Consider the following 56,030-nt stretch of genomic DNA (forward strand, 5'->3'; position numbering starts at 1 on the left):
GGATCGGGCCATACCCGCTCTCGATTGCCGCTGATCCCTTGGCCGAGGCCAGGCCTCCTTCAATCAACCCGTGAAGGGTCCCCACGCTTCGCTCGGGCCGCGGCTTCGCGCGCGGTGATTGCGGCCTGTCCCCGTCCGGCGGGGCGCCTGTCGAGCGGGAATGGCCCGCTCCCAAGGACAGGAGTTGATCCCATGCCGCTTTCCACCGCCCAGTCGCTCGGATGGAGCCTCGCCCGGACCATGATGACCGTGATCATCCTCATCGAGACCAGCGCCGGATATTCGGTCATGCCGCTCGATGAGTTCGACGGCGACCCCGAAACGATCGTCAGCGAATATGACCCGTTCAATCGCTAAGCGTCTGGAATTGGTTCCAGATTGGAGCCGGTTCGGGGTCTCCCCCGAGCTGGCTTTGGCTATGCTGTGCCTGCAGGTTGCGCTGCGGAGGTGGTGGCGGGCGCGTCCGATGGGAGGACGTTCATGACCCTGATGCTGATCCTTGGCGCGGTTGCGGCATTTTATGGCCTTCTCCTGCTCTTTCGCTGCGCGACTTACGCGCTGCCACTCTTCGCCGGGCTTGGTCTGGCCTTCACGCTTCGGGACCAAGGTTTCGGCTGGATGGTCATTTTAGCGGTGGGATTGCTCGCGGGTGTCTCCGTCCATACCCTCGGCCGGCACCTGGCGCGCGGCTCGGCTCCGCTCGCCGTCAGGCTTGGCGTCATCCTGATTTTCGTTGGCGCCGCCGCGGCTGCTGGCTTTCAGGTTGGGGTCGCGCTCGCGATGCTGGCCGACCTCAATCCCTGGACGCAGCGCGGCATGTCCATCCTGACCGCCGTCGTCACCGGCTATGCCGGTTGGCGTGATCTCCTGTCGCCGGGGGGTGGGATCGAGCGACCAGCGCTGCACAGCTAGGCGTTCGCCCGCCTCTCATCGTCTTCGCTTCCCGGCCGACCGGCAACGCAACCGTCCGCAGAGCCGTCCCATCGCGGCCTCTCGACATGCGCCATCTGTCAGCGCGCCGCTTCGCTGGCCCGGCTTGGTGCAACCGCGCCGTTCGACTTTCTTCCCCTGGCGTGCCGCCATTCCTCGCGAAACAAGAAAGACGAACGGCGCGATCCTCCGCTGCGCTGCGGGCCTGCGGCTGCACCGCCGGTCCCCCGCTGACGACCGATGCGCATCGAGGCCGCGATGGTGCGGCCCGAGCCAAGGAAGGAATGCGACATGGCCAAGATCGGCACGTTCAAGAAAGTCTCCGGAGAATATCGGGGTCAAATCACCACTCTCTCGGTGCAGGCGAAATCGGTTCGCATCGCACCCGAAAAAGACCCCAGCGGCAATGCTCCCAGCCACCGTGTTTTCGTTGGAGACGTCGAAGTCGGCGCAGCCTGGGAAAAGCAGACGCAGGACAAGCGCCCCTATCTTTCGGTCAAGCTCGACGATCCGAGCTTCACCGCCCCGATCTTCGCGCAACTGTTCGCGGGCGAAGGCGAAGAGCACGACCTGGTCTGGAGCCGCCAGACCCGCCGCGGCGACTGAGCCGCAGGGACCCGCCCGGCAGCGCCGGGCGGGATACCCATTACTGGGGATGGATATCCCCGCGTCTTGGAATTGGCGCATGCCCGCATATCGCCAACTCTTCGGTCTCCCCGGAGGCTGTTATGGCGATCGAGACGACGGCAAAAAGCGAAGGGCCGCTGCGCCTCGACTTTCCCGGCTACGCCCAGGAGTTTCTGCGCCGCAGTCCGGACTATCGCCGTGACTATCGAAGCGTGATGTCGGATCGCAAGGCCGATCCGGCGTCGCAGGAGGGCATGGCCCGGCGATGGGGCCTCTGCTTTCCCGGTCGATCCGCGTGTTTCCGCGCTCGACGCGCCAGCCTTCTGGGACGCGGCGGTCTGCCCCTATATCGTGATCCTCGACGCTGCACCGCCGACTTTTGCCGCTGACCTGCGCCTCGATCCGGCTCGCTGGACGCATCGCCTTTGCTCTCGGATCGCGCTTGACGGCGGTCATTATATATTGGGCGAAAACCGCATCATGCACCGGATCTGGCTGCGCTGCGATCCAGCTCACGGTGCGCTTGCTGCGCTGATTCCGTGCGATGGCATGGCCGAGACGCGCCTACAGGCGGTAGCGGATCTGGAACGATGGCTCCGCGGCATATCGTCGGCGTCGGCCGTGTCTCGGCCGACATCCTACCAGGCACAGCGCCTCGATTTGCTTCTGTCGATTCTCGATCTTCGCGGCGAACTGGACGTGACCAGCCATGAGGTCGCCCGCCGGCTCATCTATCCACGCCTGGATGTCGGCCGCGGCTCGGCGTGGAAATCCTCTCCCGAGCGGCGCCGGACCCAGCGGCTCATCCGCGAAGCCGAGGCGCTGGCGGCGGGCGGATACCGCGCGCTGCTGGCAGACCGGGCGGGGCGACAAAAATAGCGCCGCAATTCTGCCGCTCCCCCGCGCGCGCGCTTTCGCGCCACCACGCGACATCGCCCGCCGGCCCGCGCTTTCCGGTCCGGCCGCTGGAAGGAGCCCCCCATGACCACCGGTCACCCACCGCGTTTTCTGACGACCCCCGATGCCGCAAAGCGGGTCGGCCTCTCGCACCGGACGCTGGAGAAGCATCGCTGCTATGGAACGGGTCCCGCCTATCGCAAGCTTGGCGGCCGGGTCGTCTATGCGATCGACGAACTCGATGCCTGGGTCGAACTTGGCCGGCGTTCGTCGACGTCCGATCCCGGCACCGGCACCGTGCACCCGGCGCGGCAGGTGCAGCGCTAATGCGCGGCGTCGATTTTGAACGGGCGCTGCGCCCGCGGCTAACCGCTAATTGCAACGCTGGCACACACCCGTCGCCGCGTGACACCGCGCTCACTGAGGTCGAAATGACCTGGATCGAGGGGCGACACGAGCAGTGGATCCGCTTCGGCCGCATCGCAGCCGAGCGCATCTTGAGCCGCGCCAAGCGCGTCGCGGCGTTCCGGCCCGGCGCCGTCTTTGCTTACGTGCGCTGGACGTCGAACGACTTCGGGACGATCCATTCGACCATCGCGATTGCCGCGGCGGTTGTGCCTGGCGAAGCTTATGCAACGCTGCCGTTCGTCCATCCCGGCGCGGATATCCTCGCGCGGATCGACGGCTGGCCGAAAGTGCAACAGGCGCTTGAGGCGATCGACGCGGTCGAAGCGACCGGCATCGATGCCTGCGATGCGGCGCCCGATCATTGGCGCCATGTCGGCAGCCGGATTTCGGCGGGGCTGCCATTCCGGCCATATTCCCGTGACCGCCATACGGCATGGCTGCGCCGCCGGGCGGTCGAGTTATGAGCCGCCGGGCACTTCGCGCCACGGCGGCGGCCGCGGCGATCTTCAGCACATCGTTCGTCGCGGTTGCGTGGCTCAAGCCCGCGCCGCGCTTCCTCTGGAATGTGAGCGCCAGCGCTCCGACCGGCCTCTATTGGGTCGATGTGGGCGCGCCGCCGCGGCTCGGCGACCTTGTCGCCATCGCCCCGCCGTCCGCACTCGGGACATTCCTTGCGCAGCGCGGATATTTGCCGCGCGACGTGCCGATGCTGAAGCGGGTCGCCGGTCTTCCCGGCGCGCTCGTCTGTCGTTCCGGCGTCTTCGTCACGCTCGATGGCGTCGCGGCCGCCCGCGCGCTGGCGCGCGATCGGGCCGGTCGTCCGCTCCCCGTCTGGACGGGTTGCCGGATCGTCGGCGGTGACGAACTCTTTCTCGTCAATGCGGCGCGCGACAGCCTCGACGGCCGCTATTTCGGGGCGATGCCGGCAGCTGGTCTGCTCGGCACCGCGCACCCGATCCTCACCCGCTCGCATCCGACGGCGGCGCTTCGCTGGGGCTCCGCCGAACCCGACCACCCGCCATCACGCAGCAAGGAGACGTCATCATGATCATCGGGACAATGCGCCGGAATACGACGGGAGGATATTCCGGCTCGATCAAGACGCTCGCGTTCGACGCGCAAATCGAGCTCGCACCGGCAGCCTATTCTGAAAAAGAGAATGCGCCAGGTTGGCGCTTACTGATCGGAGATCCCGCACTCGGTGCGGAGATCGGGGCCGGTTGGGATCGCACGGGTCCGCGCGGTTTATATATTGCGCTGCAGATCGACGACCCGAGCCTTGCTGCGCCGTTGCGCGCAAATCTGGTTCGCCTGGGCCCAGACGACGGCGATTTGTCTATTCTCTGTTCGCGCCCCGAACCGCAGGCCGGGAACTGAGCCATGGGGCTGCTGCTGCGCTTCGTGGGTGGGTTCGCGCTTCGCGTCAGCGTGCCTTGCGGCGCGTTTCTTGCGTCATTCGCGATGCCTCTGGCTTGCCCGCCCGCTGCCGCGGCGGTGCAACCGGCGCGCCATCCTCATGCCGCACCGGTCGCCGAAGCCGCACAGCGCTTCGGCATTCCGGAGCTTTGGATCTGGCGCGTGATGCACGCCGAAAGCCGCGGCAAGGTTGGTGCGGTTTCGCACGCCGGGGCGATGGGGCTGATGCAGATCATGCCCGGAACCTGGGCGTCGCTGACCGCGCGCCATCGGCTCGGGGCGGATCCGTTCGACCCGCGCGCCAATATCCTCGCCGGTGCAGCCTATCTGCGCGCGATGTGGGACCGCTATGGCGACGTTCAGTTGATGCTCGCGGCGTACAACGCGGGGCCGGGCCGCGCCGATGCCTTCGCATCGGGGCGCCGCGGTCTGCCCGCTGAGACGATCGCCTATGTCGCCAAGATCGCACCCGAATTGCATGTATCAGGCAGCGCCGCAACTGCTCCGTCGATGCTGTCGCCCGCGCCGGGATGGCGCGATGCGGCGCTCTTCGCTGAGCGAAATTTGCCGTCTGACGACGCACAACCTGCAAGCCCGTCGGGAACGGCTGCGCCTGCCCGGGCTGCAGGTGCTTCCATTTTCATTCCCTTGTCCGATGGCCGTGACCGGTGACGGACGGCGGGGCCGCTGGGTTTTTTGACAGGCTCTGCTCAGGGCCGGTGGTCGCTTGCTGGAAGGGACATGGGGGAGGGCAAGATAAAAGCCGTGCCAGCTTCGGGCACTCCATGGTCGGTTTTCTGCGGGTTTGCGCGTATGGCTCTGCCGAAATCTGCCATATCATCGCGTTGAACGCGCCGTTTTCTCCCAACTTTTCGTATGGCACCGCCCCCGATGCGCGGTGACGACCATGATTTCCGCATCAGGCCGGGACGGAGCCGCGATCGCGGGGCAGGGTCGGCAGGCAAGGGCAAGCGGCTCGCTACGCAGGTGCGCAAAGCAGCCTCGCGGTCGGGCTACACCCGCTCGCGGCCTGGCCGCGGCGCTGGCGGCGGGACCGGCACGCATGGACGGGGCCGGCGGGCCATGGCGGCGATGCGCCGTCAGCCTGGCGCCCGGCGCGTCACGGTCATGGCGCGCGTCGTCCGCCACCAAGGCGCGCGGTTTCGCGCCGCGCCGCTGGCGCGTCATATCTCCTATCTCGAGCGGGAAGGCGTGACCCGTGACGGCCGCGACGCGAGCATGTTCGATGCGGGCGGCGACGCCGCCGATCGCGATGCCTTCGCCGCGCGCTGCGAAGACGACCGGCATCACTTCCGGCTGATCGTGAGCCCGGAGGACGCCGCGGATCTCGGCGATCTCCGTTCCTTCACGCGCGATCTCATGACGGACATGGGACGCGATCTCCAGACCCGCCTCGACTGGGTCGCGGTCGATCATTGGAACACCGACAATCCGCATATCCATATCCTCGTGCGCGGCGTCACCGATGATGGCGCCGATCTCGTCATCGACCGCGGCTATATCGCCGCAGGCATTCGCGGACGGGCCGAAGCACTTGCAACGCTCGAACTCGGTCCACGCAGTGAGCTCGACATGCAAAGCGCGCTCGCGCGCGAAGTCGATGCCGATCGCTGGACAAGTCTCGATGCCCGACTGCAGAGGCTCGCCGACGAAGCGGGCGGAGTCATCGATCTGCGCCCCGCAGCGAACGAAGACCGGCATATGCACGGCCTGCTGGTCGGCCGCGCCGCCCGGCTCGAGCAGATGGGTCTCGCCGAGCGGCAGGGCGCCGGCCTTTGGGCGCTCGGGGCCGGCGCCGAGCCGGCGCTGCGCGAGGTCGCGGTGCGCGGCGATATCATCAAGACGATGCACCGCGCGCTGTCGCGCGGCGGGCGCCGCTTCGATCCCGCCGCGCTCGCGCTTCACGACGGCGCGCCCGAGACCGCGATCGTGGGCCGCCTTGTCGAGCGGGGGTTGCATGACGAACTTGCCGGCAGCGCCTATGCGATCGTCGACGGCGCCGACGGGCGAACCCATCACATCCGCTTCAACTACATGGAGATGACCGGTGATGCCAGGCCGGGCTCGATCGTCGAGCTCCGCAGTTGGGAGGATGGCAAGGGGCGCGCGCATATGTCGCTTGCGACGCGCTCGGACCTCCCGCTCGCGTCGCAGGTCACCGCGCCCGGCGCGACCTGGCTCGACCGCCAACTCGTCGCCCGTGAACCGGTCGCGTGCGGGAATGGCTTCGGTCTCGAAATCCGCCAGGCGATGGAGAAGCGGGCGCGCTATCTCGTCGAGCAGGGATTGGCGTCGCGCGCCGGGGACCGGCTGACCCTGTCATCCGGGCTCATCGACAAGCTCGCTTCGCGCGAACTGGAAGCCGCGACCGCATCGATTGCCGAGCGGACCGGCCTTGCCCACAAATCGTCGGCTGCCGGCGACTATGTGAGCGGCGTCTACCGCGAGCGCGTGACGCTCGCATCGGGGCGCTTCGCCATGATCGACGACGGGCTGGGTTTCCAGCTCGTCCCCTGGCGCCCCGCGCTCGACCGCCATCTCGGCCAGCACATCACCGGCACCATGTCCCCCGGCGGCTCGGTCGATTGGGCGCTGGGCCGGGGCATCGGCATCTAGAAAGGCATTTAGAAAGGCATTTTGCAATGAACGACAAGATCCTCTGGGGACAGATTACTGCGGTCGGTTCGATCGTGATCTTCGCGGTCTGGGCAGCAACGCAGTGGACCGCGGGCGCGCTTGGATTTCAGCCGGCGCTCGGCGCGCCCTGGTTCCGCATCGGTGACTATCCGGTCTATCCGCCGCCCGCCTTCTTCTGGTGGTGGTTTGCCTATGATGCCTATGCGCCGCCGATTTTCTACCGCGGCGCCATGATCGCGGCGTCGGGCGGCTTCGCCTCGATCATTGTCGCGATTTCCATGTCGGTGTGGAGGGCCCGTGAGCGGCAGCGCGCCGAGACCTATGGTTCAGCGCGCTGGGCCGAGGCTGGCGATATCCGCCGCGCAGGCATGCTCGACGAGGCTGGGGTCATCTTGGGGCGCTTTGGTCGGAGCTATCTTCGCCATGACGGCGCCGAACATATCCTATGCTTCGCGCCGACACGGTCGGGCAAGGGCGTCGGGCTTGTCGTGCCGACGCTGCTCACCTGGCCGGGCAGCTGCATCGTGCATGACATCAAGGGCGAGAATTGGCAGCTGACGTCGGGGTTCCGGGCCCAGCATGGGCGCGTCCTGCTCTTCGATCCCACCAATATCGCGTCGGCCGCTTACAATCCTCTCCTCGAAGTGCGGCGCGGCGCGTGGGAGGTGCGCGACGTCCAGAATGTCGCCGACGTACTTGTCGATCCGGAAGGCAGCCTCGAGAAGCGCAACCATTGGGAGAAAACGAGCCACTCGCTTCTCGTCGGAGCCATCCTGCATGTTCTTTATGCCGAAGAGGATAAATCGCTCGCAGGCGTCGCGGCCTTCCTCTCCGATCCGCGGCGCGGTATCGCCTCGACCCTGCGCATCATGCAGTCGACGGCACATCTCGGCGAGAAGGGTATCCATCCCGTCGTCGCGGCGGCGGCGCAGGATCTGCTCAACAAGTCGGCCAATGAGCGGTCGGGCGTCCTTTCGACCGCCATGTCCTTTCTAGGGCTTTACCGCGACCCCGTCATCGCTGCGGTGACGCGGCGGTCGGACTGGCGCATCGCCGACCTTGTGGCGGGGGAGACGGCGACCTCGCTCTATCTCGTCGTGCCGCCCGGCGACATCAGCCGCACCAAGCCGCTCATTCGTCTGATCCTCAATCAGATCGGGCGGCGGCTCACCGAGGAACTTAATCCGCGTGCGCGGTCGCAGCGCCTTCTTCTCATGCTCGATGAATTTCCGGCGCTGGGGCGGCTCGATTTCTTCGAGAGCGCGCTCGCCTTCATGGCCGGCTATGGGATCAAGGCGTTTCTGATCGCCCAGTCCTTGAATCAGATCGAGAAGGCTTACGGCCAGAACAACGCCATCCTCGACAATTGTCACGTCCGAGTCAGCTTCGCGACAAACGACGAGCGGACGGCCAAGCGGATCTCGGACGCGCTCGGCACCGCCACCGAAATGCGCGCAATGAAAAATTATGCCGGGCACCGGCTATCGCCCTGGCTTGGCCATCTGATGGTCTCGCGGACCGAGACGGCCCGCGCCTTGCTGACGCCCGGCGAGGTCATGCAACTGCCGCCCGATCAGGAAATCGTCATGGTCGCCGGCGTCGCGCCGATCCGGGCGAGCAAGGCCAAATACTATGCCGACCCCCGATTGATGGCGCGGATCCTGCCGCCGCCCGCGCCGCCGCAAGTCGGCGAAAGCCGTCCCGACGACTGGAGCGCGTTGGAACGACCGAAAGACCTGTCCGGCGGGAAGGTCGAGATCGCAGTTCATGATGAGATCCCCGATGCGAGCGACGGCGAGGAGGACGATAGCGACGCCAACAGCGGTATCCGGCAGGAGCCGGCGATGGCCGACCATGAGAATATCGTATCTGAGGCTCGCCCGGATGTCAGCGAGTTCGATTTCGCAACCGAGGAACGAGAGGATGACCCCGTCCGCGAGCGCAAGGCGATCGACGGTGCGATGCGCCGCGGCGCCCGCCTGGCGTCGCAGGATCCGGACGACGGGATCGAACTATGAGGAAGTCGTCGGTCAAGCGGACCTTCCGGATCGATAGCGTGCTGGCGCGCCAGCTCGACGAACGCGCGAGCAGCCGCCGCATCACGCGCACCGACATCGTCGAGGCCGCGCTCGCATCTTTGCTCACTCCCGATCATGAGGAGCGACTTGAGGCCGTGCTGACGCGGCGGCTCGATCGGCTGTCGCGGCAACTCGACCGGCTCGAATGGCATGTCGAATTGTCGAACGAAGGCTTCGCGCTGTTCGTCCGCTCCTGGCTGATCAACAATCCCCCGCTCCCTGACGCGGCACTCCGGGCGGCGCAAGTGACTGGCAAGAAACGGTGGGAGGCCTTTGTCGATTCGCTGAGCCGCCGGATGGAGCTCGGGCCGAAGCTTGGTGACGAATTGTCCCGCGACGTGGACGGCGATCATTCGTCGCCCGCCGCGAAATAGGCCAGGAGGCGTTGCGCGAGATCGGGGGCCAGCCGGATGAAATTGCGTCTTCCGTCGTGGCGATCCGGCTCCCGCGCCAACAGTCCCTCGTCGCAAAGGCGCTGCAGCAGCCTGAGGGCCGTCGTTCTCGGAAGGCCCGACGCGATACAAAGCGAGCTGGTCGATACTGATTTCGCCGCTGCCTCATGGATGAAGAGATCGATGAGCATATCCCAAGCCGGTTCGCCGAACAGGCCTTCTGCGCCGACAAGTTGTCGGCGCAGAAGGCGCCGCCGCCATACGCGCTGCGCGTTGGCGAGCGCCAACTCGGCATCGGGTGAGTTCCGCCAATCGGCAATTCTGTCGCGAAGTAGCGTGCCGGGCGAAGACGTCCGACCGGAGGCAGGTCGTCCCCGGAGGATCATCCGATGCCCTCAGAGCGCGACAATGATATGTTCCAGCACCTCGACGTCGAGCGCTTGTCCGATCGTAGCCAGGCGTTCAGTTGCCTCGATATCGCACCGGCTGGGCGCTGGGTCGCCACTAGGATGGTTATGGACGAGAATGATCGCGGCGGCGTCGAGTTCGATCGCTCGCCGAAATATCGTGCGGGGATAGATTGCGAGATGGCCGAGCGTTCCGCGCTGTAATTGTTCATCCGCGATGAGGCGATGCGACGGGTCAAGGAACAGCACGCGCAGCGCCTCATCGGGAAGCGCGCCCATCGATGCCCTGAGATAACGCAGCAATTTGGGATTGTCGGGGTCGATGCCGCGACCGCTCAGCTCTTCGCGCATGGCCTCCAATGTCGCGCACCGTGCGGCGACGAGCATCGCGCCGACCGGGCTGTCCTTGCCGAGCGTTCGCGCCAGCGCTTCGGGGGACTGGGCGAAAAGGCGTGCGAGTGTCCGATGTTCCGCGAGCAGTCGCTCGGCTAGGGACTCGCAATGCTCGGGATCGATGGCCGCGACGAGATCTGCCAGCATGGCTCGTTGGCGCCGCGCGCCAGCCGACGCTGGTGGCGCCAGGTTGCGAGGATGAGGATCGCCGGCACCGGCCAGGACGTCGCCACCTGCATCGCGAGATAGGCTGCCGGATGCAGCGCCACGTCGAGAATCCGGCTCGAGTGCGCAAGGAGCGGGACCATGTGCAAGACGGCGATGCACATGGGCCAGAAGCGATGCGCAAACAGCGCGAGCGTGACGGTGGATGCGGCTCCAAACAGGTCGATCGCGAGATGACCGGTGTCGAGTGAAGCGAAGGTCGGCGGAACGAACAGGTGGAGCAATTGATCCAAGCCCACCATCGTTGCTGCGATCGCCGCCATCGTCCGTTCCGGCCCGCCGCCCTTCCAGGCGGCATAGCCGACAGCAACAGCCAAGAAAGCGAGAAACAAGGCGATGCGCATGCCCTGAAACTTTCACGGCTGTCGCTCCCGGTCAACCGGCGTCAGGCTGCGGCCGCCCGCACGCTCGTTCCCGCCTCCGCGATCGACGGGCATTCATGGAGGTCATAACCCGCCGTCTCGCGCCCGATATCGGCGAGTTCGCCATGAACCCGCAGAATATCGCCGCTGACATCGACCAGCGCCATTTGCGCCTTCATCAATCGGCGGATCGTTGCCTGCCCTCTGGTCGCCGGCACCCCGGCGGTGTCGCGCCGCGCGGTGACGACGCTGGTCATCAGCGAAGACACTGCGATGAGTGCATCGTCGATCCTGACTTCGGCGGCGGGTACGTCGCGGATCAGACGGGCTGCCGTGATTGTAAGTGCTTGGGACATGACTTCTCCTCTGCCGGAAGCATCGCTCCGGCCTATTGGTGACAGACAGGATGAAAGGATCAGCCGGAAATCAGACGGGTGAGCGTTTCACCGATCGTCACCCCCGCCAGCGTCAGCAGGATCAATCCGGCGAACATCGCCGCCATGATCCAGACTTTGCTCGAACGCGCGTGATCGCGCCTCCAGAGACCCTTGAACGGCGGGTCGACCGCATTGGGATGCTTGGCGAGCGATGCATGATCGTTCAGCGCCAATGCGGCCGGCTCTCCGTCCGGGAAATCGGATGGCATCAGTCTGGCCTGCGGCGGTAGTATGATCGGATCCCATGGTATTCGGTCATAGGTCCGTTTGAGACGCGCATAGCGGACGGCCGCCTCGGCTCTACTGTCCGCTCCCAGAATATCGCGCGCGGTCGTGAGCCTGAGATCGACGGCCTGTTTCGAGATGTCGAGCCGCCGCGCAATCTGCTTTGAGGTCTGATGCTCAAGCACAAGATCGAGACAAGCGCGCTGCTTGTCCGTGAGCCGCGCCCAGCACAATTCATCCTCTGACGGCTGCGACACCGAATCAGTCATTGTTACACTGTTGTCAAAATCGGGCGTTTCACAAGTTCCACCATGATTTTTATCCGTTCCGATGCGGATCGACCTACGCCACGGCCTGTCTTTCTACGAGACGGTACGACGGCGCGAAAACCTTGTTGAATTTGGGTTTTCTCTGCGTCTCTTACTCATCCCCGTCGAGCCGGGCATCATCGCCAAGGCTCATGAAACGGGGTTCCCGATGGGCGCAGAACCAATCCGGCTGGAGGCACGTCACCGCAGCGCGCGCATGCTGCGCACCGCGATGGGCGGTGCGATCGCGGATTGGCTCGCCGACCGCGAGGTCATCGAAATCATGCTCAATCCCGACGGTCGGCTGTGGGTCGACCGCCTCGGCCAAGGGATCGAGGACAGCGGTGAAACACTGAGCGCCGCCGATGGCGAGCGCATCATTCGTCTCGTCGCGCATCATGTCGGCGCCGAAGTGCATGGCAGCGCGCCGCGCGTATCGGCCGAGCTGCCCGAAGGAGGCGAGCGTTTCGAGGGATTGTTGCCGCCGGTCGTTGCCGCGCCGACCTTTGCGATCCGCAAACCGGCAATCGCGGTCTTCACGCTCGGCGATTATGTGAACTCGGGCATCATGTCGGCGGATGCTGCGGACATACTTCGCTGCGGCGTGCGTGACCGGCTCAACATCCTCGTTGCGGGCGGCACCGGGACCGGCAAGACGACGCTGACCAACGCGTTGCTCGCCGAGATTGCGGGCAGCCGCGACCGGATCGTGTTGATCGAGGACACGCGCGAACTGCAGTGCGCGGCGCCCAATCTCGTCGCGATGCGCACCAAGGACGGTGTCGCATCGCTGTCCGATCTCGTCCGCTCCTCGCTGCGCCTCCGGCCCGACCGCATTCCGATCGGCGAGGTGCGCGGCGCCGAAGCGCTGGATCTCCTGAAAGCATGGGGCACAGGTCATCCCGGCGGTGTCGGAACAATCCATGCCGGGAGTGCGCTTGGCGCGCTGCGCCGTATGGAGCAGCTCATCCAGGAAGCCGTGATCACCGTCCCGCGCGCTCTTCTCGCCGAGACGATCAATCTGGTCGCCGTGCTCGTCCGCGACGGAACGGGCCGGCGCCTCGCCGAACTCGCCCGCATCGACGGGTTCGACCGGCTGAACCTCGAATATCGGCTGACCCCGCTCATCACCCCTGAAGGAGAAAATCGATGATCCATGCTCTTCGGCATGGCGCACGGCGCGCCATGCTCTGTTCGACCGCGATGTTCGTTGCGCTTGCGGTATCCGCGCCGGCCTATGCCGGCGGCTCGTCGATGCCGTGGGAAGCGCCGCTGCAGTCGATCCTCGAGAGCATCGAGGGTCCGGTCGCAAAGATCGTCGCGGTGATCATCATCATCGTGACCGGTCTCAGCCTCGCCTTCGGCGACACGTCGGGTGGGTTCCGCCGGCTGGTCCAGATCGTGTTCGGCCTGTCGATCGCCTTCGCTGCATCGAGCTTCTTCCTGTCCTTTTTCTCCTTCGGCGGCGGAGCGCTCGTGTGATGAGCCGGGAAGGGGAAGTGCCGGGCTTCTTTGCTCCGGTTCACCGGGCGCTCGCCGAGCCGATCCTCCTCGGCGGGGCGCCGCGCAGCCTCGCGATCGTCAACGGCACGCTCGCGGGCGCCGTCGGTCTCGGCCTCCGGCTCTGGATCGTCGGCGTCGCGATATGGGCGGTCGGCCACACCCTCTCGGTCTGGGCCGCCCGCCGCGACCCGCAGTTCGTCGACGTCGCCCGGCGTCACCTCAAATATCCCGTCTGGATGCGCTCATGATGAATCTCTCCGAATATCGCACGAAATCCGCCCGCCTCGCCGATTTTCTCCCTTGGGTCTGCCTGGTGGCGGAGGGCGTGGTGCTGAACAAGGACGGCGCGTTCCAGCGCACGGCGCGCTTCCGCGGCCCCGACCTCGACAGCGCCACGCCCGCCGAACTCGTGGCGGTCACCGCGCGCCTCAACAGCGCGCTGCGGCGCCTCGGGTCGGGCTGGGCAGTCTTCGTCGAAGCCCAGCGTGTGCCCGCGGTGACCTATCCGGTGTCCGAGTTCCCCGATGCGGTGTCCGAGCTGGTCGATGTCGAACGCCGCGAGCAGTTCCGCGAGGAAGGCGCCCATTTCGAGAGCTTCTATTATCTGACCCTCTTGTGGATGCCGCCGGCAGAGGAAGCGGCGCGCGCCGAGTACTGGCTCTATGAGGGCCGCTCGAAGACCGGCGTCGACCCCAAGGAATTGCTGAAAAGCTTCGTCGATCGCACGGGGCGCATGCTCCATCTCGTCGAGGGCTTCATGCCCGAGGCCGAATGGCTGGATGACGGCGAGACATTAACCTACCTCCACAGCTGTGTCTCGACCAAGGTCCAGCACGTCCGGGTGCCCGAGACGCCTGCCTATCTCGACGCGCTGCTCGCCGACGAAGCGCTCGTCGGCGGGCTCGAGCCGCGGCTCGGCGATCATCATCTGCGCACCCTCACCATCACCGGCTTCCCGAGCGTCACCTTCCCGGGCCTGCTCGACGAATTGAACCGCCAAGCGTTCGCCTATCGCTGGTCCTCGCGCGCCATCATGCTCGACAAGACCGACGCGACCAAGCTGCTGACCAAGATCCGGCGGCAATGGTTCGCCAAGCGCAAGTCGGTCGCCGCGATCCTCAAGGAGGTGATGACCAACGAGGCCTCTGTCCTGATGGACAGCGATGCCTCGAACAAGGCGGCCGACGCCGACATGGCACTGCAGGAGCTTGGCGCCGACGAGGCGGGCATCGCCTATGTCACCGCGACGATCACCGTCTGGGATCGCGATCCGGCGCTCGCGGCCGAGAAGCTGCGCCTCGTCGAGAAAATCGTTCAGAGCCGCGACTTCACCTGCACGGTGGAAGGCGTCAATGCGCTCGAGGCCTGGTTCGGGAGCCTCCCCGGCCATGTCTATGCCAATGTTCGCCAGCCCCCGATTTCCACCCTTAATCTTGCCCATCTCATTCCCTTGTCGGCGGTGTGGGCGGGGGCGGAACGGGACGAGCATTTCGGTGATGCCCCCTTGCTTTACGGCAAGACCGAAGGCTCGACCCCGTTCCGCTTTTCGCTGCACGTCGGCGACGTCGGTCATTGCCTCGTCGTCGGCCCGACGGGTGCGGGCAAGTCGGTCCTGCTCGCGCTGATGGCGCTCCAGTTCCGCCGCTACGAGGGCAACCAGATATTCGCCTTCGATTATGGCGGTTCGATCCGCGCCGCGGCGATTGCCATGCGCGGCGATTGGCAGGATCTTGGCGGCGCGCTGCACGATGCCGGCAGCGCCGGGTCGGTCGCTCTGCAACCGCTGGCGCGCATCGACGAGGCCGCGGAGCGCGCCTGGGCAGCCGAATGGCTCGCCGCCTTGCTCGCGGGCGAAGGGGTCGACGTCGATCCGGCCGCGAAGGAGCATCTCTGGTCGGCGCTCACGTCGCTCGCGACGGCGCCAATCCGCGAGCGCACGCTGACCGGTCTTGCCGTCCTGCTCCAATCGCAAGAGCTGAAGCTCGCGCTTTCGCCCTATCTCGTGGGCGGTCCCTGGGGACGGCTGCTCGACGCCGAGGCCGAGCATCTTGGCGATGCGCGTGTTCAGGCGCTCGAAACCGAAGGGCTGGTCGGCGCCTCGTCGGCGGCCTCGGTCCTCGCCTATCTGTTCCACCGCATCGAGGGCCGCCTCGACGGCTCACCGACGCTGATCATCATCGACGAAGGCTGGCTCGTGCTCGACAGCCCCGCCTTCGCGGCGCAGCTGCGCGAGTGGCTGAAGACGCTCCGCAAGAAAAATGCGAGCGTGATCTTCGCGACGCAAAGCCTCGCCGATATCGAGGGCTCGCGCATTGCGCCGGCGATCATCGAGAGCTGCCCGACACGCATTTTCCTGCCCAACGAACGCGCCGCCGAGCCTCAGATCGCGCGGGTCTATGAACGCTTCGGGCTCAACGATCGCCAGATCGAGATATTGAGCCGCGCAACGCCGAAGCGCGACTATTATTGCCAGTCGCGACGCGGCAACCGGCTGTTCGAACTCGGCCTCGGCGACATCGCACTCGCTTTCACCGCTGCCTCTTCAAAGACCGACCAGATCAAGATCGGCGAGCTGATCGAGACGCGCGGCCACGCCGATTTTGCCGAATTCTGGCTGCGTCACCGCGGCCTCTATTGGGCCGCCGATCTGCTCGCGAACCTCGAAACCCCCGACCAGCTGAAGGAGTCCTTTTTATGAAGAATGTGAAGAACCGCGTGCTGCTTGCTGCCCTGCTCGCCGGATCGACCTTGATCGCGAGCGGAGTGACTGTTCCCGCCGCGGCGCAGATCGGCGGCATCGTTCACGATCCGCGCAACTATGCGCAGAATATCCTGACCGCCGCGCGCACCCTCGAGCAGATCAACAATCAGATCTCCATGCTGCAAAACCAGGCGACGTCGCTGGCGAACGAGGCGCGCAATCTGACCAGCCTGCCCGTCTCGACGCTGAAGGAATTGCAAGGCCAGGTCGATCGCACCCGCCAATTGCTGAGTGAAGCGCAGCGCGTCGCTTATGACGTCGGCGATATCCAGACCGCTTTCGATGCCCGCTACAAGGGCGCAGCCTTGTCGGGGCCGCAGGCCGCGATGGTCGCCAACGCCGAGGCGCGTTGGAACGACAGCGTCGGCGCGTTCCAGGATGCGATGAAGGTGCAGGCCGGCGTCGTCACCAACATCGGCGGCACGCGCCAGTCGATCGGAACCCTCGTCTCGGCGAGCCAGTCGGCGACCGGCGCCTTGCAGGCGGCGCAGGCGGGCAACCAGATCCTCGCCGTCCAGTCGCAGCAGATCTCCGACCTCACCGCCGCTCTCGCCGCGCAGGGCCGGGCGCAGATGCTCGACGCGGCGCGCAGCGCCGCCGCCGAGGCCGAAGGCCGCGAGCGCTTCCGCCGCTTCCGCAAAGGCAATTGAGATGGGCCGGGCGGCGAAGATAGCGGCGGTCGCGGTGCTGGGCGGCCTGCTCATCACGCTGGCAATTCTGCATGCGTCATCGCCGCCTACGCCTCGTGCGCCCGCCCCCCCGATCTCCGCGGCGGGCGCACACCCGGCAGCCGCCGACGTGGCCGAGCGCTGCCGCACGGTCACGGTCGCCGATGCGGACTGTGAAGCGGCCTGGGACGCCAGGCGCCGCCATTTCTTTGGACAGAAGGACTAGCCCGATGGAAGACACCGGCGTTATCGACCAGTTTCTGGCGGTCTTCTCGACTTATATCGACAGCGGCTTCGGGCTGCTCGGGGGCGAAGTCGGCTTTCTCTCCTCGACCCTCATCGTCATCGACGTGACGATTGCCGCGCTGTTCTGGGCGTGGGGCACCGACGAGGACATCATCCAGCGGCTCGTCAAGAAGACGCTCTATATCGGCGTCTTCGCCTTCATCATCGGCAACTTCCAGGCGCTGGCCGTCATCATGCTCGAAAGCTTCGCTGGCCTCGGCCTTAAGGCGAGCGGCGGCGCCATGGCGATCGGCGACTTCATGCGTCCCGGCGTCGTCGCCGCGACCGGCATCGATGCGGCGCAGCCCCTGCTCGATGCGTCGGCGGACCTCGTCGGCCCGGTCGGTCTCTTCACCAACTTCGTGCAGATCATGATCCTGCTGATCGCCTGGGTGATCGTCGTCCTCGCCTTCTTCATTCTCGCGGTGCAGGTCTTCGTTACCATCTTGGAATTCAAGCTGGTGACGCTCGCGGGCTTCGTGTTGCTGCCGTTCGCCTTCTTCGGCCGCACCGCCTTCATGGCCGAACGCGTGCTTGGCCACATCATATCTTCGGGCATCAAGGTGCTCGTCCTCGCGGTGATCACCGGCATCGGGGTGACCCTGTTCGACCGCTTCATGCAAGCCGGCCTCGGTCCGGAGCCTGACATCGAACAGGTCATGGCGATCGCGCTCGGCGCACTGACGCTGCTCGGCCTCGGCATCTTCGGTCCCTCGATCGCCAACGGGATCGTCGCCGGCGGTCCGCAACTCGGAGCAGGGGCCGCCGCCGGCACCGCAGTCGCCGCAGGCGCAACGCTTGCCGCCGGGGCGGCTGGCGCGACCCTGGCCACCGGCGCGGCTGCAGCGGCGGCGCGCGGCACAGCTGCTGCCGGTGCCCGCGGAGCGGGGAGCGCGTCGACAGCTTATGCGGCGGGCGCGGCCGGGAAGAGCGGAGCGAAGGCCATCGGCGGGGGACTTGCGAATGTGGCACGTACGGCAGCCAGCGGCGCAGCTTCACCTGTTCGCAGCATGGCCGAACGGGTTCGCGCGAATTTCGCGTCGGGCCGCGACGGTCCCACCGATAGCGCGGCGCCAGCGCAAGCTGCCAGCGCGCCTCCGGCCTGGGCGGCGGCGATGCGGCGGCGCCAGACCATGACGCATGGCGCGACCATCGGCGCGCAGACGCTCAAGAGCGGCGACAGCCACGGGGCCGGCTCGGCGCCGAACATCAGCGAAAAGGACTGATCCCATGTTCAAAAGACCCACCAATCATTATGGCCGCGCGCCCGAGCCGGTCACGCCCTACCAGCGCGCCGCGCAAGTGTGGGACGATCGGATCGGTTCTGCGCGGGTCCAGGCCAAGAACTGGCGGCTCGCCTTCTTCGGCGCGCTGATCATCTCCGGTGGTCTTGCCGGCGGCCTGGTCTGGCAGTCCGCCCGCGGGACGATCACGCCCTGGGTCGTCGAGGTCGACAAGCTGGGTGAAGCGCGCGCGGTCGCGCCGGCCGACGGCGATTATCAACCGACCGATCCGCAGGTCGCGTTCCATCTCGCGCGCTTCATCGAACATGTTCGCAGCATTCCCGCCGATCCGGTCGTGCTGCGGGCCGACTGGCTCAGCGCTTATGACTTTACCACCGCGACCGGAGCGCAGGCGCTCAATGACTATGCCCGCACCAACGATCCCTTTGCCGAGGTCGGCAAGGCCCAGGTCGCGGTCGATGTGTCGAGCGTCATTCGGGCTTCGAAAGACAGCTTCCGCATCGCCTGGAGCGAGCGCCGATATCAGGACGGCAGCCTAGTCGAGCGTTCGCGCTGGTCGGCGATCGTGACCGTCGCGATCCGGCCGCCACGCACGCCCGACGCGCTTCGCCGCAACCCGATCGGGCTGTTTGTCAATGCTATCAACTGGTCGAAGGAACTCAGCCAATGACGCGATATCCTCTGCTTCCGATCGCACTCGGAGCCATGCTGTCCCTCCTTGCGGCGCCCGCCGCGGCGAGCGAGGCCGCCGATCCCCGCCAGCGCGTCGGCCGCGCCAACGCCGAGGCGCGCGTGCAGCCCGACCGGCAAGGCTATCGGAACGCCATCCAGCAATATGCCTGGTCCGAAGGCGCGCTCTTTCAGGTCTATGCTGCGCCAGGGCAGGTCACCGATATCGTCCTTCAGGAAGGCGAACAGCTCGTCGGCCCGGGGCCGGTCGCCGCGGGCGACACGGTGCGCTGGATCATCGGCGATACGGTCAGCGGGACCGGGGCCCGGCGGCGCGTGCATATTCTGGCGAAACCCACCCGATCCGATATCGCCACGAATCTCATCATCAACACCGACCGGCGCACCTATCATGTCGAGCTGCGCGCGACCGCCGCGGCCTATATGGCATCGGTATCCTGGACCTATCCCGCCGATGAGCTGATCGCCTTGCAGCTTGCCGAGGCCGAGGCGGCGAGGGTGGCGCCCGTTGCCGGGGCGATCGATCTCGCCGCGCTCAACTTCCGCTACCGCATCGCAGGCGACAAGGCCGCGTGGCGGCCGGTGCGCGCCTTCGACGACTCGCGCCAGCTAATCATCGAATTCGGTGAGGATATCGCCACCGGCGATATGCCGCCACTCTTCGTCATCGGCGGCAGCGGCGAGGCAGAGCTTGTCAACTACCGGGTGCAGGGCCGCTACATGATCGTCGACCGCCTTTTCGAGCGCGGCGAACTCCGCTTGGGCGCCGGAAAGCAGGCCCGCGTCGTTCGGATCAAGCGTGAAATGCCGCGCCGCCGGGGGCGGTCGTGACCGGGCCGGCAAGCGAGGCGGTGGCGCCCGCCGACGTGCCGGAAGCGGGCGAGCGCACGGCGCCCGGCCCGGAGGTCGATCCTTTTCGGCTACGCGGCGACACGCCGCGGGTCATGCGGCTTTCGCGCAAGGCGCTCGCGATGATCGGCGCTGCCGGCGGCACCGCGATCGGCGGCGCTCTGCTCTGGGCGCTGCAACCCGTAGCCCCGAAGACCGCCGAGAATCTCTACACGGCCGATGGAGCGAATCGCGCCGAAGTCGTCACCGGTGCGCCCGCCGACTATGGCAAGGTGCCGAAGCTCGGACCGCCGCTACCCGGCGATCTCGGGCGACCGATCGTCTCGGCGCAGCAGAACGGCGAGACGATCCCGGTGCCGCCGATGGGAAATCCGCCCGCCGGCGGGCGCCCACCCGCCGACAAGGCGCGCGATCGGGCGCGGCTGGAGCGCGAGGCCGCCACGGCGAGCCGGATATTCCTTGGAGGAGGGACCTCGGGCGCGCCGGTGGCAGACGCGCAGCGTGGATCGATCGAACCGTCCGCCGCGACCATGTCGGCACCCGAAGGCGGCGCGCGGACTCCGGCGGCGGCGCGGCGCGCCTTTCTCGCGGGCGGCTCCGCCGAACCGTTCGAGAGTGCCGAGCGCCTTCATGCGCCTGCTTCGCCATACATCCTTCAGGCGGGAAGTCTCATTCCGGCCGCGCTGATCACTGGGATCAGGTCCGACCTTCCCGGACAGGTCACGGCGCAGGTGACCCAGAATGTCTACGATAGCCCGACGGGTCGCATTCTCCTCATTCCGCAGGGTGCCCGGCTGATCGGCGACTATGACAGCGAAATATCCGTGGGGCAGGAGCGCGTCTTGCTGGCCTGGAACCGGTTGATCCTGCCCGGTGGCCGATCGATCCGGCTCGATCGTCAGCCCGGCGCCGATGCGCGGGGCATGGCGGGGATTGCCGATCGCACCGACCATCATTGGGGGTCGATGCTGCGCGCGGCGCTCGTCTCTTCGTTGCTCGGCGTCGGAGCCGAACTTGGCTCGGACGGGGATGATGCGCTCGTGCGGGCGCTTCGCGACGGGCCGCAGGATACGGTCAACCAGTCGGGACGGCGGCTCGTCGAGCGTCAGATGAACATCCCGCCAACCCTCACGATCCGCCCCGGCTTCGCTTTGCGGGTCCTTGTCACACGCGATCTGATACTCGAACCGCCGGCGGGTGCGGCCCCATGAGCAAGCTGCGCCTAGGCCCCATCGCCGACGACAAGCCCGTGAAGCTGTCGATCGAATTGACGGGATCCCTCCATCGCGAATTGCTCGTCTATGCCGAGGTGCATGCGAAGGCTAATGGCCTCGCGGCGCCTATGGCGCCGGAAAAGATCGCGGTGCCGATGATCGAGCGCTTTATCGCGACCGATCGTGGATTTGCGACGGAACGGCGGCGGCGCTGAGTGTCTGCGGCGTCATCCTCACGTCGGTCAGGCGTGATCACCCATATGTGTTCGTTCAAACCGCTGGCGGCGGTGCGCCAAAAAAAAGACGCCCGCGCGATCGAAACCGTGCGGGCGTCAGATGAAGATCTCTGTTTCCTGAAAGGAAGAGCTCTTCTGGGTCGCACCGCGCGGATAGCGTCGCGAGCCGACCGATAATTGTACGGCAGCGCCAAAAGATACCCTGGAGCTCAAACCGTTGTCGGCTTTCGGTTAGTTTCAGTCAGAAACCCGGCGATCTCCGATCGGCCAAGACCAGCGATTCCCCTGAGTAGCGAACATTCCGGGGAGAGGGGGTCATTTCTTGCCCTATTTGCTCAAAGAATTCCTGTGTCCTTTAGCCAATCTTCCACGAGCGTCGGCCATCGCTCAACGGGATGACGCAGCGGGCGCATGGCGAAGGCGTGCCCTCCCTTGGCAAAGAGATGGACTTCCGCTGGAACACCTGCCTCGTCCAGCGCTCGCGCATAGACTATGCTATTGCAAATCGGATCGACGGGATCGTCCCAAGCCTGAAGAAGAAATGTTGGCGGGGTCATCTTGGTAACTTTGATACCAGGATCAAGCGAGCCCCCCGATCTGCACAGGTGGCCTGGGAACATTGCGATGGCAAAATCGGGCCGGCTGCTCACTTTGTCTATTTCGTCGACCGGCTCATAAGCAGGTTCGAATATATTGCTGGTCTGCGCGACCAGATACCCTCCGGCTGAGAAGCCTATGACACCGATCTTGCGGGGGTTGATCTTGAGCTCGCTGGCGCGCGAGCGCACCAGGCGTATCGCACGCTGGGCGACCTGCAACGCAAGGAGGTGCTTGGGCGTCACTGCACAATGGCAGTCTTCATCATAATGGTGGCCGCTTTTGGGAACATGGTATTTGACGAGCACGCAAGTGGTGCCTCTTGAAGTCAGCCAGTCGCGAACTTCACTACCTTCCAGATCGATCGCGAGCTTGGAGAATCCTCCGCCGGGAAAAACCAGCATCGCTGTGCCATTGCCTGGTTGTTGGGCGGGAAACACCGTGAGAGTGGGCACAGTGACGTTGAAGGCGCCGGTAACCGGACGTCCGGCGAAGCGTTTCGGATTCGTTGCCGTTTCGCTATACTCTGGAGGAAGTTTGACATCCTCCATGTTCGGCGCCGCTCCAGGCCACGGTGGCGTCTGCTGATGGCCCGCTGGGGTTGCCACACGCCCTCCTCCCTGCCCTCAACGCTTGCCGTCTCGGGCATCTTTGTCGGGCCCTTAGCGTCAGGATCACGCGTCTCGGCCTCGCTGCAGCCAACAACGAAGCCTTGAAAGCACAAAAGGCCTGCTGGAATCACGCTTCGCTGCAATGAAATTCCGAACCGCCCCACATTCCGCATTTTCCTGCTTCCTCACCTCGGATCGCCACCGGAAAAATTTCTCCTGACGACATCCAACCCTTAATTGACCGGGTGACCAAAGGATGATTTCTCGGGCTAGCGTCCAATTTTTTTAGGGACATGCCGTGGGTCGGCGATCAATCTCGCTAAACACGCGCCGCGCCTTTGAAGCCGCAGCGCGGTTGTCTGAACAACCTGAATAGTTCGATCGGGCAAGCACTGCTCGCGTCTCAGGCAGGGTGCGATACTTTCGTCATCGGGTTGCGCAATGTGGTTGGGGGCAAAGCATTGATCCGGAGCATGTTCGGCTCGCTCTTGACGGCGGTACTGTTGCTCGCGCTGAGACCGGGCGCGTCCGCAGAGTTAGTTTTCGAGCCGCTTCCGCCCAGCCCGGAACTAAGCGACCGTCGGCAAAGTGCCTATGCCGGGTCCTCCAGCGAAAATCGTACCTGATAGAACAGGTTGGTCCCATTGCCCGTCCGTACGGACGTTGCTGGGCTAAACGGCAGGCCGAGCTTCTTTATGTTTCCCTACTCATGGGGGAGTATTAAAGCTGGATTGGCCGCATCGTGGGTCAGCTGACATGGGTCGATGGAGGGAGCGTCGTCGGTCGTCGTTTCGGGCCCTTGGCCGAAGCAGGAGTTTGGCAAATGGAATTAATGTTCGCCCCTCTCATGGTGGCGGGATCGCGCGCGCGATGAGCCCTGCAACCGTCGCCGCGCTTCTGTTTCTGTCCGGGGTAGCGCCGCCTCCGACCGACCTCGCATCCGAAAGCCAGACTGAGACCGAGTTGCAGCGGGTAGATGATCCCTCGGCCCCACCCGAGCCGCCGATCGTTGTGCCAGCACTCGGCAACACCCCGCATCCCTCTTTAGCCGCGCCAGCAACCTCCGACGACGAGACTATGGCCGAAATGCCCTCGGCGCCCCATGATATTGTGGTGACGGCCCGTGGCGATGCGCCGCCGGGAGATCCGCTTCAAGCGGTCAATATTGCCTCTTATCGGGCGGTCCAGTCGATCGATGCGGCGCTCGTGGCCCCAGTCGCGATGGGCTATCAAGGTATCGTACCCGAACCTGTTCGCGACGGGCTGGGCAATGCACTGCGTAACCTCAGCGAACCCGTCAATTTTCTGAACTTCCTGTTACAGTTCAAGATCGGCAAGGCTGCCGAGACGCTCGGCCGTTTCGCCGTAAACACGACATTTGGTGTCGGCGGCCTTTTCGATGTCGCGAAGACAATGCCTTTCAATCTGCCTTACCGACGCAACGGCTTTGCCAATACATTGGGTTTCTACGGCGTCGAGCCCGGTCCCTATTTCTATCTTCCGCTTATCGGGTCGACGACATTGCGCGATCTGGCGGGCAACAGCATTGACTTGCTCGTCGTGCCGACCGCGGTCGGCGCGCCTTTCGACCGCACGGCATATGCCGTTCCGACAACTGTGGTCAGGCAACTCAATGACCGCATCGAGGGCGACGCTCAAATCCAGCGCTTGCAACAGGAAAGCCTTGATCCCTATGTCGAGACACGGACCCTCTATCTGGAACTGCGCAAACGCGAAATCGACGCATTGAAAGTTAGGCGCAGCGACCGCAATGGCGAGGCTGGACCTCAAACAGAAATCACGGTCAGCCAGACCGGGCCCTTGTCCGATCCAGAAGGTCTCATCTCCGTCGGCCCCCTTGAACTCGAGACGCCGACCTCGGACGGTTTGCCACCGCGACCTTAACGCCAATGATGCACATTTGGCGGGCGCGCAGAGAAGCCAAAGCGCTTCGAAATTTTGCTCGCACGGAACTCAAGCCGTCAACTGCAATCGCCGCGGTGAATCTCAATAAGCTTCCTCGCTGAAGTTTGGTCTTCCGGTTTCGGACGTGTCGAGACAAATGCCCACAACCGCTATCGGTTCGGCCATCGCGGATGAGTTTTTCGATCATGAACGCGTGCCTCGCGCTGTCTCCGACTGGCGTTCCCGAACTCGCCGATGGTCCCATGTCAAATGCTCGTCGCTTTGCGTGGGAACCGCTGGGCCTTCGCGTGGCAAGATGCGCCGCGCGTCAGATGGGTGTTTTGCTCGCCGAATGGCTCAATTACCGCGCAAACCAGGCTGCCAGATTGGGATCTGGATATCTCTTTTCTGTTCAAAAATTATAGGTTCGCAAGCAAGCTTGGGAATATCGTGATCGATGCGGCGGCCAAGAGTGTCATGCTGCACTCGGCAATCAGGGGCCACAAACCGCCGCGATGATCGTGCCGCCTCCGAACGCTGCCGGATTGATCGCGAGCTCGCGGTGCCGGAGACCAGCGTGCTTCCTACAAGTGCCCGTGGGCAACGGTCAGCGCGCCGTTCGCGTCGGTCGCATGCGACATCGCAAGCACAGGCCGCGAAATTCGGAGATCCTTGAGATGGCTCCAGATGACTTGCCTCTTTCCGTCGCAGATGCCCCCGTTTGGTGCCTTGGGCCTGGCGCATGGAAACCGGCGTCGGAGAAGGTTCCCCCGTCTCTCCGACGCCGCGATTTCTATGCGAGTTAGATTGGAACCGCTAAATCGTCAGAATTTTGCTCCGATGGCGACACCATAACGCCGCGGATCAAGAGTATAGATGTTTGTAAAATTACCGGAAGATGCATCGGTGACATAAAGTCCGGTAACCGAGTTGCTATCGAAAATATTCTGAACGAACCCCCGGACAAACCAGCGCTCGTCGGCGCCATTCAACTGTAAAACCGCATTTGCCTGGACGAAAGGTTCGATACGATTAATCCTGCCGTTGAAGATATTGCCATATTGCTTTCCGGTAAGGGAAATGTCGACGCGGGGGACGAGTGTCATACCATTCCCAACCTCTGCCGTGTACTGCACGCCCATCGAGACCTTGACATTCGGCGCTTGGGGCAATGTGTTGCCCTTGATGTTAACCTCGACGCCAGGACTCAATACCTGGATCCCGCTGTTCGCAGGGATAGCGCTCGCGAGGACACCGCAAATGCCGAACGCGCCGCTGGAGGCGATATTGCCGTCCGAAGGAAATTCCTGCGGTGCGCGAAGGCCGAGAGCCGCATTTACTCCCGCAACGAACGCATCAGCAACGCCAGGCGCAGGTCCCGTGACAGCGCAGTGCGCACCATTGCTGATGTCCTTGATAATCACGGCATCAGGATCTCCGCCGCCCGGATCACGCGGATTGGAGAAGAATTGATCGCCGGCGACCTTGGCATTGAGATAGCTGAAGGACAGATTGATAAGCCAGTTCGGGTCCGGCCTGATGACAGACTCCAGTTCGACACCCCAGATATTGGCGTCAACCGTGTCATTCACAGACGTTCTTGCCACGATGCGGCTGAGCTGCAGTCCACTATATTTGTAGTAAAATGCGGTGGCATTCAGTTGCAACGCGCCGTTTGCGAAGACGTTCTTGGAGCCAATCTCGAAGGCATCGATCGATTCAGAGCCGAAACTCTCGCTGACGGCGAAAATCGGAGAAAGCGGAGGATTGATACCGCCGGATTTGTAACCCCTCGAGTAAGATGCATAGAGTGAATTGTCCGGCGTAACCTCGAAGGCCAGAACTGCTCGTCCGGTAATTTCGTCGAAGCTTACTTCGCGAAACTGGGCGAGCTGTTGGCCCGGTGTCCCCGGGTCGGCATCGAAAAGTCCAGACGGCCCGGTGAGAGGCGTTATCGGGGTATCGAACGGATCTCCATCGTTGGCATAAGGGTTCAGGAAACTGATCAGTGTCGTACGCGCCGTTACATCCTTCTTGTCATTGTTGTAACGCAGCCCCCCGGTCAACGTCAGCCGGTCGCTTAGATCGAAATAGACCTCGCCGAAAATCCCATAGCTCTCCAGATTCGATTCCAGCGAGTTGTTCCGATACATCGACGTCGCGAAATAGGATGGCGGAAGGCCGCCCGACAAGGAGCCGAATGAACCCAATATGGCACTGGCGTAATCGAGCGCAAACGAGTTCACATAATAGCTATTGTCGGTGGTTTTCGATTTCGCGTAAATTCCCCCCAACAGGAAATTGAACGGCCCGTCGAAGTCACTCGTAAGGATGAGCTCTCCGCTCCACGATTCGCGTTGTTCCGAAGATCGATCGAAAGAAAGCGGCGTTTCGGAACACAGCGAGTTCCCTTCGAAAGCGCCTCTGCTTCCATCATCATTATCCGAGGTGCACAGCACGCCCTGCGGACCGTCCGGGATGAGAGCGCCGGCAATCGGCGAAAAATAGGCCGAGGAGCCGGGAATGAAGGCCGGCGCCGGCGGAGCAAGACCCGTCGGCAATCCGTTAGCCGCAAAAAAGGCCAGCGTATTGAGCGCCGGGGCGAAACCGGCACGGCTTTGAATTCCAAGAAAATAGTCCTGCCTGGAATCGACTTCAGTATCCTGATAAATGCCGGTGGCCGTCAGGGTCATCGCGCCGAATTTTTGCTCAAGGCGCGCCTGCACCTGTAGCTCTTCCGCAAAATAGAAGGGCGTATAGGCCGTGTTGACGACACGCACATCGCCAGGCTCCTGAAACCCGGAAAACCCGTCAGGGCCATAAAGGCTGCCAAGGCCGAGTACGGCGGGAATGCCCTGAATGGCGAAGAACTCGGAAGAACTGAGCGTCGCACCGACCGTGGAATTTGCGTTCGTGGTATCGAAATCACGTCGATTGTTCAGGCATCCGAGCACGCCCAATGGATCGCGTTGGCACGTTTGTTTCTGGTTTCTGAGGCGCGTGTCCTTTTCCCGGAAATAATAGCCCATGAGATCGATCGTCGTATCAGGACCGGGCTCGAAACGAAGTGAGCCTCGCAACGCGTAAAGGTCCCGAGTGTCGATGTCCGATCCATCATAAAGATTCGTCGTATAACCGTCGCGGTTCACATATATGCCCGCCAGTCTCACGCCGATCATATCCCCGATCGGGACATTGACCATGCCACGCGCTTCGATGCTGTTGAAATTGCCATACTCGAATTGCGCTTCAGCCTCGAAACGGGAGAGTTTGGGTTTCGCGGTCACGACATTCACGACCCCGGAGGTCGCATTCCGACCGAACAGGGTGCCTTGAGGTCCGCGAAGGACTTCAATCCGTTCCAGATCGAAATATTCGGTCTCGAACAGGCGTGTTCCGAACAAGGGTGATCCATTGACATGAATTGCGGTCGCAGCATCGCAGGTGACGCCGACGCACAGGTCGCCAACGCCGCGAATAGTGAATGAAGCTGAGGTGAAATTGCCTTTCGAGAAAGATACATTGGGCAGCGTCAGCTGTAGATCCGAGGCATTTTCGATCTGCTGGCTTTCAAGCGCCTCAGCGCTGAATGCGCTGACAGCTATCGGCACGTCTTGCAAGCTTTGCGCCTGACGTTGCGCCGTCACGACGATGACATCGTTACCGCCATCTGGCTCTTCAGCTATGGCTTCCTGAGCATTTGAGACCTGTGGCAACGCCATCAGGACGGCGCTTGCCAACAAATAAGCTTTGTTATTCATCACCCTTCTCTCCCTGTCTCGATTTTTTAGTTTCTTACGCGAACCCGTCCTTTTCCCCGGTAGTCGATGTTCAAAAATGGGGCAGCTCGCCGAGCTGCCCCGAGTTTGAGAGGTGGCCAGAAGGAGATTTCCGGAGAGGAAAAGATTCTCGCCGCCCGGCTTGAAGCTGAGCAGTTTTTCGGTATTTGGTAAAGAACTTTATTATGGCACTTTATTATATTGCTCGGGGCGCTGGGAGGTGTTCCATCTCAGATCCGAAGAAATCAGTTTATACATCCGATGCTTGCTGTCAGCGCTTCAGCCTTGGCACGGTCGAGCGCGCGCCGACGACTTTTGGATGCGGCTGCGGTACGGCACGCCCGATCCCGAGCGCATGTCCCGCCGAAGCTGGACAGCCTTTTGTGGCTCCATGACCTTGCCTTGCTGTTTGCCTCGGAAGGCATATCGACCAACTGTGCCACGATAGATTTCTTTGTGGCGCCAAGCAACACAGGCAAGAGAAGAAGATCTAAACAGAACATATGAACTCTGCTTGGTTATTTCTGCCTCGGCCTTAGTATTTATGTCTTGCTGTGCAAAAGAGGCCTCATCGTTTAACTAAATGTTGGATCGGCAATTCTCGCATCGCCATTACGGTCGCATGCAACCATAAAATCGCGCTAGACGTTGCTCAAGTCGGCGCTTCCCAAAGCCGGAGAAGGCTCCTCAACGCGGTGACAAAGGCCAGCGGCTGGTCGAGCATCAGATGGTGGCGGGCTTGAGGCACGGCAATGATCGGAATGGCTCCTCCCCCCAGTTCACGAACATATGCCACGGAATCCCGGTTGAAGAGCTGGCTCTCCTCGCCGTGAACGATAGCCTTGCGGCCCGGCGCGTTCACTAGGCGCTCGCCGATGGTGAGCCACTCGTCGGGCCGGTTGCTCCTCCGGAACACTTCGGGAGAGAATTTCCACGTCCAACCCTCCCCGTCACGCCGCAGAGAATGAAAGGCCATATAGTCCAAAAGAAATGGCTCACCGACAGGCTGGGGTGGGGAAAGGACGTATCGACTGCGCGCCGCGTCGTAGCTGGGATAGCGACTTTTGGCTTTGTCCGGGTCGCCGGATCCGGGGCTGGCGCGGCGGAGATTCCAATACGCTTGCAAGAGCGCAGGTCGCATGACCATCAGGTCGCAAACCACAATGCCGGAGAAGGTATCGGGCGATTGGGTGACGGCCGTCAACGCTGCGCCAGAACCGAAACTGTGGGCAATGATCGTGGGCTTGTGGCCATCCGCAAACAGTCCAAGCGCTTCGGCAATTTCGCCGAACTCGCGCCCCCTGGCCAAGGGGTCGGCGTGCCCTCGCATTTCGCTGTCGCCCATGCCGGCAAGATCGAAGGCCACCACATCATAATCTTCGGCCAGAAACGGCGCGATGAAGGAAAAGCAGCGGGCATGCGAGAGAAAACCGTGCGTCATCAGTACCTTGGGTTTCGCCCGGTCGCCCCAGCGAAAGTAATGCGCTTTGGCACCCTCGATCTCTACATAGCCTTCCTCGCGCGGCACCCTGAGAGCGGAAACGAACCATTCGGGCAGATGCGAACCATCGCCCGCCCAGAGAGCGTCGATGTCCTCGGGGCAATCTTCAATCTTTACCGCCTCGTTCATATTGTTGGGCCGTCCTTGCGTGTGAGTTTTTCGAAAGCGAAGCCAGCATAGCTGCCGGCCGCCTCTTCGTCGCAGAGCGCGGCATAGCCAGACACGCTCGGAAAATTGATGAGCTGGCGCTTCTTTCCCGGAATATTCGCGCCCATGTACCATGAGGCCGCCTCGGGAAAGAGCGTCATCGCGCCAGCCGCGGCAACCATTTCAGTCCAGCCAGTTTCGGCAGCCGGTTTGCCCTCGAAAAGATCGATGTCCCTCCTACGCAACCAGACCATGAAATCGCAAATCCAGTCGCCCTGTATTTCCGCGCTTGTCGGGCCATTGGCGAAACCCGACGGGCTGAGAGGACCATAAGCGAACAACATGTTGGGAAAACCCGACACCGCCATGCCGAGATAGGCGCGCACACCGTCTTCCCACGCCTGCCAAAGGGGAAGCCCCTCCCTCCCGGTGATGTTCATGTCGATCAACCCGCCACGCCCGGCATCGAAGCCGGTCGCAAAAATGATCAGATCGCATTCGACCTCACCGTCTTCCATCTTGATGGCCTGGGGCTCGATACGGATGATCGCGTTTGCCTTCAGATCGACCAGCGCGACATTATCCTGCTCGAAAATTTCATAATATCCCTGTTCGAGCGAGGGTCTTTTCGTGCCGAAAGGATGCGGCGGCTCCGCAGGCGCAAGTTTCTCGGCCAGAACGGGGTCGATAATCCGCGCGAGAACCTTTTTGCGCCAGAACTCATAGGCGTAGCGGTTCGCTTCGCGATTGGTCAGTATGTCGGCAAAGTTGTTGTACCAGAATTTGAGGCCGCCCTGCCGCCACAGGGTCTCGAAATGGTTGTTGCGCGTCGTGGCGTCTACATCGAGCGCGGAGATGTCAAGCGACTGGCATTCGAATCCCCCGTTCGTTCGCTTGCGCCGAACAAAAATGGCGGGATAGCCCTGCTTATCACGCTGCTGAATGTCTTCGGTAAGCCGTTCCTGGCGCATGGGCAGGCCCAGAATAGGAGTCCTCTGAAACAAGGTCAGCTTTTCTGCGCATTTGGCGGCCTCCTGCGCGATCTGCACTCCGCTCGCACCAGTGCCGATGACGGCGATCCGGCGGCCCGAAAGATCGATACCCTGTTGCGGCCATCGCGCCGTGTGACACCAATCGCCTTCGAACGCCGCGATTCCTCGCATATCGGGAATATACGGCTTCGATGCGAATCCCAAAGCGGGCAGAAGGAAGTGTGTCGATATTCCTTCCCCGCCCTCAAGCTGCAGGCGCCACCGTCGTCCCTCTTCATCGAACCTTGCGCTTTGGACCCTCGATCCCATCCGCATAAGCGGCCAAAGGCCCAGCGTATCGCAAACATGCCGGAAATAGGCTCTGAGCTCCTTCCATCCGGGAAAGCGCTCGCTCCAGGCCCATGATTTCCAAACCTCGGGTATCGAAAACTCATAGAGCGGTACCTGCGAGTCCACGCGGGCACCGGGATAGCAATTCCAGTACCAAATGCCGCCGGGCTGGGCGGCCGCATCTACCAGCAGCACCTTGAACCCGGCGTCACGCAATTTGTGCAGCAGATAGATGCCGCTGAAGCCTGCACCGACGATCACGGCATCGTAATCGGGAGAGCCAGTCGATCTCACGTCGCGACATTCGATCGTTCGGCAATCGCTTTTGCCGTTGCATAATCGGCCTTGCCGTTCGAGGCTCGCATGGGGATGTCTGTCGGAATTATGGTCTTGGGAGTTTTGTATCCCGCCAAATGTGCGCGCACATGGGTTTTGACCGCTTGTTCGTCGAACTGGGCGTGGTCGTTGAGGTGGACGATCGCGGTTACGGCTTGGCCCCATTTATCATCCGGCACGCCTACGACCAGCGCGTCCCCGATGGCGGGATGGGTCTTGAGCACTTCCTCGACCTCCTCGGGATAAACTTTCTCTCCCGCCGTGTTGATGCAGACGCTTCCGCGGCCGAGCAAGGTCAGGCTGCCATCGGCTTCTACCCGACACCAGTCGCCCGGAATGGAATAGCGCACCCCATCGATCGTGCGAAACGTCTTCGCGGATTTCTCGGGGTCCTTGTAATAGCCTATGGGGATCGCACCCTTCCGGGCGATAAATCCCGGCACGCCGCTCCCCGGTTCGACTTTCTGGTCGGTTTCGTCGAAAACATCGCAGAACTCGCCGATCCCAAATTTCGCGGTGTTCGTGCCGCCCTCCGCAGTGGTGACGGCAAGGCCGAAGCCGAGGCCTTCGGATGCGCCAAAACTGTCCATCAGTACGATTTGCGGAATATGCCGGCACAGGCCGGACTTGACCTCCTTGCTCCACATCACACCGGAAGAGAGGATTGTAACGAGGCTGCTGGTATCCCAGCGGCCAGGGTGGTCGTCGAGCGCGGAAAGCATTGGCTTGGCAAAGGCGTCGCCCACGATCGCTATACCTTCCACCTTGTGCCTTTCCACCGTATCCCACAGTTCCTCGGCATCGAAAGACCATGCCTCCAACGTAACTATCGCGCCGCCAGACATCAGCGTGCCGATCGCAGTGATAAAGCCCGTTCCGTGCATCAGCGGGCAAGAGGAAAGCGTGCGCCTGCCCGGGCCTTCGCGGGCGATCAGCGCGACATTTTCTTCGAGTGTCTCTGGAACGGGGCCGAGCAACTTCTGTGCGTCGAGTTGGGCCTTGCGCATGTCATCATGACGCCACATCACGCCCTTGGGCATTCCGGTCGTACCACCCGTATAGATGAAAAGCAGATCGGCGGGCGAGCGTGTGATGCCGAGCGCCGATCCGTCCCCCTCTTGCGCGAGAGTCTCATAGTGGATCGCAAAGGGCGCGATTGAAGACAGCTCGCCAATTTCGACGAAGGTGCGAACCTTCCTAAGCCGGTCGTTGAGTTCGACGATAGTGTCGCGGAATTCCGAACTGTAAACGATGACCTCGCTGTCGGAATCGTCGAAGATATAAAACACCTCTTCGGCCCGATAACGGTAATTGATGTTCACATGCGTCAAACGCCCCTTGAAGCAGGCCGCCATCAACTCGCCATATTCGGGTCGGTTGCGCATATAGAAGGCGACCTTCGCGCCATCGCGGATGCCGCGTTGGCGCAACCCGCGGGCGATATTGTTCGAGCGCGCCGACATCTCGGGCCAGGTGACGATCCGGTCTCCATGTATCAGAGCCGGCGCATCTTCGGGCATGAAGGGCTCGATCGCGTCGAGAATATCCCCGAGATTCCAGTCGATCACATTGATTCTCCTCTCTGGACGGGGCCGCAGCATCGGGGCGCATGACTCCCGTTACTATCAGGCTGCTCTCGTCCAACCCTGCAGAGCCGCTGCCTCGGCTCGCACCGCTTCGGGGCCACCCAAGACCTGCCGATCGAAGCCGATCCGTTTGAACCAGTAGTGCAGGCCGAGCAGATCGGTGAACCCCATCCCGCCATGCACTTCAGTGGCGGTGCGGGCGACAAATCGGTGGACGTCGCCCGTGAGGGATTTCGCATGGCAAGCCGCGAGAGATGCATCCTCCGGCAGCGCATCGAAGACATGGGCGGCGTACCAGACCAGCGCGCGGCACGGTTCATGGCGTGCGGCCATTTCGGCGCACATGTGCTTTACCGCCTGGAAGCTGCCGATAGGGCGGCCGAACTGCTCTCGCTGACCAGCATAATCGACCGCCTTTTCAATCATGGCCTGCCCTGCGCCTAAGCTGTCGGCGGCAAGGATCACGCGGCCAGCATCGCGCAGCCGAGCCGATGCTGTGCCGCCGTCGTCGGCAAGCGGATCGGTCTCGACAGCCGCAAAGGACAATTCTCCCACGCTGCGCGTGCGATCGATGGTGGTGAGGCGGGTCGCCTTGAGTCCCGATGCTAGGGCTGGGACGAGGTGCAGCCTGCCACCGGCGTCCGCTACGAGATACGCGTCCGCGCCTTCGAAATCGAGGCAGAACAGGGCGGTGCCGCTAAGCTTCCCTTCGACGAATTGAACTCCCGCGCCGTCGCGCGCCTGGACCGTCGCGGAAATCGCGACTCCGATACGGGCCTCGCCACGCGCGATCTTCGGAAGCCATTGGCACTTTTGCTTGTTAGTTCCTGCCTCGCTCAGCGCGATCGGGGCGAGAACTACGCTGGCTAGAAATGGCGCTGGTGTGACCGCATAGGCGAGTTGTTCCGCCACGACCGCAGCGTCGAGAAGGGTCATGCCTAGGCCACCATGCTCTTCGGGGACAAGCATGGCTGGGACCGCCAGATCGTGGAGGGCTCCGAAAATAGTGTCACTTAACGGGTTGTCGCGCCCGGCACATTCGCGGACATGCTCAAGCGGGGAGGTATCGGCAAGACACCGCGCAACTGCGTCGCGCAGTATCTGCTGATCCTGCGAAAGGCCGAAGTCCATCACGCCGCTCCCTGCCTGTCGGTCTGCATGCCTGCCGCTCCCTTCGCTTCGTCGGAAATCCGCGCCAGCTTCGGCTCGCGCGGCATCTCTAGGCCACGTTCGGCGATGATGTTCTTCTGGATCTGCGCGGTGCCGCCACCTATTATGAGGCCGAGTTGGAACATATAGTTCCATTGCCAAGCCCCTCCGTCTCGTTCCCGCGGGCTGCGGTGATACAAAATGCCCATCTCGCCCATCGCGTCGATCGCCAGCGCAGAGATCTGATGCGCGACCTCGCAACTCTGCAGTTTGACGATCAGCTTCGCCATGCCGCCAGGCTCGCCCTTGAGGCTGTTCGATAGAATGCGCATTCCATTACATTTCATCGCCGTCACTTCGGCCTGGAGCGCCACCAGCCGGTCGCGCAGGACCGCATTGTCGATCGCCCGACCTTCGCCGATGGATTCCTGCTGCATCAGGCCAATCAATGCCTGCAGCCGGTTCTCGAGTGCGTCGGGATCGCCCAGCATTCCGCGCTCGTGGCCAAGCGTTGCGTTCGCGACGAACCAGCCCTGTCCTCGCTGGCCGACGATCTGGTCCACCGGAACCCGCACATTAGTAAAGAATGTCTCGTTGAACTCGGCGTGACCGGTCATCGTCTTCAAGGGGCGTACCTCGATCCCCGGTATGTCCATCGAGAAAATCAGATAAGAGATACCGCTATGCTTCGAGGCCTCGAGTTCGGTCCTCACAAGGCAAAAGATCATGTCGGCTTGCTTCGCGGTGCTGGTCCAGATTTTCTGGCCATTTATAACGAATTCTCCATTTTCGATGCGCGCGCTGGTCTTGAGGTTGGCGAGGTCCGATCCCGCACCGGGTTCGGAATATCCTTGGCACCACACGACTTCGCCCGTCAGCGTTGCTGCGATCCACCGCCGCTTCTGTTCATCGGTGCCCAACTCGAGCAAAGTCGGGACGAGCATTGAGATGCCCTGGTTCGCCAAGCCGCTCGGAAGCCGAGCTCGCGAAAACTCTTCCGCGATAATGCGCGATTTGAGTATATCCGGCGCCGCTCCGTAGCCGCCATATTCGGCCGGTATCGTGCGCGCCGTATAGCCGTGCTCGATCAATAGCTTTTGCCATCGGATAGCTTCGGCTGAGGGCCGGGAGAACCGGGTGGCGGAGGGTGGCGCCAAATGTCTGTGCGCATTGATGAAGGCGCGGATCTCCGCGCGGAAGGCGTCATATTGGGGGCCGTAGTCGAGATCCATGTCGTCTCTACCCTTCACGCGGACGAAAAACAGGAAGGCGAAAGTCCCCCCCGATCATTTCGAAATCGAGTTCGACCGGCAGATCGAGTGCGAGGATGTCACGCTCGCAATCCACGAGGCGCGTGGCCATGCGCACGCCTTCCTCAAGTTCCACCACGGCAGCCACGAACGGGACGTCGGCGGCAAAAGCGGGGTGCAGCGCCTGATGGGTCACGGTCCAGGAAAAAAGCGTGCCCTTGCCGCTGCTGGGTTCCCAGGAATAGTCTGGCGAGCCGCATCGTGCACACATGTAGCGAGGCAGGTGGCGAAAGATGCCGCAACTTCCGCAACGCTGGAAATAGAGTTGACCGTCCTGGCACAGCCTCCAGAACTCCTGTTCGATCGGGTCCTGCGGCCGCGGCTGCGGCTTGGCCGGCGTTGCCTGCGCGGAGGGCCGCGCCTTGGGAGGCACATCATGCTCGTCGCTCATGCAAACCTCCTGAGGATCGCGATGCTGCCATCGCCAAGGTCTCCCCAGCCTGTCACAAGGCCGGTCTGGGCTCCGATCACTTGACGCTCGCCGCAGTCATGGCGCAGCTGTCGTACTGCTTCCACAACATGGTTGAGACCCCAGACATGCGCCTCGCTAAGCAAGCCGCCATGGGTGTTGATCGGTAAGCGCCCGCCCAGCTCGATCTGGCCATTGGCGACAAATTCGGCCTGCGCGCCAGGCTCGCAATATCCGAGCGATTCGAGCTGCAGCAGAACGATATAGGTGAAACAATCGTAGATCTGGAGGAAGTCCATGTCGTCGCGCGTGACGCCCGCCATATCGAATGCGCGCGGGGCGGCATCGCTGAGGCCGATCTTGAAGGGGTCGGGGCGGGAAGGGATGTCGTCGGCGGGATAGGGATGGCCTTCGGCCGCGCCGGCGATGCTGACGGGCACATGCGGCATGTCTTTGGCACGGTCCATGCGCGAGAGGACGACAGCACAGGCGCCATCGGTCTCGAGGCAGCAATCGTAGAGGCGAAACGGCTCAGATATCCAGCGCGCCGAATAATAGGTTTCCGCGTCGAGTTCGCGGCCATAGGTAAAGGCGCGTGGATTCAATTGCGCATGACGGCGGCAGGCGAGCGCCACGGCCGCCATCGCATCTTCGCCAACGCCGTAGAGCTTCGAGTGACGGGTCGCCAGCCAGGCGTACATCTGCACCGGCAACAATACGCCGTAGGGGCTGTAGTAGCCTTGGATCGTATTGGTCAGGGTGTTCATGTTCATCGGCCGGGTGGGCGGGGCGCCCGGCTTAGGTCTGAGAGCGGAATAGCCGTTCCAGCCCAGTGTCACGAGCACATGATCGCATAGACCACAGGCGATCGCCATGGCGGCATTCTGTAGTGCCGTTGTCGGGCTGGCGCCGCCCATGTGCACGGTTGCCGCATAGCGCAGCACATCAATGCCCAGATTGGCGGCCATCTCCTCCGACGTCGTATAGATTGGCGGCGGCACCATGCCGTCGATATCGGAGGGTTTCAGTCCAGCATCCGCGATGGCCCGGCGCGAGGCGGTGAGCATCATTTCCACTGCAGTCCGCTCGGTGCCCTTGACGAAATCGGTCTGGCCGACCCCGGTGATTGCTGCCTTGTCGGCAAAGGAAAGGGTGGATGAAAGATTCATGCCGCGTCCCTGTCTCGCTCGCCGGTCAGAAATGAGTTCCGGCGCCGGCCAATGCTCTCTCCGCGCCCTCTATAAGGTCGCGCATCACGACTGCCGCTGGGCGGATCGCATCGATCAGACCAATCCCCTGGCCTGCGAAGCCGGGCATGATGTCCTTGCGTGCGGCCTTGATGCCAGAAGCCATGACAGGCCCCGAAACCATCGACTGATAAGGCATCGGAAGCGGCTCTTTGCCGGCCGCCACCCAAGCATCGGCCCATTTGTTCCGAATCATCCGGGCAGGCTTGCCCGTTAGCGATCGGCTGACCACCGTATCGGCATCGCCGCTTTCGGTGATGGCTTCTTTCTGAAATTGTTCGATACCTGCTTCGTCGGTTGCGAGGAACGCCGATCCGATCCACGCCCCCTGGGCGCCGAGCATCATCGCTGCGGCGACTCCGCGACCATCGGCTATTCCTCCCGCACCGATTACGGGAACACGATCGCCGACTGCATCAACCACTTGCGGAATCAGCGAGAAGGTTCCGACAGGAGAGTTGTGGCCGCCGCCGTCGTGACCCTGCGCGACGATCAGGTCGATACCCGATTCCACTACCTGCAGGGCGTGCTTGACCTTTCCGATCACCGCCATGACCTTGGTGCCATTGGCATGAAGGCGTTCCATCCACGGTTCGGGATTGCCAAGGCCTGCGGCATAGACCGGCACTTTTTCTTCGATGATTACTTCCATCTGCGCTTCGAAGAACTCCCGCGAGAACAGCTGCAGTCCGCCCTTGCCCATGTCCGGGGCGCCCGCCGCGCGCATCGCCGTGGCGGCGTCCACTGCGGGCAAATGCTCGCGCTCCATGAATTCGCGGGTGAACTCCTGATATTCGCCGAGCAAAGCCAGGGGGTTTTCTGCTACACCTCCGCTCTCCGGCGCCGAACCGCGCCTGACAGACGCCGGCAGCAAGGTATCGACCCCAAAAGGCATGTCGGTCATCTCGCGGGTTTGCCTGATCCAGCTACGTAACTGGTCGGGCGAGCATGCGGCAGCGCCGAGAACACCAAGTCCGCCTGCGTTCGACACCGCGGCAGCGAGTGCAGGCACGCTCGCCCCGCCCATTCCAGCCAGAAGAATCGGATATTCGATCCCGAGAATTTTGCAAACAGGGCTCTTCAGCGCCATTATCCTACCCTCTCCGTTCCGCGCCCGATCAGACGCAATTTTCTAAATCTGCCCCCACCTGACACGCTGGGATACAAGCTCGGGGCTTCGCTCTGCCAGATAGGACGCGGATCCCGAGACGAGCCGGGCCATGGCCTGACGCGCCGCTTCGGAATCCCCGGTGCGTACTGCTTCGAGGACACGGCGGAGGAATCGCAATTGGACCGCTCGCTCCTGCGCCGAATAGCCAAGTGAGTGAGAGAATTCGCGCGTAATTAAATGCAGCGTCGACGTTAATAGCCCGAACAATGGATTGCCGCTGGCCCAGCCGAGAAGGTCATGAAAACGACGGTTCAGTTCCTCGAACTGGCCTCCGGCTTCATTTCGTTCCAGCTCTTTGAGGCAATCGGCGAGTGCGCTCAGGTCGCCGGTAGTCGCGCGCTGGGCGGCGTAGGCGGCAACATCCGCGGCGATCGCTTCACGTAGTTCGAGCAGGCCTCTGAGGTCGGCGTCCATGAAATGCAGAATTAGCGAGAGACTGTTTGCAAAGTCGCCGGTCTGCGGACGCGCAACCACCGGACCGCCGCTACGGCCCAGCTGAAGATGGATAACGCCCTGGAGCTCAAGGAAGCGGAGCGCTTCGCGCAAGGTCGCTCGCGCGACATCATATCGCGCAAGCATTTCTTCCTCACGCGGCAACCTGTCGCCCGGGGCGTGTGCACCTGCCTCGATATCGCGAACGATGTGCTGGGCAAGCGAGAGTGCGCGCTTAGCTTTCTTCGCGTTTTCGACTTTCAGCAACATCACTCTGCCTCACCCCTGTCACGAAGCCTTATAAGATTTAAGTTCCGTTTATGTCCATGGTCGTGAGATAAAAATGTTTCAGATGCAAAAAAATGATAAAACCTTATAAGCATTATTGACTGAGCCTCAGAAGGGATTTACGATTTCAAGTAGGGCAATTGTGCTGTTATCGACGAAGGGCGCGACATGGATACCGACATGGTGGAGCCGAATATCCGCGAAAAGGTCGCTTTCATCCCGATCGACGAGATTGATGTTGCGCGTCCGAGCCTTTTCCAGAAAGACACGGTCGGCCTGTTCTTCGAGCGGCTTCGCCGAGAGGAGCCGGTCCACTACTGCCGCGAAAGCTATGTCGGACCATATTGGTCGATTACAAAGTTCGACGACATCATGGCCGTGGACACCAACCATAAGGTATTTTCGTCAGAGGCGAAGCTCGGCGGTATCGCCATCGAGGACATGCACTCGGCGAAAAGCGCGCTTGAACTTGAAATGTTCATCGCGATGGACCCACCAAAGCACAACCAGCAACGAAAGGCCGTTACTGGTGCGGTCGCGCCGTCCAACTTGCTGCTGCTTGAGCCAACTATCCGCGAACGAGCATGCCAAATCCTCGACGACTTGCCGGTCGGCGAAGATATTGATTGGGTTGATAAGGTGGCGGTCGAATTGACCACAATGACCCTTGCGACCCTGTTCGACTTCCCGTGGGAGGAACGCCGCAAGCTCACGCGCTGGTCCGACGTCACAACGGCCGCCCCTGAAACTGGGATCGTCGCATCCTATGAGGCGCGGCGCGCAGAGCTGATCGAATGCGCAATGTATTTCAAGGGTCTGTGGGAGCAGCGCATCAATGCGGAGCCGAAGAATGACCTGATCTCCATGATGGCGCATTCTCCGGCGACACGGGACATGCCCTTCCTGGAGTTTCTGGGCAACCTCTTGCTGCTTATCGTGGGCGGCAATGACACCACGCGCAACTCGATCAGCGGTGGTGTCCTGGCACTGAACCAGAACCCGGACGCGTATTTGAAATTGAATAACGATCCTGGGCTCATCACTAGCATGGTGCCAGAGATCATCCGCTGGCAGACACCGCTGACCCATATGCGCCGCACGGCGCTGCAAGATTGGGAGATCGGCGGCAAGAAGATCAGAAAAGGCGACAAGGTTGTGATGTGGTACCTGTCGGGTAACCGCGACGAGACGGTCATCGACAGGGCGGACGAGTTCATCATAGACCGTAAGAACCCACGGCATCATCTGTCTTTCGGCTATGGCATTCATCGCTGTATGGGCAACCGGCTCGCAGAACTGCAACTACGGATCATCTGGGAAGAGATCCACAAGCGGTTCGCGAAGATCGAAGTGACCGGTGAACCCGAGCGCCTGTTCTCGAACCTAGTGCGAGGGATTACGAAACTGCCGGTGAGGCTCCACGCCCGCTGATTGGCTGATTCAAAAAAAGCGGAGCTTGATATGGTCAAAGTGACGTTCGTTTCCAGCGATGGAACGCGGAGGGCAGTCGACATAGCCGAAGGTGAGACAGCGCGCGAAGCGGCGCTGTTCAACGATGTGCCGGGCATCGACGGTGATTGCGGCGGGGTGTGCGCTTGTGCAACCTGCCATGTGTTTGTGGATCCGGCCTGGATCGACAAGGTCGGCCGCTTGGCCGAAGGCGGTGCGGAGGCAGACCTCCTGCAGTTTGCGGAAGGGGCGAACGAATATAGTCGCCTCGCTTGCCAGATTCCCATCGAGCCCTTGGTGGAAGGTCTGATTCTGCATGTTCCCGAGCAGCAATACTGACATGCCTGCGTGACGCGTGTTTCACACGACGCTCGACTGTCTGAAATCGCGAGTAGAGCTCAACCAGGAGGTACTCGCTACCTTTCAGAGGTCCCAGCATCAAATGGCGGATCTGTGCTGACCTAGCTCTCGTGCGCCCGCGAGTCGAGGGGGGCGTGCCAACAGTGCCTTTCAACTTAAAATTTCATACGCTGCGCCGTATCCCGCGTTGGCGGGAATAGTGAGGATGTTCGTGCCGTCTCGCTGGATGACTTCTGGAAGGACCGGCACGATTTCGCGAGCCTTGGCCCGCGCGACGCAATCGTCTGCGCTCGCAGCTTCGGCTAGCAGTTGCAGGTTCAATCTCGTAGGAAAGATGATCGTTCGTTCACCGCTGACACCCAGTTTCAGGGCTTTGCTTGGCGAAAGCCATTCCGCATCAACGGTTTCATATCCATCACATGCTGCGATCTGGCGCTCTGGGGCGCGAACGACGAAGAAATGAGTGTCGAAGCGCTTTTGCATAAAGCTGGGCGTGATCCACCGCGCGAACTCGCTCAGGCGATCAAGGCGCAGTTGCACATCGGCCTCACGCACAATGTCGAAAAATTCGCGCTCGCCTCGCTCGACGGCTTTGCGGCTTTCAAGATCGCAAATATCCTCGAACTCGCTACCGTCGCGATGATCGGCCAGCAGGATGCCTGCTTCCTCAAAGGCTTCACGAATCGCGGCAATCCGGAGGGTGCGCTGCGTAGGATCTAGCGTTTTCCAACCCCTGCAATAATCGGCCCATTCAGGCGCTTCATCGGCAGCAGAAGGCTTTCCACCCGGAAAGACCAGCGCGCCGGATGCAAAATCGATCTGGTGATGCCGCTTGACCATCAGCACCTGGAACTCCGGCTCGTCGCGAAGCAACAGCATGGTGGCTGCGGGGACCGGATTGACTGGCTTCTGCAGGGTCATCATAAACTCCAGTTTGAATTGGCCTGATATTGGACGCTGGCCCGTTCAGGCTGAGCAACGATCTTATCGCCATTTGCGCAGAAGAACCAACCCGGCAAGAGCCAGTGCAACACTTGCAAGCACCCAGGACTGATTCGCAAGCAGCGCCGCGGAGACGATAAGTGCGGCCGCCACAGGACCTTTGACAGGCTGGCTCGCGCGGCGAATGGCTGCAAGCCGTTCAAAACTGGCCGGATCGATCTGGACAGGCACGTACCCGGACTTGGCGATCACGGCGGCGTTATCGAGAAGGTCGGGCATGACCGCCGCCAAGGCGAGGAGTTTTCGGCGAACTTTTTTTAGATTGGGCTGATTTCGGCCGAGAGAGAATCTTTCCGCGAACAGCTCCAACATGATGGGGCGTGTTTCCTCCCCAATATTATAACCAGGCGCAAAGGAACGCGCAAACCCCTCCGCCGTGAGCAATGTTCGAAGAAGGATCGCCAGATCAGGCGGAAGTGCGAGCTGATAGTCTCGCAGGAGATCGAACACGCGGCTGAAAATATGCGAGAACTCAATCCCCGAAAGGACGGTTCCTCTGAATTCACCTATCAGCTGGTCCAAATTCTGGGTGAGCCCATCACGGTCAACTTTTGGATTTCCGGCCCATTCGAGCAACACGTTCGCGACGTCGGCTGTGTCCTCGTCGGCTATAGCCATGACAAGTCGCACCAGCTCCTCGCGTCTCGCCTTCGTGAGAGTGCCGACCGATCCAAAGTCGATAAAGCCCACATCCTGTTCCCCGATAAGGAAAACATTGCCCGGATGCGGATCGCCATGGAATTCGCCATTCAGAATGATCATGCGCAGGACTGCATTCGCATATTGTCTCGCGAACGCCGCCACGCGTGGGTCGGTCGAGCCGGCCTCGAGCGCAGACGCGGGCGTTCCATACAGCCGCTCCTGGACGTTGACCCGTATCCCCGTCAGTTCCCAATGAATTGTTGGAGTCTTGATCCCAAGCGTGTCAAGATAGCCACCGATACGCTCGCATGCACGAGCTTCGGCTGCCAGATCCATTTCCCAGGCAAGATTTCTGCCAAAGGTTCGCAGGAACTCTACGGGGCGATAGCGGGCGATTTCAGGGGATCGATCCTCGGCAACGGCGGCGAGGCGCGACAGCAGCCGCACATCGGCCTCCATTCGCGCAGCAGTGCCCGGACGCCGCACCTTTATGATAACGCCGGCGCCGTCGAGCAGCGAAGCAGAGTAGGTCTGCGCTACCGAAGCCGAAGCCAGTGGTTGTTCATCGAATTGGGTGAATTCCCCTCGCCAGTCAGCTCCCCAGCTTGCGGCAAGGATGGGCTCGATTTCTTCGAATGGCACCGGAGAAACCTGATCGTGGAGCGTCGCGAAGGCAGCAATCCAGGACCTGGAAAACAGATCGCTGCGCGTCGCCAGCAGCTGTCCAAGCTTTATTCCGACCGGACCAATGTCGCGCAGGAGTGCGACGACCGCCGCCGGCCGCAATTCACCTGGATCGATTGAATTGGCAGGATGCGGAATGACGCCGAGCGCGCCCGCCAGGCTTTTGGCGCCGTGCCGGACAAGAATCTGTCCTATCTCGGCGGCGCGTGCGATGTCTCCTATCGGTTTATCTCGGAACCCAGGCATATGTCCTATTCCGCATCGGTCCGGCTCTGATCGAGATTCGACGCAATCCGCACAAGAATGTCCAGCAACGTCCGTTTTTCGTCGCGCGTGGCGTTCCGCCATAAGACCCTATGCAGCCCGTCCGCGGATTCTCTCAGTTGGGGCAACAACCTGTCGAGCTCCTGGGTCAGGATGAGCTGCCATGCCCGGCCGTCCGTTTTGGCTCGTCGCCTTTCCATCAATCCTTTCTCACAAAGGCCAGCGACGGCTTGACCGATCGTGGCGGATTCCAACTCTAGTCGCTTGGCAATTCCGGCCTGCGTCAACGATGGTTCGCGGAGAAGTTGTCCGATGATGCGCCACTGCGTCTGATTGAGGCCGCTCTTGGCAATCCGTGCGTCATAAGCGCGCCTCGCCCCCCGACTAATCTCGTCCATCAAATATAGCATACGGTCGTCGTCGGTGAGGGCGCCTTCGCGAAGCCGTGGCGGCATTGTGTCGAGATTTGCGTTCATACCGCTGCCTAGTCCGTTTCGTGGGAATGCCAAAACGCAAATTACTAAACGATTTTACTAACTGGATGGAACGGTCTACGCCACGCCATGAAGCGACTTAGCACATGTCCAAAATCCTTCGAAAGAGGCAGATGACCGACGAACCAAATGAGCGGGAACAGGATCGCGCGCCCGCATCCAGCCTGAAATCGCAACCCAAATTTCGCCTCATCCTCATCATAGCCATCACTGCTGCGCTGATTGCAGGTGGTTGGTGGTATTACAGGCATGTCACCTATGGGCAGTACATGCAGTCGACCGACAACGCCTATGTCGCGGCCGACAGCGTTGTGGTTTCATCAAAAGTGGCCGGATACGTGGACGCGGTGCTCGTCTCTGAGAACGGGTGGGTCAGTCCCGGCGAGGCGCTCGTGCAACTGGATGTGCGAGATTATAGAGCCCAGGCGCAACAGGCGCGTGCGCAGATTGCGGCGACGCTGGCCGGCGCCGACACAATCCGCTCGCAAGTAACCGAACAGGACTCAGCGATTCGACAGGCGCGGGCCCAACTCGCCGCCAAGCGCGCGGCGCTCGACCTCGCCAATGAGCAGGTAGCGAGGTATCGCCCCCTCGCCGCGACCGGTGCGGAGCCGCGAGAAAAGCTTCAACAATATGAGACACAGGCGCAGCAAGCGCACGCCGACTTTGTTGCTGCCCAGGCAGCAGTCTCTGCCGCCAACGGTCGGAGGGCCACCTTGTTCAAACAGATCGACCAGACCGAAGCCCAAGCTGACGCGGCCCGCGCGCAGCTGGAAGCGGCCGACCTAGATGTCACATCGACCCTGCTGCGAGCCAGCAAGGGAGGTCGCGTTGGCGATCTAACAGTAAGGGTCGGCCAATTCGTTCAGCCCGGCCAGCGATTGATGACGGTGGTTCCGGTAAACGAAATCTACGTCATCGCTAATTTCAAGGAGACGCAGGTCGGCCTTTTGCGGGCGGGGCAACCGGTCAAGCTCGAGGTCGACGCACTTCCCGACTTTGAGATTGCCGGACGCGTTGAGAGCATCTCCCCCGGAACCGGAGCAGAATTTTCAATCCTGCCGCCCGAAAACGCCACAGGGAATTTCACCAAGATTGTTCAGCGGATAACGGTTCGTATCGCGATAATAGCCTCGCCCAAAGTGCGTCGTCTGCTCGTCCCGGGCATGTCGGTTGTGGCAGTTGTCGACACGCGAAATGCTGCCGGAGAGCTGAAAGAGATCTCGAGTACCGACAAATGACCGCCGAGTTGGCATCGAACAGCGCCTCTGGTACTCCGACTGCAGACAGGCGGAATGCCGATATCACCGCGTGGATAGCGGTCGCAGCGGGCGCACTTGGCGCCATGCTCGCAACACTCGATATCTCTATCGTCAATTCCGCGCTTCCGGTGATCCAGGGCGAAATCGGAGCCAGCGGCACCGAGGGAACCTGGATTGCCACCGCATTTCTCGTAGCCGAAATCGTGGTAATTCCGCTTAGCGCCTGGCTTGAACGCCTTTTTGGACTGCGAAATCTGCTCATCATTGCGGTTTCCGCGTTCACCGGCTTTTCAATTCTTTGCGGTATGGCGACCGACCTCACGACCATGATCATCGGTCGCACGGGTCAGGGTTTCATGGGTGGTGCGCTGATACCGACTGCGATGACCATCGTGGCGAAAAGATTGCCGCCCCATCAACAGCCGATCGGCATGGCGCTGTTCGGCATGACAGTGATTCTGGGTCCGGTCATGGGGCCGCTGATCGGTGGCTGGCTGACCGAAAATTTGAGCTGGCACTATGCCTTCTTTGTCAATGTTCCAATCTGCGCTGTGCTGCTGCTGCTGCTATTCGTCGGGCTTCCTCACGAAGAGCCGAAGTGGGAGTATCTGACCGATGCTGATTGGGCGGGCATTGCCGGCCTGATTCTGGGGTTGGGCGCTTTGACTGTGTTGCTTGAGGAGGGGCATCGCGAGGAATGGTTTGAATCCGCTCTTATTCGCTGGCTGGCCCTCATTGCCGTCATCGGTTTCGCTTCACTGATCTACGGGCAGCTGAATGCGTCCAAGCCCGTCCTGAAACTCCGCCTCCTTCTCAATCGCCAATTCGGAAGCGTTGCGGTGATGGCTCTCGCCTTGGGAATGGTGATGTATGGTTCGACCTACGTCATTCCCCAATTTCTTGCGATCATATCGGATTATAACGCTTTTCAAACCGGGCTCGTTATATTTTGGATGGGTATTCCGGCCTTTGTGCTTATGCCGATCCTGCCCTTAATGATCCGTAGGCTCCACATCCGCATTGCCGTCGGAGTCGCAATGCTTCTGATGGCGGCCAGCTGTTTCGTCAGCATAAGCCTCACCGCGGAATCCGGGGGCGCCGTATTCATCGAAAGCCAGCTTATTCGGGGTGTTGGCATGATTCTGTCCATGATGTTCCTGAACCAGGCTACCGTAGCCTCAGTGGCAAATACAGATGCTGGCGATGCCTCCGGTATTTTTAACGCCGCTCGAAATCTCGGAGGATCTTTCGCTTTGGCCGGACTGGCTTCGTTTCAGGACCAGCGGATCTGGCACCATAGCCGGCGCATGGAAGAAACGCTGAATGCCAACAGTGTTTCGCTCCAGATTTATCTTGATGAACTCGCGAAAAGCTTCGGCGGGATGGAGGGTGCCATGTCGATGCTAGGCCGGACCATCCAGCGGGACGCGTTCGTAATGACCTACAATGATGTGTTCTTGGCGATGGGCGTCCTAACCTTGATGACCGTTCCTTTGGTCATCTTTTTGAAGCCGCTTCCCAGGAATGTTTCCCTTTCGATGCACTGAGCCTGATATGATAAAAAAATCTGTAATATCGCTTCTCGCCTCGTTTCTGCTGGCCGGTTGTGTCGCGGGCCCAGACTACGCCGGGCCTCCAGAAGTATTCTCGGCGAACCGAAATGACGGCTTTGTCCGTGCCGGCGGTAACGTCAGCGATGCCGAGCCCGAGCTGGCAGATTGGTGGCTCCTTTTGAACGATCCGGAATTGAACAGGCTTATCGAGGCCGCGTTATCGGACAATCCTTCGCTTCAGGCTGCGCAAGCGCGGATCGCGCAGGCGCGGGCATCCGTGAGACAGGAGAAGGCCGGAAGATTTCCGACGCTTGGAACCCAGGCGACGGCTATTCAGGGCCGCTTGCCGGGCCTTGATATTCAGAACAGTGCCCCGCCTTCGGCGAGCGCGCCTGTTAGTCCGCAGGGACAGGCGGATGATAGCCTCAGTGTCTACAATCTCGGGCTCAACGCTAACTGGGAGCTGGATTTCGCAGGAGGAACGCAGCGACGGATCGAGGCCGGCAACGCTCAGGCAGCGGCAGCGGTTGCCAATGTGGAGGATGCCAAGGTCCAGCTGACCGCCGAAGTCGCCAATGCCTATGTCAACCTGCGCGAGGCCCAGTTTCGAGCCAAAGCGTACCGAACCGAGTGCGAGTTGCAGCATCAAATCCTCTCGCTAACCTATCAACGGTATCAGCAAGGCGTTTTGCCCCTGTTCCCTCTCGGCAATGCAAATGCCGAGCTCGAGTTGCTCAAGTCTCAGCTCGCCGAGGCCGAAGCTGACACGGCGGTATTGCTCGATGCGCTTGCCATTTTAGCTGGGCAGATCCCAGGGACAACGGACGAAGCGCTGAAACAGATCTTCGATGTTCCCCTCCCGCCGGAACAGGTCGCGGTGGGCGACCCCTCAAACCTTGTCGCACGTCGGCCCGACATCCGCGCGGCCGAACGCAGCCTGGCGGCAGCAACGGCTCGGATCGGTGTTGCGGAGGCCGCACGATTTCCGAAGCTGTCATTCATGGGAATCTTGGGACTTGGCGGAACGTCGCCAGACGATCTCTTTGATGTGAGCAACCCGTCAATTCTCGCTATTCCGCAGCTGCAGTGGAACTTCCTCGATTTCGGAAGGGTCGATGCCTCGGTCGATCAGGCGAGCGCCGCCCGTGCCGAGGCGGTTGCCAACTATCGACAGACAGTGCTTTCTGCACTTCAGGACGCCGAGCGCGCGTTGTCGCGCTTTGGCCAGCAGCGCTCTGCCCTGGTGGCGTTCGCGCAGATCAAGTCCCAGGCAGATGGCGCAGCCGATCTTGATCGACAACGATTTGCCGGCGGAGTGATCTCGCGCGCTGACCTAAATCGCACGCTTCGCAAACAGGAGCAGGCGGCAACCGACCTCGTCCGGGGAAAGGCGGCGCTCACGCTGTCATGGATCGCCCTGCAAAAATCACTCGGCCTGGGATGGCAAATGCAAGCAAAGATTTAATGTCACCTACGAGTGTTGTTAATATAAACTCCAAGGTGCGATATCGGTTCAGAAAGAATCTCATAGGGATTTCACCTGACAATTTTATCTAACCTTAGCAAGAGTATCCTGTGCTTATTCAAACGATCTGTCGGCCGATTTGTGCGCAGCATACTCCTTGCAAGCGACCTGATATAACGCTACGCTGACGTCTACATAATGTCATTGAGGCAAGGCGCGATGTGTGGATCGGCATGGTTAAATGTGTGGGGTCAGTGGTCCCGCTTGCTGGCATGATCCGCTCGACGACGGGCTATGGGAGAGGAAGTTGCCACGGGCGATCCGCTCTCCCGACACCGGTTGGAGACTTGCTGCGATGAATGCGCGCACAGCACCGAACATCTTCGTTCGCGAAGGAGATGGCATTTCAACGTTGGTCGTTGAAGGTGACTGGACAGCGATTTCGATCGCAGGCCTTTCCGGGCATGTTCTGAGTCCCTCGAACCTCTCCTTCTCAAGCGACTTCGGAAACCTGGGAAGGATAGACAGCGCAGGCGCGCTCGCCATCCTGACTCTCGCACCCAATGCGGCATTTACCGCAGACCTGCCCGCCAATCTTGCTGATCTGTTCGCGCTGGTGGGCTCGGCCATGGCCGACCGCGATGTCCCGTCTATCAAAACTCCCCCATTTCACGTGCGTCTTGGCCAAAAAGTTTATCGAGCTGTCCAGGAAATCGGCGCAAGCGCTCGATTTCTCGGGCAACTTGAGGTGGCGCTCATGAAATCTCTTGCACATCCCAAAAGGATGCGACTGATCGCACTGGCGTCGTCAATTCAGAAGGCCGGCTTCGATGCGCTGCCACTCATAGCGATCATGACATTCTTTATCGGCGCAGTAGTGGCTCTCATAGGAAGCGATCTGCTCAAGACATTGGGTGCATCGGAACTGGTCGTCGAACTGGTTGGCATATCCGTCCTCCGCGAGTTCGGCGTCCTCATTCCCGCGATACTACTTGCCGGTCGGTCCGCTTCCACTTTCGCGGCCCAGATCGGCGCAATGCGAATGAATCAAGAGACGCAGGCAATGAAGGTGATGGGCATCGACCTGTTCGACGCGCTGGTTGTGCCACGCGTATTGGCATTGCTTGTAATTATGCCCCTCCTGGCGATTGTTGCCATGCTGGCTGGGTTGGCCGGCGGGCTTGTCGTCAGCTGGGGCATACTCGACGTGAGCCCGACATATTTCGCCGAACGACTCTCGGCTGCGGTCGATATCCGACACTTCTGGGTTGGAATGGCAAAAGTACCGGTGCTGGCCATTGTGATTGCGCTTGCCGGATGTCGCCACGGCCTTTCGGTACGCGGAGATGTTGAGGATCTGGGCGGGCGGGTGACCGTCGCCGTTGTCCAAGCGCTATTCGCAATCATCCTTCTGGATGCCGCCTTTGCAATTCTCTTCAACGTGCTCGAAATATGATTTGCGATCCGGACGTCGTTATTCGGGTGGAGAATCTTAAAACCCGATTTGGCGATCACATTATCCACCAGGATTTGAACCTAGAAGTCCATCGTGGCGAGATTCTTGGTGTCGTCGGAGGGTCCGGTAGTGGAAAATCCGTCCTGATGAACACCATTTTGGGCCTGATTGCGCCTAGCCATGGGACAATCGAAATCTTTCAGAAAAAAATTGGGAGTCGCTTTGATCGTACGGAAATTAATCACCGAATTGGCGTCATGTTTCAAAATGGCGCGCTTTTTTCTTCTCTTAGTGTGCAAGAAAATGTCGAGGCTCCTCTCATCGAACATACCCGTCTTAGAGAGCCGTGGCTCGAGGCCGTGGCTCTGATGAAAATCGGCCTTGTCGGACTCGATGCCGAGGTGGGCCGGCAAATGCCCGCTGAACTTTCAGGCGGAATGCGAAAACGTGTAAGCGTAGCGAGGGCCTTGGCGCTCGATCCAGAATTGCTGTTCCTTGACGAACCCACTTCGGGCCTCGACCCGATCGCAGCCGCGGAATTTGACCAGCTGATACGGACGCTGAGCGACACGCTGGGGCTTACTGTCGTGATGGTGACCCATGATCTCGACAGCCTGTATTCCATCAGCGACCGCGTGGCCGTGGTTGCGGATCAGAAAATTGTCGAGGTTTCGCCAATCGCGGAACTTGAGAGGTCTGACCATCCTTGGATCAGGGCGTTTTTGGGAGGGCGGGCGGAGCGCGCCAAGGAAAGGAACCGCTAATGGAACGCGACGCGAACTACGGTCTGATTGGGGGCCTGACGCTGGCTCTGCTAGCGGCGGCTTTCGGCTTCATCCTCTGGCTCGGTCAATCCCAATTCGCGCGTGATTTCGACGAGTATCGGATCATTTTCGATGGTCCTGTCCGCGGGCTGAGCGAGGGAGGCGAGGTGCAGTTCAACGGAATTCCGGTGGGAGAAATCACGCGTATTAGTCTTGATCCCAGAAATCCAAACAGGGTGCTTGCAGGAGTGCGCCTGCGCGAGGATACGCCTGTGCGCGTCGATTCTACCGCCGCGACGGAGTCGCAAGGCATAACCGGCGGAAGCTACATCCAGATCAGTGCGGGGACGCCCTCTAAGCCGTTGTTGAAGGAGGTTTCCAAGGAAGCGCTCCCAGTGATTAAGGCGGAAAAAAGTTCGCTACAATCCCTGATGGATGGAGGTGGCGCATTGTTGGCGGATGCTTCGCAGGCCCTGGAAAGGGTCAACCGGACCTTGTCCGACGAGAATATCGAAAATGTTTCGGCTGCTATTGCGAATGTAACAGCTACCACGGCGGAATTGCGATCTAGTCGCGGAATGTTCAGCAAGGCTGAACAAGCGTTTGCACGCCTGGACCGGGCGGCGGCCGATATCGAGGCCGCGGCCGCATCGGCGCGCACGGCGATCGATGGCGACGGTCGCAAGACGTTTGCCGATGTCTCGGCAGCCGCTCGAGATCTTCGAGAGGGGATCGCCGAGGCGAGGGTGGTCATTCACAGGCTTGATGACGCCGCGAGTGGATTGGCGGCGCCCGACGGCTCCGGGATTGCTGCAACTTTGAAATCGCTCGATAGCGCGGCGCAGGAAATCGAGCAGCTCGCCGGCCAGCTACGACGGACCCCTCGTGAAAGGAAGCTCCCCCAATGAAAACGATCTCTGCAAGAATGTTTTTGCTGATGGGCGCGCTAATTTGCCTTTCTGGTTGCGGGAATATTCTGGGAACTGGCGGCAAATCGACGTTGTACCGGATCAGTAGCACGCCCGTACCGGAGCGTGAAATTGCACGACAGTGGATTCCGGTGTATATTACGCGACCGACGCTTCCGCCTGGGGCCGATGGAGACAGGATCCTCACGATCGAGAATCGCGAAGTCACGTATCTGGCCAAAGCACGGTGGATGAGGCCTGCGCCCGAGATGATCCGCGAGGCTATTGCCGGAAGCGTAGCGCGCAAAATCGATCACGCATATATCCCTGTCCAGAGCGTTGCTTCCGATCATTACGTCCTATCCGCACGGCTTTCTTCTTTTGCAGCCTATTACGACCAGGGGCCCGACGCGGCCCCGATCATTCGCATCGCCGCGCAAGTGGAACTAAGCCGATCCAAAGAATCGGAACCACTGGCAGTCACGCGCATCGTCCTTGATAGGTCAGCAAGTGCAAATAGCGTTTCGAGTATCGTCGAAGCCTTTGATCGCGCGAGCCTTGAAATGGCCGACGAAATCGCGAGTTGGACGGCTGCGGCGATCAACTAGCGTGAAGCCAATGGAAACTTAGTCGGGACAACGGCCCAGCCCAAGATGAAGCGGGAATGTTATGGGTGGCTCCCCTTCAGGGAGGGGCGGCAGCCGTACACAAATAGATCGACAGCTTGCCTCATTCGGGCTGAAGAGGTTTCATTGTGACTGGTCACTCCCACTCCAAGAGCGGCCCGACGAAAAGGTGACAAAATGACGCTGGAGATAAACTGCTCCGCAGCAAAATTCGCGTCTGACACCCTGATTTCTCCCCTCTCCTCGGCTTTGCGCAAGACCTCTGCCACCAATCTCGTCGTGCGTCCTACGCCGAATTCGTAAAGGTTTCGCGCTAAAGCGGGAAAACGTGCAGCCTCAGCCATTACAACGCGTTCCAACGCGACGTGAATGTCGGTAAGCATCCAGGATAGCAGTTCATCGGACAGCTCTTCAAGCTCGAGCCGAACGTCGCCATGTTCGGGAACGTGCTGTTCAAGGAAGGAGAGCCGATCCTCGATTTCCATGAGTATTGCCGCTTCGAAAAGCAGCTTTTTGTCCCCGTAACGGGCGTACAACGTGCGCTTGGAGATGCCTGCTTTTGCAGCAATCCGTTCAGCCGTTGAACGACCGAATCCGTCGGCAAAGAAGACATCGCGGGCGACACGGAGAATTTTCCTCGAAAGTGCTTGCGAGGCTTGTCGAGTGGGCCTCCCTGTTCGTCCGGAAGCTGGTTCTTTGGTTTTTTGGGTCGACGCCATGCCTCATCTTGGCCATACCTTGACCGCGCTGCAAGCGTAGAGCGCTTTGCCTTGGACAGCCCGACCGAGATTGCCCGGGCTTATGCAAGACTCACGAGGCCCGCTGAAATTATCCCGCCTGAAAGGATCGCTGCCATTCGCACGGAATGGACGCAGTGTGATCTCATCTAGGCGAGTTGGTTACGATACGCTTCGCGTAAGGCCTTTTTGTCGATCTTTCCCGTTGCAGTGAGCGGTACTGTCGCGAACAGGATGTCGTCCGGCAGCCACCAACGAACAACCTTCGTCTCCAGATGCGCGCGAATTGCGTCGGCTGTGACGGCTTGACCTTCATGCGTTTCGATCACGAGAAGGGGGCGCTCTTCCCATTTTGGATGATATACGCCAACGACCGCCGGGACCCGGACGCCGGGGTACCCAACCGCCGCATTCTCGATATCAATCGAGCTGATCCATTCGCCCCCGGACTTGATCACATCTTTCTCGCGGTCGGTCAGCCGGAGAAAGCCGAAGCGATCGATCGTACCGATGTCCCCGGTGTCGTACCAGCCATCGCTCCCGGCGCCCTCAATATCGGGGAAATAGCGATCGACGACCCACGGTCCGCGGACCTGGAGCGCACCCGCCTGCTCACCGTCCCAGGGGAGCGGCGTGCCATCGCCGTCGATAATGCGCAGTTCGATGCCAAATTGCATGCGACCCTGCTTCGTCAGCGGGAGGTCGTTCGCGAAATCCTCGCCTTCGGCCATCAGGAGCGGGGAGGGCGTCGAAATCACGCCGAGCGGATTGGTTTCGGTCATGCCCCAGAGCTGCAGCACAGTGACACCATATTTGGCTCGGAATGTCTCGGCCATCGCCCGGGGGACGGCCGAGCCCCCAATCACGAGGCGCTTGAGATTGCCGACCCCCGTCCCCGTAGTGTCGAGATGAGCGAGGTACAAGGTCCAGATCGTCGGCACACCACCCGAAAAGGTGACGCCCTCTTCGTTGATCAGGTCGGCAAGACTGGCACCGTCCATCCTGTCACAAGGAAGCACTAGCTTGCAGCCGTTGATCGCTGCCGTGAAGGGAAGTCCCCATGCCGTTGCATGATACATGGACGAGCAGGGCATGATGACATCAAAAGCGCTGAACCCGAAGGCACTGCTTAGACCGGCCGCCATCCCGTGAAGAACGATTGAGCGGTGGCTGTATAGGACGCCCTTGGGGTCGCCCGTCGTCCCCGAAGTGTAGCAAAGAAATGCGGCTGCCTTTTCATCGAAGCTCATCCAGGTGAGGGCTCCGTCCTCGCTTGCCAGCAACGCTTCGTAGTTCAACGTGTCGGCAACATCTGGCGCGATCGTTCCGCGCTCCGCGAGAAGGACATAGCGCTCGATACCCGGAAGGAGAGGACGCAGCCGTGCGACGAGCTCGGCTAGATTGGGCTCGAAGAAGAGAATGCGGCTCCCTGCATGAGCGATAGTGAAGGCGATCTGCTTGTCGCTGAGACGCGGGTTGGCGGTGTGCAATACGGCGCCCATGCCCGGCGCCGCATAGAAGAGTTCGAGGTGGCGGTGGGAGTGTTCCAGGCGAGCGAGGAGACGCCGTCGCCCGTCGCAATCCCGAGGACGCCAAGGGCCTGCGCAGCCTGACGCGCACGCTGATCGCAGCGGTGCCAGTCATACCGCCAAACCGGCTCCACGACAGCCTTCGAGACGATCTCCCTCTTGCCGTGCGCGCGCGCTGCATATTCCAATATTCCGCTGATCAGCAGCGGCGCGTCCTGCATCAATCCCCGCAACATGCTGCATCCTTCTTCGCCCCACTGCGCCGTCGCGCGCACGGTTCCGCCTCTCGGTTCCGATCGCCGCGCTGGCTGTCAATGACCGTCATCATGCTGGCCCATGGGCAAACTCCACGGGCCGCGATTGCATTCAGCCAGCAATTCTCAATGATCATATTGCAGCGGCACGGCTTAGGTTCGATCGCCCCCGAGATGTTCTCGCCCGCGTTTCAAATTATTCACTCGCTGGTTTCAGCAACAGCGACAGGAACCGCCAATCGGACCAATCACCTTTTTTCCCCGCCGCTAAGGCGGCAATGTCGAGTTTCGCCTGCCTCACGATCGTAAGCCGAAGCGACGGAATGATATAGAGGCGTTGATCGCCCGCGCCGGCGGCGACGACCATATCCGCCGGTAGTTCGGCGGCATGACTGGTGATATCGGTGGACCGAGTAACAATATCGACAGCCGGCGTGCTACGGGGTAGCCACCAAGTGAGACCGTAGGCAGGATTGACCTGGCTACCCTGGAACATCTCGCCGAATGTCGCTTCGTCGACAAGTGGCCTGCCTTCGAGCTTTCCGCCCCCGCGGACGAACTCGCCGATCTTCGCCCACTCGGATGCGGCCAGCACTAGGCCCTGCGGCATGAGCGGTGCGCCATCGGGGCCGCTGCGCCAATCGCCGACCGTTACGCCTAGCGGCATTAGAATGCGACGCTCGATATAATGGCGAGGGTTGCCGTCCTCGCCTTTGGCGACGAGCTTTCGGCGCATGATTTCGCCGACGACTTGCATCGGAGCAGGGCCATACTGGAATTTCCCGCCCGGTGCCGCCGCGAGCGGTGCCTTGACCGAGTCCAAATACCCTTGGGGTCTCCCGACGGTTGAGGCCTGACCACCTGTCATCGACAGCAGTTGGCGAAGCGTGATCTGTTCCTTTTCGGCGTCGCCCTTCCACTCAGCGAGCGTCTCTGATGCCCGCTCGTCGAGCGTCAAAAGCCCGTCCTGTACGGCCGCCGCCGCCATCAGCCCGACAAGACTCTTGGTGCCCGACCAGAGTTCCTGCGGTGTCGCAATATCTGCAGAACGGCATCGAACCTCGCCATCCTCAAGGATCAGCAGCGCCACGCCAGAGTTTGCCTCGGAATAGGCGATCGCCGCGGCACAGCCGGGAAGAGGAGCGGGTTCGCCTGCCGTGGCCGGCTGTGCCGCAACGGCTGCTGCGAAAAAGAGGATGGTGCGCTTCAAGTTCCGACTCCCATTTTCTGGTGCTTGTCATTCTCGATATTATCGATAATAATTTCATTCGCAATCATCGATTGCTCGCGTGCACTGTCCGATTAGGATGGTGCCGGTAGCAGGGAAAGCCGAACGGAGAGAAATGGGCGCGACGAAGACCGAAGACGACAGTGCACCGACTCAAGACCGCGTCATTGCGCGTCTCTTGACTGACGACATCGTCGAATGGCGCATCCAGCCGGGATCGTGGCTGCGCGAGCGCGAAATCGCCGCGCGCTTCGGGGTGAGCCATGCGCCCGTGCGCGAAGCATTCCGTCATCTTGCGCGGATCGGTCTCGTGAAGGTGGTCCCGTGGCGCGGAACCTATGTGATCGATA

At 61.5% G+C, this 56,030-nt stretch carries 59 protein-coding genes (1 of these 59 running past the window's edge); 37 read left to right on the plus strand and 22 right to left on the minus strand.

The features are described 5' to 3' along the window. Positions 1-192: 192 nt before the first annotated feature. The 13 genes from FG95_RS20965 (at position 193) to FG95_RS17780 (ending at position 9,388) form a co-directional block, all read left to right on the plus strand. A complete protein-coding gene (locus FG95_RS20965) occupies positions 193-357 on the plus strand; it encodes a hypothetical protein (RefSeq protein ID WP_167919412.1) in 165 nt (54 codons plus the stop codon). A 123-nt stretch (positions 358-480) separates the two neighbouring features. Further along, complete coding sequence (locus tag FG95_RS17730) at positions 481-912, plus strand: hypothetical protein (RefSeq protein ID WP_058539111.1); 432 nt, start codon at positions 481-483, stop codon at positions 910-912. A gap of 309 nt (positions 913-1,221) precedes the next feature. Continuing rightward, entirely contained in the window at positions 1,222-1,536 is a 315-nt protein-coding gene (locus FG95_RS17735) for a DUF736 domain-containing protein (protein WP_037557681.1), read from the plus strand. 122 nt (positions 1,537-1,658) lie between these two features. Beyond that, the gene (locus tag FG95_RS20350) at positions 1,659-1,946 is read left to right on the plus strand and encodes a transcriptional regulator domain-containing protein (protein ID WP_197411505.1); all 288 of its coding nucleotides are present in this window, start codon (positions 1,659-1,661) and stop codon (positions 1,944-1,946) included. Next, positions 1,909-2,436, plus strand: a complete 528-nt coding sequence (locus FG95_RS21170) for a DNA -binding domain-containing protein (protein WP_052182480.1) — start codon at positions 1,909-1,911, stop codon at positions 2,434-2,436. The genes FG95_RS20350 and FG95_RS21170 overlap by 38 nt, the downstream gene beginning before the upstream one ends. Positions 2,437-2,538: 102 nt before the next feature. Then, a complete protein-coding gene (locus FG95_RS17745) occupies positions 2,539-2,781 on the plus strand; it encodes a helix-turn-helix transcriptional regulator (protein ID WP_037557574.1) in 243 nt (80 codons plus the stop codon). A 26-nt stretch (positions 2,782-2,807) separates the two neighbouring features. Then, entirely contained in the window at positions 2,808-3,326 is a 519-nt protein-coding gene (locus tag FG95_RS17750) for a DUF2840 domain-containing protein (RefSeq protein WP_037557683.1), read from the plus strand. Further along, positions 3,323-3,910: a S26 family signal peptidase gene (locus FG95_RS17755; RefSeq protein WP_037557575.1), complete on the plus strand. Its 588-nt coding sequence runs from the start codon at positions 3,323-3,325 to the stop codon at positions 3,908-3,910. The genes FG95_RS17750 and FG95_RS17755 overlap by 4 nt, the downstream gene beginning before the upstream one ends. Beyond that, entirely contained in the window at positions 3,907-4,239 is a 333-nt protein-coding gene (locus tag FG95_RS17760; protein ID WP_037557576.1) for a DUF736 domain-containing protein, read from the plus strand. The genes FG95_RS17755 and FG95_RS17760 overlap by 4 nt, the downstream gene beginning before the upstream one ends. A gap of 3 nt (positions 4,240-4,242) precedes the next feature. Continuing rightward, the gene (locus tag FG95_RS17765) at positions 4,243-4,950 is read left to right on the plus strand and encodes a lytic transglycosylase domain-containing protein (protein ID WP_443027710.1); all 708 of its coding nucleotides are present in this window, start codon (positions 4,243-4,245) and stop codon (positions 4,948-4,950) included. A 219-nt stretch (positions 4,951-5,169) separates the two neighbouring features. Further along, positions 5,170-6,915 carry a relaxase/mobilization nuclease domain-containing protein gene (locus FG95_RS17770; RefSeq protein ID WP_037557686.1) on the plus strand — a complete coding sequence of 582 codons (1,746 nt, stop codon included), beginning with the start codon at positions 5,170-5,172 and terminating at the stop codon, positions 6,913-6,915. Positions 6,916-6,941: 26 nt separating this feature from the next. After that, the gene (locus FG95_RS17775; protein ID WP_037557577.1) at positions 6,942-8,954 is read left to right on the plus strand and encodes a conjugal transfer protein TraG; all 2,013 of its coding nucleotides are present in this window, start codon (positions 6,942-6,944) and stop codon (positions 8,952-8,954) included. Then, positions 8,951-9,388, plus strand: coding sequence for a hypothetical protein (locus tag FG95_RS17780; protein ID WP_037557578.1), 438 nt, complete (start codon positions 8,951-8,953; stop codon positions 9,386-9,388). The genes FG95_RS17775 and FG95_RS17780 overlap by 4 nt, the downstream gene beginning before the upstream one ends. Here FG95_RS17780 and FG95_RS21175 read toward each other — a convergent pair. After that, positions 9,364-9,597, minus strand: a complete 234-nt coding sequence (locus FG95_RS21175; protein ID WP_235211616.1) for a MarR family transcriptional regulator — start codon at positions 9,595-9,597, stop codon at positions 9,364-9,366. The two genes, FG95_RS17780 and FG95_RS21175, sit on opposite strands and share 25 nt — an antisense overlap. Between FG95_RS21175 and FG95_RS21275 the strand changes: the two genes are divergently transcribed. Beyond that, the gene (locus FG95_RS21275; protein ID WP_268746870.1) at positions 9,574-9,708 is read left to right on the plus strand and encodes a hypothetical protein; all 135 of its coding nucleotides are present in this window, start codon (positions 9,574-9,576) and stop codon (positions 9,706-9,708) included. The genes FG95_RS21175 and FG95_RS21275 overlap by 24 nt on opposite strands. A 93-nt stretch (positions 9,709-9,801) precedes the next feature. On the opposite strand, the gene FG95_RS17790 is transcribed toward FG95_RS21275, so the two are convergent. From FG95_RS17790 to FG95_RS17805, 4 genes are read right to left on the minus strand one after another with little or no spacing between them, the layout of a single operon-like run. Then, positions 9,802-10,353 (minus strand): JAB domain-containing protein, encoded by a 552-nt coding sequence (locus FG95_RS17790; protein WP_052182481.1) that lies wholly within the window; start codon positions 10,351-10,353, stop codon positions 9,802-9,804. Beyond that, positions 10,302-10,775 (minus strand): hypothetical protein, encoded by a 474-nt coding sequence (locus FG95_RS17795; protein ID WP_037557579.1) that lies wholly within the window; start codon positions 10,773-10,775, stop codon positions 10,302-10,304. Before FG95_RS17795 ends, FG95_RS17790 begins: the two co-directional genes overlap by 52 nt. Before the next feature lie 41 nt (positions 10,776-10,816). Then, the gene (locus FG95_RS17800; RefSeq protein ID WP_037557580.1) at positions 10,817-11,149 is read right to left on the minus strand and encodes a hypothetical protein; all 333 of its coding nucleotides are present in this window, start codon (positions 11,147-11,149) and stop codon (positions 10,817-10,819) included. 59 nt (positions 11,150-11,208) lie between these two features. Further along, positions 11,209-11,724 carry a helix-turn-helix transcriptional regulator gene (locus FG95_RS17805; RefSeq protein ID WP_081933239.1) on the minus strand — a complete coding sequence of 172 codons (516 nt, stop codon included), beginning with the start codon at positions 11,722-11,724 and terminating at the stop codon, positions 11,209-11,211. A gap of 208 nt (positions 11,725-11,932) precedes the next feature. Here FG95_RS17805 and trbB point away from each other — a divergent pair, with 208 nt between their 5' ends. From trbB to FG95_RS17860, 11 genes are read left to right on the plus strand one after another with little or no spacing between them, the layout of a single operon-like run. Beyond that, positions 11,933-12,916 (plus strand): P-type conjugative transfer ATPase TrbB, encoded by a 984-nt coding sequence (trbB, locus tag FG95_RS17810; RefSeq protein WP_037557689.1) that lies wholly within the window; start codon positions 11,933-11,935, stop codon positions 12,914-12,916. After that, positions 12,913-13,245 carry a TrbC/VirB2 family protein gene (locus tag FG95_RS17815; RefSeq protein ID WP_037557582.1) on the plus strand — a complete coding sequence of 111 codons (333 nt, stop codon included), beginning with the start codon at positions 12,913-12,915 and terminating at the stop codon, positions 13,243-13,245. Before trbB ends, FG95_RS17815 begins: the two co-directional genes overlap by 4 nt. Continuing rightward, positions 13,245-13,514: a VirB3 family type IV secretion system protein gene (locus tag FG95_RS17820; RefSeq protein ID WP_037557583.1), complete on the plus strand. Its 270-nt coding sequence runs from the start codon at positions 13,245-13,247 to the stop codon at positions 13,512-13,514. The genes FG95_RS17815 and FG95_RS17820 overlap by 1 nt, the downstream gene beginning before the upstream one ends. Next, positions 13,511-15,964 carry a conjugal transfer protein TrbE gene (gene trbE / locus FG95_RS17825; protein WP_037557584.1) on the plus strand — a complete coding sequence of 818 codons (2,454 nt, stop codon included), beginning with the start codon at positions 13,511-13,513 and terminating at the stop codon, positions 15,962-15,964. Before FG95_RS17820 ends, trbE begins: the two co-directional genes overlap by 4 nt. Beyond that, positions 15,961-16,677, plus strand: coding sequence for a P-type conjugative transfer protein TrbJ (trbJ, locus tag FG95_RS17830; RefSeq protein WP_037557585.1), 717 nt, complete (start codon positions 15,961-15,963; stop codon positions 16,675-16,677). Before trbE ends, trbJ begins: the two co-directional genes overlap by 4 nt. A gap of 1 nt (position 16,678) precedes the next feature. Continuing rightward, positions 16,679-16,921: a putative entry exclusion protein TrbK-alt gene (gene trbK-alt / locus FG95_RS17835; protein ID WP_037557586.1), complete on the plus strand. Its 243-nt coding sequence runs from the start codon at positions 16,679-16,681 to the stop codon at positions 16,919-16,921. Between the two features lie 4 nt (positions 16,922-16,925). After that, positions 16,926-18,206, plus strand: coding sequence for a P-type conjugative transfer protein TrbL (gene trbL, locus FG95_RS17840; protein ID WP_037557587.1), 1,281 nt, complete (start codon positions 16,926-16,928; stop codon positions 18,204-18,206). A 4-nt stretch (positions 18,207-18,210) separates the two neighbouring features. Next, a complete protein-coding gene (trbF, locus tag FG95_RS17845; RefSeq protein ID WP_037557588.1) occupies positions 18,211-18,894 on the plus strand; it encodes a conjugal transfer protein TrbF in 684 nt (227 codons plus the stop codon). Between the two features lie 35 nt (positions 18,895-18,929). Further along, positions 18,930-19,745: a P-type conjugative transfer protein TrbG gene (gene trbG / locus FG95_RS17850; protein ID WP_327523827.1), complete on the plus strand. Its 816-nt coding sequence runs from the start codon at positions 18,930-18,932 to the stop codon at positions 19,743-19,745. Continuing rightward, positions 19,742-20,974: a TrbI/VirB10 family protein gene (locus FG95_RS17855; RefSeq protein ID WP_443027711.1), complete on the plus strand. Its 1,233-nt coding sequence runs from the start codon at positions 19,742-19,744 to the stop codon at positions 20,972-20,974. Before trbG ends, FG95_RS17855 begins: the two co-directional genes overlap by 4 nt. Further along, positions 20,971-21,192, plus strand: coding sequence for a DUF2274 domain-containing protein (locus tag FG95_RS17860; protein WP_037557589.1), 222 nt, complete (start codon positions 20,971-20,973; stop codon positions 21,190-21,192). Before FG95_RS17855 ends, FG95_RS17860 begins: the two co-directional genes overlap by 4 nt. 356 nt (positions 21,193-21,548) lie before the next feature. Here the strand turns inward: FG95_RS17860 and FG95_RS17865 are convergent, their stop codons facing one another. Next, positions 21,549-22,361, minus strand: coding sequence for an alpha/beta hydrolase (locus FG95_RS17865; protein WP_037557590.1), 813 nt, complete (start codon positions 22,359-22,361; stop codon positions 21,549-21,551). Positions 22,362-23,291: 930 nt separating this feature from the next. Between FG95_RS17865 and FG95_RS17875 the strand changes: the two genes are divergently transcribed. Together FG95_RS17875 and FG95_RS20655 are read left to right on the plus strand one after the other, a co-directional pair. Next, positions 23,292-24,326: an MlaA family lipoprotein gene (locus FG95_RS17875; RefSeq protein ID WP_161786577.1), complete on the plus strand. Its 1,035-nt coding sequence runs from the start codon at positions 23,292-23,294 to the stop codon at positions 24,324-24,326. A gap of 191 nt (positions 24,327-24,517) precedes the next feature. Beyond that, positions 24,518-24,751, plus strand: coding sequence for a hypothetical protein (locus tag FG95_RS20655; RefSeq protein ID WP_152567707.1), 234 nt, complete (start codon positions 24,518-24,520; stop codon positions 24,749-24,751). Positions 24,752-25,150: 399 nt separating this feature from the next. Here the strand turns inward: FG95_RS20655 and FG95_RS17880 are convergent, their stop codons facing one another. The 10 genes from FG95_RS17880 to FG95_RS17925 all read right to left on the minus strand — a co-directional run bounded on the left by FG95_RS17880 (position 25,151) and on the right by FG95_RS17925 (position 38,985). Continuing rightward, positions 25,151-28,087, minus strand: coding sequence for a TonB-dependent receptor (locus tag FG95_RS17880; RefSeq protein WP_137752008.1), 2,937 nt, complete (start codon positions 28,085-28,087; stop codon positions 25,151-25,153). Between the two features lie 670 nt (positions 28,088-28,757). Next, the gene (locus FG95_RS17885) at positions 28,758-29,735 is read right to left on the minus strand and encodes an alpha/beta fold hydrolase (RefSeq protein ID WP_037557592.1); all 978 of its coding nucleotides are present in this window, start codon (positions 29,733-29,735) and stop codon (positions 28,758-28,760) included. Next, positions 29,732-31,336, minus strand: a complete 1,605-nt coding sequence (locus tag FG95_RS17890) for a flavin-containing monooxygenase (RefSeq protein ID WP_231729160.1) — start codon at positions 31,334-31,336, stop codon at positions 29,732-29,734. Before FG95_RS17890 ends, FG95_RS17885 begins: the two co-directional genes overlap by 4 nt. Positions 31,337-31,365: 29 nt before the next feature. Continuing rightward, positions 31,366-32,979 carry an acyl-CoA synthetase gene (locus FG95_RS17895; RefSeq protein WP_037557593.1) on the minus strand — a complete coding sequence of 538 codons (1,614 nt, stop codon included), beginning with the start codon at positions 32,977-32,979 and terminating at the stop codon, positions 31,366-31,368. Between the two features lie 57 nt (positions 32,980-33,036). After that, positions 33,037-34,128 (minus strand): acyl-CoA dehydrogenase family protein, encoded by a 1,092-nt coding sequence (locus FG95_RS17900; RefSeq protein ID WP_037557595.1) that lies wholly within the window; start codon positions 34,126-34,128, stop codon positions 33,037-33,039. Further along, a complete protein-coding gene (locus tag FG95_RS17905; RefSeq protein ID WP_037557597.1) occupies positions 34,128-35,378 on the minus strand; it encodes an acyl-CoA dehydrogenase family protein in 1,251 nt (416 codons plus the stop codon). Before FG95_RS17905 ends, FG95_RS17900 begins: the two co-directional genes overlap by 1 nt. 7 nt (positions 35,379-35,385) lie before the next feature. Then, positions 35,386-35,847, minus strand: a complete 462-nt coding sequence (locus tag FG95_RS17910; protein WP_037557599.1) for a Zn-ribbon domain-containing OB-fold protein — start codon at positions 35,845-35,847, stop codon at positions 35,386-35,388. Beyond that, the gene (locus tag FG95_RS17915) at positions 35,844-37,034 is read right to left on the minus strand and encodes a thiolase C-terminal domain-containing protein (RefSeq protein WP_037557601.1); all 1,191 of its coding nucleotides are present in this window, start codon (positions 37,032-37,034) and stop codon (positions 35,844-35,846) included. Before FG95_RS17915 ends, FG95_RS17910 begins: the two co-directional genes overlap by 4 nt. 25 nt (positions 37,035-37,059) lie before the next feature. Beyond that, a complete protein-coding gene (locus FG95_RS17920; protein WP_037557602.1) occupies positions 37,060-38,202 on the minus strand; it encodes an NAD(P)H-dependent flavin oxidoreductase in 1,143 nt (380 codons plus the stop codon). Positions 38,203-38,244: 42 nt separating this feature from the next. Further along, positions 38,245-38,985 carry a FadR/GntR family transcriptional regulator gene (locus FG95_RS17925; protein ID WP_037557604.1) on the minus strand — a complete coding sequence of 247 codons (741 nt, stop codon included), beginning with the start codon at positions 38,983-38,985 and terminating at the stop codon, positions 38,245-38,247. A 186-nt stretch (positions 38,986-39,171) separates the two neighbouring features. Between FG95_RS17925 and FG95_RS17930 the strand changes: the two genes are divergently transcribed. Continuing rightward, positions 39,172-40,434, plus strand: a complete 1,263-nt coding sequence (locus FG95_RS17930) for a cytochrome P450 (RefSeq protein WP_037557605.1) — start codon at positions 39,172-39,174, stop codon at positions 40,432-40,434. After that, positions 40,435-40,791 carry a 2Fe-2S iron-sulfur cluster-binding protein gene (locus FG95_RS20360; protein WP_231729244.1) on the plus strand — a complete coding sequence of 119 codons (357 nt, stop codon included), beginning with the start codon at positions 40,435-40,437 and terminating at the stop codon, positions 40,789-40,791. It begins immediately after the preceding gene. Between the two features lie 171 nt (positions 40,792-40,962). Here FG95_RS20360 and FG95_RS17940 read toward each other — a convergent pair whose 3' ends face one another. From FG95_RS17940 to FG95_RS17950, 3 genes are read right to left on the minus strand one after another with little or no spacing between them, the layout of a single operon-like run. Then, positions 40,963-41,736: an NUDIX domain-containing protein gene (locus FG95_RS17940; RefSeq protein WP_197410089.1), complete on the minus strand. Its 774-nt coding sequence runs from the start codon at positions 41,734-41,736 to the stop codon at positions 40,963-40,965. A gap of 60 nt (positions 41,737-41,796) precedes the next feature. After that, positions 41,797-43,386 carry an ABC1 kinase family protein gene (locus FG95_RS17945; RefSeq protein WP_037557607.1) on the minus strand — a complete coding sequence of 530 codons (1,590 nt, stop codon included), beginning with the start codon at positions 43,384-43,386 and terminating at the stop codon, positions 41,797-41,799. Positions 43,387-43,391: 5 nt separating this feature from the next. Continuing rightward, the gene (locus FG95_RS17950; protein ID WP_052182484.1) at positions 43,392-43,880 is read right to left on the minus strand and encodes a MarR family winged helix-turn-helix transcriptional regulator; all 489 of its coding nucleotides are present in this window, start codon (positions 43,878-43,880) and stop codon (positions 43,392-43,394) included. Between the two features lie 131 nt (positions 43,881-44,011). Here FG95_RS17950 and FG95_RS17955 point away from each other — a divergent pair, with 131 nt between their 5' ends. From FG95_RS17955 to FG95_RS17985, 7 genes are all read left to right on the plus strand, one after another. Beyond that, positions 44,012-45,139, plus strand: a complete 1,128-nt coding sequence (locus tag FG95_RS17955) for an HlyD family secretion protein (protein WP_037557697.1) — start codon at positions 44,012-44,014, stop codon at positions 45,137-45,139. Beyond that, a complete protein-coding gene (locus tag FG95_RS17960) occupies positions 45,136-46,707 on the plus strand; it encodes an MDR family MFS transporter (protein WP_137752007.1) in 1,572 nt (523 codons plus the stop codon). The genes FG95_RS17955 and FG95_RS17960 overlap by 4 nt, the downstream gene beginning before the upstream one ends. A 7-nt stretch (positions 46,708-46,714) precedes the next feature. Continuing rightward, on the plus strand, positions 46,715-48,178 hold the full coding sequence (locus FG95_RS17965) for an efflux transporter outer membrane subunit (protein ID WP_037557608.1): 1,464 nt from the start codon (positions 46,715-46,717) through the stop codon (positions 48,176-48,178). A 307-nt stretch (positions 48,179-48,485) separates the two neighbouring features. Continuing rightward, the gene (locus FG95_RS17970) at positions 48,486-49,634 is read left to right on the plus strand and encodes an MlaE family ABC transporter permease (RefSeq protein WP_161786578.1); all 1,149 of its coding nucleotides are present in this window, start codon (positions 48,486-48,488) and stop codon (positions 49,632-49,634) included. After that, the gene (locus tag FG95_RS17975; RefSeq protein ID WP_037557610.1) at positions 49,631-50,398 is read left to right on the plus strand and encodes an ABC transporter ATP-binding protein; all 768 of its coding nucleotides are present in this window, start codon (positions 49,631-49,633) and stop codon (positions 50,396-50,398) included. The genes FG95_RS17970 and FG95_RS17975 overlap by 4 nt, the downstream gene beginning before the upstream one ends. Next, positions 50,398-51,306, plus strand: coding sequence for an MlaD family protein (locus FG95_RS17980; protein WP_037557611.1), 909 nt, complete (start codon positions 50,398-50,400; stop codon positions 51,304-51,306). Before FG95_RS17975 ends, FG95_RS17980 begins: the two co-directional genes overlap by 1 nt. After that, the gene (locus tag FG95_RS17985; protein WP_058801017.1) at positions 51,303-51,914 is read left to right on the plus strand and encodes an ABC-type transport auxiliary lipoprotein family protein; all 612 of its coding nucleotides are present in this window, start codon (positions 51,303-51,305) and stop codon (positions 51,912-51,914) included. The genes FG95_RS17980 and FG95_RS17985 overlap by 4 nt, the downstream gene beginning before the upstream one ends. Before the next feature lie 59 nt (positions 51,915-51,973). On the opposite strand, the gene FG95_RS17990 is transcribed toward FG95_RS17985, so the two are convergent. The 3 genes from FG95_RS17990 to FG95_RS18000 all read right to left on the minus strand — a co-directional run bounded on the left by FG95_RS17990 (position 51,974) and on the right by FG95_RS18000 (position 55,662). Further along, a complete protein-coding gene (locus tag FG95_RS17990; RefSeq protein ID WP_037557613.1) occupies positions 51,974-52,651 on the minus strand; it encodes a TetR/AcrR family transcriptional regulator in 678 nt (225 codons plus the stop codon). A gap of 167 nt (positions 52,652-52,818) precedes the next feature. Beyond that, the gene (locus FG95_RS17995; RefSeq protein WP_231732773.1) at positions 52,819-54,171 is read right to left on the minus strand and encodes an AMP-binding protein; all 1,353 of its coding nucleotides are present in this window, start codon (positions 54,169-54,171) and stop codon (positions 52,819-52,821) included. A gap of 477 nt (positions 54,172-54,648) precedes the next feature. After that, on the minus strand, positions 54,649-55,662 hold the full coding sequence (locus FG95_RS18000; protein WP_037557614.1) for a serine hydrolase domain-containing protein: 1,014 nt from the start codon (positions 55,660-55,662) through the stop codon (positions 54,649-54,651). Between the two features lie 196 nt (positions 55,663-55,858). Between FG95_RS18000 and FG95_RS19990 the strand changes: the two genes are divergently transcribed. Continuing rightward, positions 55,859-56,030 carry the 5' portion of a GntR family transcriptional regulator gene (locus FG95_RS19990; protein ID WP_197411506.1) on the plus strand. 506 nt of this gene lie beyond the right edge of the window, so only the first 172 of its 678 coding nucleotides appear in the window; its start codon is at positions 55,859-55,861; the stop codon falls past the right edge of the window.

Source organism: Sphingopyxis sp. LC363, from assembly GCF_000756385.1.
Classification (GTDB): domain Bacteria; phylum Pseudomonadota; class Alphaproteobacteria; order Sphingomonadales; family Sphingomonadaceae; genus Sphingopyxis.

Coding starts and splice junctions, on each gene's coding strand:
- trbL (WP_037557587.1), top strand. CDS start 16,926: ATGGAAGACACCGGCGTTATCGACCAGTTTCTGGCGGTCTTCTCGACT.
- FG95_RS17745 (WP_037557574.1), top strand. CDS start 2,539: ATGACCACCGGTCACCCACCGCGTTTTCTGACGACCCCCGATGCCGCA.
- FG95_RS17920 (WP_037557602.1), bottom strand. CDS start 38,202: ATGGCGCTGAAGAGCCCTGTTTGCAAAATTCTCGGGATCGAATATCCG.
- FG95_RS17995 (WP_231732773.1), bottom strand. CDS start 54,171: ATGGGCGCCGTATTGCACACCGCCAACCCGCGTCTCAGCGACAAGCAG.
- FG95_RS20655 (WP_152567707.1), top strand. CDS start 24,518: ATGAGTTTTTCGATCATGAACGCGTGCCTCGCGCTGTCTCCGACTGGC.
- trbF (WP_037557588.1), top strand. CDS start 18,211: ATGTTCAAAAGACCCACCAATCATTATGGCCGCGCGCCCGAGCCGGTC.
- trbJ (WP_037557585.1), top strand. CDS start 15,961: ATGAAGAATGTGAAGAACCGCGTGCTGCTTGCTGCCCTGCTCGCCGGA.
- FG95_RS17795 (WP_037557579.1), bottom strand. CDS start 10,775: ATGCGCATCGCCTTGTTTCTCGCTTTCTTGGCTGTTGCTGTCGGCTAT.
- FG95_RS17945 (WP_037557607.1), bottom strand. CDS start 43,386: ATGCCTGGGTTCCGAGATAAACCGATAGGAGACATCGCACGCGCCGCC.
- trbK-alt (WP_037557586.1), top strand. CDS start 16,679: ATGGGCCGGGCGGCGAAGATAGCGGCGGTCGCGGTGCTGGGCGGCCTG.
- FG95_RS17960 (WP_137752007.1), top strand. CDS start 45,136: ATGACCGCCGAGTTGGCATCGAACAGCGCCTCTGGTACTCCGACTGCA.
- FG95_RS17950 (WP_052182484.1), bottom strand. CDS start 43,880: ATGAACGCAAATCTCGACACAATGCCGCCACGGCTTCGCGAAGGCGCC.
- FG95_RS17980 (WP_037557611.1), top strand. CDS start 50,398: ATGGAACGCGACGCGAACTACGGTCTGATTGGGGGCCTGACGCTGGCT.
- FG95_RS17865 (WP_037557590.1), bottom strand. CDS start 22,361: ATGGAGGATGTCAAACTTCCTCCAGAGTATAGCGAAACGGCAACGAAT.
- FG95_RS17805 (WP_081933239.1), bottom strand. CDS start 11,724: ATGACTGATTCGGTGTCGCAGCCGTCAGAGGATGAATTGTGCTGGGCG.
- FG95_RS20965 (WP_167919412.1), top strand. CDS start 193: ATGCCGCTTTCCACCGCCCAGTCGCTCGGATGGAGCCTCGCCCGGACC.
- FG95_RS17735 (WP_037557681.1), top strand. CDS start 1,222: ATGGCCAAGATCGGCACGTTCAAGAAAGTCTCCGGAGAATATCGGGGT.
- FG95_RS17900 (WP_037557595.1), bottom strand. CDS start 34,128: ATGGACTTCGGCCTTTCGCAGGATCAGCAGATACTGCGCGACGCAGTT.
- FG95_RS17925 (WP_037557604.1), bottom strand. CDS start 38,985: ATGTTGCTGAAAGTCGAAAACGCGAAGAAAGCTAAGCGCGCACTCTCG.
- trbE (WP_037557584.1), top strand. CDS start 13,511: ATGATGAATCTCTCCGAATATCGCACGAAATCCGCCCGCCTCGCCGAT.
- FG95_RS17905 (WP_037557597.1), bottom strand. CDS start 35,378: ATGGATCTCGACTACGGCCCCCAATATGACGCCTTCCGCGCGGAGATC.
- FG95_RS17800 (WP_037557580.1), bottom strand. CDS start 11,149: ATGTCCCAAGCACTTACAATCACGGCAGCCCGTCTGATCCGCGACGTA.
- FG95_RS17940 (WP_197410089.1), bottom strand. CDS start 41,736: ATGATGACCCTGCAGAAGCCAGTCAATCCGGTCCCCGCAGCCACCATG.
- FG95_RS17885 (WP_037557592.1), bottom strand. CDS start 29,735: ATGAACGAGGCGGTAAAGATTGAAGATTGCCCCGAGGACATCGACGCT.
- FG95_RS17770 (WP_037557686.1), top strand. CDS start 5,170: ATGCGCGGTGACGACCATGATTTCCGCATCAGGCCGGGACGGAGCCGC.
- FG95_RS17955 (WP_037557697.1), top strand. CDS start 44,012: ATGACCGACGAACCAAATGAGCGGGAACAGGATCGCGCGCCCGCATCC.
- FG95_RS17915 (WP_037557601.1), bottom strand. CDS start 37,034: ATGAATCTTTCATCCACCCTTTCCTTTGCCGACAAGGCAGCAATCACC.
- FG95_RS20350 (WP_197411505.1), top strand. CDS start 1,659: ATGGCGATCGAGACGACGGCAAAAAGCGAAGGGCCGCTGCGCCTCGAC.
- FG95_RS17765 (WP_443027710.1), top strand. CDS start 4,243: ATGGGGCTGCTGCTGCGCTTCGTGGGTGGGTTCGCGCTTCGCGTCAGC.
- FG95_RS21275 (WP_268746870.1), top strand. CDS start 9,574: ATGGATGAAGAGATCGATGAGCATATCCCAAGCCGGTTCGCCGAACAG.
- FG95_RS17880 (WP_137752008.1), bottom strand. CDS start 28,087: ATGAATAACAAAGCTTATTTGTTGGCAAGCGCCGTCCTGATGGCGTTG.
- trbG (WP_327523827.1), top strand. CDS start 18,930: ATGCTGTCCCTCCTTGCGGCGCCCGCCGCGGCGAGCGAGGCCGCCGAT.
- FG95_RS17815 (WP_037557582.1), top strand. CDS start 12,913: ATGATCCATGCTCTTCGGCATGGCGCACGGCGCGCCATGCTCTGTTCG.
- FG95_RS17780 (WP_037557578.1), top strand. CDS start 8,951: ATGAGGAAGTCGTCGGTCAAGCGGACCTTCCGGATCGATAGCGTGCTG.
- FG95_RS17760 (WP_037557576.1), top strand. CDS start 3,907: ATGATCATCGGGACAATGCGCCGGAATACGACGGGAGGATATTCCGGC.
- FG95_RS17985 (WP_058801017.1), top strand. CDS start 51,303: ATGAAAACGATCTCTGCAAGAATGTTTTTGCTGATGGGCGCGCTAATT.
- FG95_RS17860 (WP_037557589.1), top strand. CDS start 20,971: ATGAGCAAGCTGCGCCTAGGCCCCATCGCCGACGACAAGCCCGTGAAG.
- trbB (WP_037557689.1), top strand. CDS start 11,933: ATGGGCGCAGAACCAATCCGGCTGGAGGCACGTCACCGCAGCGCGCGC.
- FG95_RS17755 (WP_037557575.1), top strand. CDS start 3,323: ATGAGCCGCCGGGCACTTCGCGCCACGGCGGCGGCCGCGGCGATCTTC.
- FG95_RS17775 (WP_037557577.1), top strand. CDS start 6,942: ATGAACGACAAGATCCTCTGGGGACAGATTACTGCGGTCGGTTCGATC.
- FG95_RS17790 (WP_052182481.1), bottom strand. CDS start 10,353: ATGCTGGCAGATCTCGTCGCGGCCATCGATCCCGAGCATTGCGAGTCC.
- FG95_RS17930 (WP_037557605.1), top strand. CDS start 39,172: ATGGATACCGACATGGTGGAGCCGAATATCCGCGAAAAGGTCGCTTTC.
- FG95_RS17990 (WP_037557613.1), bottom strand. CDS start 52,651: ATGGCGTCGACCCAAAAAACCAAAGAACCAGCTTCCGGACGAACAGGG.
- FG95_RS17910 (WP_037557599.1), bottom strand. CDS start 35,847: ATGAGCGACGAGCATGATGTGCCTCCCAAGGCGCGGCCCTCCGCGCAG.
- FG95_RS17820 (WP_037557583.1), top strand. CDS start 13,245: ATGAGCCGGGAAGGGGAAGTGCCGGGCTTCTTTGCTCCGGTTCACCGG.
- FG95_RS17875 (WP_161786577.1), top strand. CDS start 23,292: ATGAGCCCTGCAACCGTCGCCGCGCTTCTGTTTCTGTCCGGGGTAGCG.
- FG95_RS17975 (WP_037557610.1), top strand. CDS start 49,631: ATGATTTGCGATCCGGACGTCGTTATTCGGGTGGAGAATCTTAAAACC.
- FG95_RS21175 (WP_235211616.1), bottom strand. CDS start 9,597: ATGCTCATCGATCTCTTCATCCATGAGGCAGCGGCGAAATCAGTATCG.
- FG95_RS17730 (WP_058539111.1), top strand. CDS start 481: ATGACCCTGATGCTGATCCTTGGCGCGGTTGCGGCATTTTATGGCCTT.
- FG95_RS17965 (WP_037557608.1), top strand. CDS start 46,715: ATGATAAAAAAATCTGTAATATCGCTTCTCGCCTCGTTTCTGCTGGCC.